The following is a 57,671-nucleotide window of genomic DNA, read 5'->3' as shown; positions in this document are numbered from 1 at the left end:
CGCCTGGGTGCTGGGGCAGGTCCTCGTGGCCGGGGCCAGCCTGGCCCTGAACCACTCCCACCTGCCCCTAGGCGCGCAGGTCCTGGCCGTCGTGGCCATGCCCCTGTGGTACACCTTCCACCGCTTCTCCGGCTTCGCCCGCCTGGAGCACCTGGCAGAAGGCGGACCACAGGACGTGCCCGACCAGGTGGTGCAACGGTTCGTGCGCCTGAACCTGCCCGTGCACAGTGGCTACGCCCTCGTCTACCTGCTCACGGCGGCCTGGCTGGTGGCCGGGCTGGCCTGAGACCCGGCCCTCAGTCCACCCTGACCGCGTAATTATCTAGGTACGCTCCTTCGGGCACCCGGGGGGGCGCGTGCTGAGTGGGAGAAGGCCGCTCGCCCACCCACGCTCCTTCGGGCACCCGGGGTGCGTGGGTAGCAGCAAGGGTGCCGTGATGGGCAGCACGCGTAGGGCGGTGCTGTTCCAGGTGCCAGGGCAGGCATGGGCCGCGCTGGGCTGGGTGGCTAACCGGCTCCGGTACCGCGAGCCCCTGACCAGCAGATAAGCACCTTCCCCTGAAGGTCGGCGTGGTTGGGGAGCCTGTCACTGGCGGAGGGCTATAAGCCCCAACGCCGACTGCTGAATCCTCAACTACCGCGTTATCAAGCCAAAAACCTCCAGGCCCCAGCACCGGGGGACTGCTGTAGTCCTCCGCCAGTGACAAAACCGGTCGGCCAGGCGCCCAAGCACCCCCAGGAAGCAGGCCCCTTCACCCGCCACCAGTCCCACCCGGCCCGCCGGGGCCGATGGTCCGATAGGTCGTGTCAGCGCTCCCCGCTAGGATTGGGGGTGACAAGCCTCCCCAACACCGAAAGGCTCACGATGACGATCCGTCGCGTCGCCCTGCTCACTGCGGGCGGTTTCGCCCCCTGCCTGTCCGCCGCCGTCGGCGACCTGATCGAGCGCTACACCGAGGTCGCCCCCGAGGTCGAGATCATCGCCTACCAGTACGGCTACCACGGCCTGCTCACCGGCAACTACATCGTCATCGACGAGGAGGCCCGCAAGAACGCCGGCCTGCTGCGCGAGTTCGGCGGCTCCCCGATCGGCAACTCCCGCGTCAAGCTCACCAACGCCAAGAACCTGGTGGAGCGCGGCCTGGTCAAGGAGGGCGTCAACCCCCTGGAGTTCGCCGCCGAGCAGCTGCGCAAGGACGGCGTCGACGTCCTGCACACCATCGGTGGTGACGACACCAACACCACCGCCGCCGACCTGGCCGCCTACCTGCACGAGAACGACTACGAGCTCACCGTCGTCGGCCTGCCCAAGACCATTGACAACGACGTCGTGCCGATCCGCCAGTCCCTGGGCGCCTGGACCGCCGCCGAGCAGGGCGCAGGCTTCGCCTTCAACGTGATCGGCGAGCACCGCTCCAACCCCCGCATGCTGATCGTCCACGAGTGCATGGGCCGCAACTGCGGCTACCTCACCGCCGAGACCGCCCGCCGCTACCACGAGCTGCTCAGCACCAAGCAGTGGGCCCCCTCCCTGGGCCTGACCAAGGAGCGCTGGGACGTGCACGCCGTCTTCCTGCCCGAGATGAAGCTGGACCTGGCCGCCGAGGCCAAGCGCCTCAAGGCCATCATGGACGAGCAGGGCAACGTCAACATCTTCCTGTCCGAGGGCGCGGGCGTGCCCGAGATCATCGCCGAGATGGAGGCCGCCGGCCAGGAGGTCCAGCGCGACCCCTTCGGCCACGTCAAGCTCGACACCATCAATCCCGGCCAGTGGTTCGCCAAGCAGTTCGCTGAGCTGATCGGCGCCGAGAAGGTCATGGTGCAGAAGTCCGGCTACTACTCGCGCGCCGCCGCCGCCAACCAGGAGGACCTGGACCTCATCAAGCAGATGTGCGACCTGGCCGTCGACTGCGCCCTGCGCGGCGAGCCCGGCGTGATCGGCCACGACGAGGAGAACGGTGACGCCCTCACCGCCATCCCCTTCCCGCGCATCGCCGGAGGCAAGCCTTTCGACATCACCCAGGACTGGTTCACCAGCCTCATGGCCGAGCTCGGCCAGGACGTCGCCCCCGCGGAGGCCACCCCCGAGCACTGAGCCACCCCGCTGGCCCGTGCCGCTGGCCCACTGCCCTGGGCGTCATGCGCTGAGCACCACGCTCTGAGCCCTGCGCCCTGAGCCTCTCCTAGGCAGGCGCCGCCAGCCAGGCAGCCGGAGCCCCCACCGTCCGCACAGCGTGAGACGGTGGGGCTCCGCCGTCGGCCCACCTATGCTGCTGCCGTGATGAACGAGCTCTCCACGCCCCAGACCACCCCCAGCTGGCGGGCGTGCAAGGCCGCCCAGCAGCCCAGCTACCCCGACGCCGCCGCGCTGGCCGCCGTCACCGCTGACCTGCGCACCCGCCCGCCGCTCGTCTTCGCCGGAGAGGTGGACGCCCTGCGCCGCGCCATGGCCAAGGTGGAGCGGGGCGAGGCCTTCGTGCTCATGGGCGGGGACTGCGCCGAGTCCTTCGCGGACAACACCGCCAACAACATTCGCGCCAAGCTGCAGACCGTCCTGCAGATGGCCGCCGTACTCACCTACGGGGCCTCCACTCCCATCGTCAAGATCGGGCGCATGGCCGGGCAGTACGCCAAGCCGCGCAGCAGCGACACCGAGACCCGCGACGGCCTCACCCTGCCCGCCTACCGGGGCGACGCCGTCAACGACCACGCCTTCACCCCCCAGGCCCGCACCCCCGACCCCACCCGCATGCTGGACGCCTACCTGCGCAGCGGCACCACCCTGAACCTCATCCGCTCCTTCACCATGGGCGGCTACGCCGACCTGCGCGAGGTCCACTCCTGGAACCGGGGCTTCACCGCCAACCCCGCCTACAAGCGCTTTGAGGCCTTCGCCGACGAGATCGACCGCGCCATGCGCTTCATGGCCGCCGCCGGGGTGGACTTTGACGCCCTGCGCCAGGTGGACTTCTACGCCGCCCACGAGGCCCTGCTCCTGGAGTACGAGGACGCCATGATCCGGGAGGACTCCCGCTCCGGGCGGCTCTACAGCACCTCCGCCCACCTGCTGTGGGCCGGGGAACGCACCCGCGAGCCGCAGGACGCCCACATCGCCCTGCTCGCCGGGGTGCACAACCCGGTAGGGGTCAAGATCGGGCCCCGCACCACCCCCCAGGAGGTGCTGGCGCTCGTGGACCGCCTCAACCCCCAGGGCGACCCCGGCCGCCTCACCCTGATCACCCGCATGGGCGCCGACCGGATCCGCCAGGCCCTGCCCCCGCTGATCGAGGCCGTCCAGGCTGACGGGCGGCCCGTCTCCTGGGTCACCGACCCCATGCACGGCAACACCATCACCACCGCCAACGGCTACAAGACCCGCCGCTTCGACACCATCATGGACGAGGTGCGCGGCTTCTTTGAGGTGCACCGGGCGGCAGGCACCCACCCGGGAGGCATCCACGTGGAGCTCACCGGCGACGACGTCACCGAGTGCCTGGGCGGCGGCGAGCACATTGACGAGGCCACCCTGGCCCGGCGCTACGAGACCCTGGTGGACCCGCGCCTGAACCACCAGCAGTCGCTGGAGATGGCCTTCGAGGTCGCCGAGATGCTCAGCCGGTAGCTCCCAAGCCGCCAGGGCCGACGGCGTAGGCCGCCCTCACCCGCCCCGTGCCGTCCAGGCTGGCAGGCAGCCGGTCCCGGACCTTGAGCGTCACGGCCTAGCCGTAGACCTCAGTCACGGCCTAGCTGTAGACCTTGAGCGTCACGGTCGAGCCCTGCTTGACGCTGGAGCCCGCCGCCGGGTCCGTGCCCTCCACGTCCCGGAAGACGAAGAAGGGGCGGTGCACCTTGCGGACCTGCACCACCAGGCCCGCCTGCTCCAAGGTCTCCTTGGCCGTCTTCTGGTCCAGATAGGTGACGTCCGGCACCGTCACCAGCTGCTGGCCCTTGGAGACACTCAGGTCCACCGGGTCGCCCTCGAGCACCTCCGTGGCCGCCGCCGGGGTGGAGGACACCACCGTGCCGGACTCCACGGTGTCAGAGCTGACCTCCACCACCTGGCCCAGCACCAGGCCCGCCTCCTTGAGGGCAGCCTCCGCCTCCGCCCTGGTCTTGCCGACCACGTCCGGCACGGTAGCGGGCCTCGGCCCCTTGGACACGACCACGGCCACAGCCGAGGAGTGGTTCACCGAGGAGCCAGACCTAGGCGTGCAGGAGACGATCCTCCCGGCCTCGACCTGGGCGGAGTACTCCTCGGTAACCGCCCCCAGCCGCAGCCTGGCGTCGTCCAGGAGCTTGGCGGCCTCGTCCTTGGAGTGCCCCGGAAGCTCAGGGACCACCACCTGCTCGATCCCCCGGGAGACCACCACCGTAAGCTCGCTCCCCGGGGATACGCGCTGGCCGGGGGAGGGGGTGGTGGAGACCACCACCCCGGCTGCCACGGTGTCTGAGAAGACGTCCTCAGCGCGCGCCCACCTCAGCTCAGAGTCCTTGACACGGGCCTCCGCCTCCGCCACCGCCAGACCGGTCACGTCAGGCACGGACACCCGCCGCCCCGGCCCGAGAGTCAGGTACCAGGTGGCTCCGGCCCCGGTGCCGCCCACCACCCCCAGCACCGCCGCCACCAGCACGGTGCGTCGGCTGGGGCTGCCCGCCCGGTGCGGTGCCGCGCCAGCAGCCGCTTGCGTCGCCGTCGCGGTGGCTGTGACGGCCCCGGTGCCAGCAGCCGGGTCCTTGGTGCGCAGCACAGTGGTGTTGTGCCGGGCCAGGCTGGTATCCAGGCGGGTGGTGCCCGCCGGGCCGATAGAACCGACCGGCAGCGACACGGTGCGCTGCCCCACCGGGGAGACATCCTCCGCTATCGGTGCCACTGGCTCAGAGCCACGCTCAGGAGGTGTTGAGGCTGCCTGAGCGGAGGGGGCAGGGCTGTTCAGCTCCAGGGCCGCCCGGGCCCGCCCCACCAGGTCCGCCCCGTAGCCTTCGGGGGGAACTTGGCCGCCCGTGCGGCGCACTGCGAGCTGAGCGGGCTCCAGGGACTCCTGCGCCCTGCGCAGCAGGGCGGCCGCGCTGTCAGCGTCCTGTGGACGCTCCGGCTGCTCACGGGAGGTCAGGGCCGCCACCAGTGCATCCACCTGCGGGCACAGTCCCGGCACCAGGGCGGAGGGCGCAGGCACGTCCTCGTGTACGTTGCGGAAGGCGATGTGGATCGGGGTCTCCCCACGGAAAGGCTGCTCTCCGGTGAGCATCTCGTAGAGCATCACCCCTACGGAGAACACGTCCGCCCGGGGGCTGGAGTCACCGGCGGTAATCAGCTCCGGGGCCAGGTAGGCGACGGTCCCCAGCACGTTGCCGGTGGTCGTCTGGGTGGTCTCCGTGACGGCACGGGCCAGGCCGAAGTCAGCGACCTTGGCCACCGTGCCGTCCGCAGGCAGCAGCACGTTCTCCGGCTTGATGTCCCGGTGCACCAGCCCGGCCCGGTGGGCGGCCCCCAGCGGGCGCAGCACCTGCACGGTCAGGCTCAGCGCCTCCTGCACCGACAAGGGTCCCGCCTCCACCAGGTTGCGCAGGGTGGGCCCCTCCACGTACTCCATGACCAGGTAGGCGACGCCGTCCAGGCTGCCCTGGTCGTACACCGCCACCACCCCAGGGTTGGACAGGCGGGCCGCCGCCCGGGCCTCCCGGCGGAAACGGGACACGAAGTCACTGGACTCAGCCAGGTGGGGGTGCATGACCTTCAGCGCCACCACCCGGTCCAGACGGCGGTCATTGGCGCGGTAGACCGTGGCCATGCCGCCGCGCGCCACCCGGTCGACAACCTCGTAGCGGGAGTCGACTACACGTCCGATCAGGGGGTCTTGGGTCACGGGCGCAATCTTAGTAGGACTCAGGTCCGGTCCTGGTCAGGCGGGGACTCCTGCCCCTGCACGCGCGGTCCGTCAGCAGGTGGGGCTGCCGTGACTGACCGGGCTACCGCCGCCCCTAAACGCGCCGGTCCGTCAGGAGCCGGGCGAGGGTGCGCAGGTCCTCCGCCGCCGCCGGGTGCAGGGCCGCGCGCATGTTCTCCAAGGTGGTCAGGGCTGCGGCCACCATGTCCGCGATGCGCTCCTCGTGCTCCGCCCGGGCCCCACAGTCCTCAATCAGCCGGGTGGCTGCCGTCACCTGCTCCGGGGTGGCCTGCGGGTTGCCGACCACCTGGCCCAGCAGCGCGCGCCCCGCCGCGTCGGTGCGGCGCCAGGCCTGGGCCAGCAGGACGGTGCGCTTGCCTTCCAGCAGGTCACCACCTACCGGCTTGCCGGTGACCGCCGGGTCCCCGAAGACCCCTAGCTCGTCATCGCGCAGCTGGAAGGCCACCCCCAGCTCCTCCCCGAAGCGTGACAGGGCACCCAGGGCGGGCGATGAAGAGATCGCCCCGGCCAGCAGCGCGCCGATCACCAGCGGGTGCATCACCGAGTAGCGGGCGGACTTGTGGATCACGACCGTCAGGGCCCGGCGCTCCATGCGCAATCCGGTGCTGGCGGGGTCCTGCTCGTCGTCAGGCAGGGGCTGCACCTCAGCGCGCAGGTCCAGGTACTGGCCTACGGCGACCTCTGCGGTCATCTGGTGGAAGGCGGTGCGGGCCTCATGGGCGCAGCTGGGGGTGGTGTCGGCGACGGCCTGTGCGGCCTCGTCCATCACCTCGTTGGCGGCCGACAGCAGCAGGTCGCCCAGCAGGACCGCCCCCGAGCGTCCGAAGGTGCGGGCACAGCCCAGCCAGCCCTGCTCCTGGTGCCTGTCGGACAGGCGGACGTGCGCCGCCGGCTGGCCCCTACGGGTGGGGGAGTCGTCGATCACGTCGTCGTGCACGAGGGCGCTGGCCTGGTAGAGCTCCAGCGCCGCCCCCAGGCTGACCACTGGCGGGGAGGTCAGGAAGCTGGCACGACGGCACTCGCTGGCGGAGCGGTGGGTCAGGGCCGTGTAGCCGACCGCGGCCAGGACCGCCCGCAGGCGCTTGCCCCCGGCAGTGAGGTCGGCGGCCGTCTCCATGAGCTCCTGGGCCGCCGGGGCCAGGTGCCTCCACCGCCGGCTGCGGTACTCGACTGCTTCGCGGACGCGGGCGTCTACCAGGGGAACTATCGACGCGAGGCGGGGAGGGAGCTCAGCCATGTGCCCACACTAGTAGGAAGCTGGCACAGGCTGCGGCGGCCTGAGGTAAAAGAAGCCCGGGAATAAACTGTATGATTCGACGGTTTCCCACACGGTGTCGCTATAGGCGGCCCCCGACCGCATTCCCCCGAAAGGAACTCCGTGGCTTCTTCGACCGCTCAGCGCAAGCGTAGCAAGACCGCCCCCGTGGATGACATCCCCGTGGAGGACCGGGCGGACGAAGACGACATCGACCTGGACGAGGACCTCGACGACGACCTCGACGAGGACGACCTGGATGACGACCTCGACGACCTGGAGGACTCTGAGGAGGACGAGGACCTCGACGACGCCGATGAGCACGACGAGGACGAGGACGACGAGGAGGAGGAGCAGGCTGAGCCGGAGGCTCCGCTGGAGAAGCGCGACTACTACCTGGACGTCACCCTGCCCGAGCCGGGGGACGGCAGCAAACGCAGCCCCTTCAACAACCCGGCCTCGCTCAAGGGCGTCAAGCTGGCGCCCGGCTCCACGCTCTTCGTGCGTTCCCGCACGGTGGTGGAGAACCTGGAGCTGAACGGCAACGGCACCCTGGAGGAGCCGATCGTGCTGGCCCCCTACGGGCACGGCCCGGTGCCACGCTTCGTGCTGGGGGACTCCGCACCCATGGTCGCCCGCGACTTCCTGACCCAGAACGGCTTCGTGTTCCGCGGCTGGGTCATCAAGGGCATCAAGATGGCTCCCTCCATCGCCGCCCTAACCGGTGACCTGGAGCGGATCCGGCGGGAGGAGGCGGAGAAGGCCGCCGCCCGCAAGGGCGGCAAGCGCCGTAAGGACTCAGACAAGGACAAGGAGGGCGGCTTCACCGTCTCCGACTCCGACGAGGCCGACGAGCCCGCACAGAAGGTCGTCACCGCCGGGGCCACCGCCGACCCGGTCAAGGACTACCTCAAGCAGATCGGCAAGGTCGCCCTGCTCAACGCCGCCGAGGAGGTGGAGCTGGCCAAGCGCATCGAGGCAGGCATGTACGCCGAGCACCTGCTCGGCACCGAGGGAAACGAGATGGAGGCCCGCTACCGCCGCGAGCTGCACTGGGTGGCCCAGGACGGCCAGCGCGCCAAGAACCACCTGCTGGAGGCCAACCTGCGCCTGGTCGTCTCCCTGGCCAAGCGCTACACGGGCCGCGGCATGCTGTTCCTCGACCTGATCCAGGAAGGCAACCTGGGCCTGATCCGCGCGGTGGAGAAGTTCGACTACACCAAGGGCTTCAAGTTCTCCACCTACGCCACCTGGTGGATCCGCCAGGCCATCACCCGGGCCATGGCCGACCAGGCCCGCACCATCCGTATCCCCGTGCACATGGTCGAGGTCATCAACAAGCTGGCGCGCGTGCAGCGCCAGATGCTCCAGGACCTGGGCCGCGAACCCACCCCGGAGGAGCTGGCCGTGGAGCTGGACATGACCCCGGAGAAGGTCATCGAGGTCCAGAAGTACGGGCGTGAGCCGATCTCCCTGCACACCCCCCTGGGGGAGGACGGCGACAGCGAGTTCGGTGACCTCATTGAGGACTCCGAGGCCGTGGTGCCCGCCGACGCCGTCAGCTTCACCCTGCTGCAGGAGCAGCTGCACGCGGTGCTGGACACCCTCTCCGAGCGGGAGGCGGGCGTGGTCTCCATGCGCTTCGGGCTGACCGACGGCCAGCCCAAGACCCTGGACGAGATCGGCAAGGTCTACGGTGTCACCCGTGAGCGCATCCGCCAGATCGAGTCCAAGACCATGAGCAAGCTCCGCCACCCCTCCCGCAGCCAGGTGCTGCGCGACTACCTGGACTGAGCCGCAGCCAGACGACGCCGGTGCCCCGCGCCCGCCCAGCAGCAGGCAGGCCGGGGCGCCGACGTCGTTACCGGGGCTGCGTGCCCACGGAAGGCTGTTGGCTGCTTGTAACCGGCGAGCCCCCGCGGCGGGGACTACGTGGGCACCCGGCTCACGGTGCCGTCGTCGGTGGGGGCAGGCCCCTGCGGCGCGGATGCAGGCGGCAGGCGGCGGCCTCAGAGGGCCTGGCGCAGGGACAGGCGCACGTTCTCAAAGGCGTCGAAGGAGGAGGACAAGGACACCTCCACCTGCCGCAGCAGCTGGGCGTCACTCACCCCCGGGCCGCAGTTCAGGGCCACCGCCGCCCCCACGTGGGCGGCGCCGTCGGGCGCGGGCACGAAGAAGCAGGTAGGCCACGGGTGCTCCCGGTGCCAGTCCTCCAGCACCTCCCGCAGCCTCGGCAGCTGGGGCGCGGCGACCGGCTCCTCCATCAGCCCCAGCACGTTCAGGATCGCGCCGTTGGAGCCTGTGACCGTGAAGCGGAACACCTCCGCGCCCCAGCGCGCCAGCAGCGCCCCGTCCGGGCCTGTCACAAAGTGCCAGCCCTGCGCCGTCAGCAGCGCAGCCAGACGCGCCGCCGTCAGGGGCGTCAGCGCCTGCGACGCTGCGGCCGCCGTCTCCTCGCTCACGGCTCCTCCTCCACCCCCAGCTCAGTGGCCAGCGCCCCGAAGAACGAGGCGGCGGCACTGACTGAGTCCAGCACGTGCTGACGCAGCTGGGAGTCCGTGACCCCCACCGTGGCGTCCAGGGCCTGGACGGTGACCACCCGCAGGGCGCCGTCGTCGTCCAACTCGTAGTGGGCCTGAGGCCAGGGGCGCAGCCGGTGCTGGGCCTCGATGAAGCCGCGCAGGGTCTCCAGGTGCCCCAGGCCCAGCCCCAGGTGCCAGGTGCCGCGCACCAGCAGCACCTCCTGGGCGGGCCCGCGCAGGTAGAAGGCGAACTCGTCCAGGTTCCAGGTGGTGCGCAGCTCACCCTCCGGGCCGATACGGTGCCGCCAGCCCTCCTCGGTGCAGGCCGCCAGCAGCCGTTCCCGGCTCAGGGGCAGGACCGGCTCGGCGGCGGCTCCCGGTGCGGCGATGGCCCCAGGCTCGGCGGCGGCTAGCGGTGCGGCGGTTTCTGGTGCGGAGGCAGCTCCGGGCTCGGTGGCGGCTAGTGGCGTGGTGCCAGCGAGCGGCGTACCGCCCTCCAGCGGCTCAGGCTGTGCGTCCACCGGGGCGGCTCACTCGCCCTCGCGCAGGCGGGCCGACTCGTCCTGGACGAACAGGGCCACCTGCTCCAAGGCGGCGGCGTTCTTACGGCCGTGGTGGGCGCAGAACAGCAGCTCGCCCGAGCTCAGCACCACGCGCACGTAGGCCTGCGCGCCGCAGGCGTCACAGCGGTCGGCAGTGGTCAGGGGGCGGTCAGTGTGGGAGGCGGGAGCGGGGGAGTCCGACACGGACGCGGGGGTCACCGACTCGGTGACGGCGGGGCTGGTCGCGTTCATGCCTGGATAACACCACGGCGGCTGCGCCAATTCCGCCAGGTTTACCGGCATTCCGCCCCTGGCGCAGCGTATGCGCCAGAGGCGAACGAGGCGGTCCGACACAGGACCGCCCGCCGCCACCCGCGGTGACGGCGGGGAAAGTCGCCCGGTGACGGCGCGGGAAGACAGCCTGTGCGAGCCGATCCGCTAGGTTTCGCGTGTGTCCGTATCCAGCTCCAGCGCCCCACCGGTGGCCAGCCCCAGCGACTACTCCGCCCGGCACCTGTCCGTGCTCGAGGGCCTGGAGGCCGTGCGCAAGCGCCCCGGTATGTACATCGGCTCCACCGACCAGCGCGGCCTCATGCACTGCGTGTGGGAGATCGTGGACAACGCGGTGGACGAGGCCCTGGAGGGCCACGCCACCCGCATCGACGTCACCGTCCACGCCGACGGCTCCATCGAGGTGCGTGACGACGGGCGCGGCGTGCCCGTGGACGTGGAGCCCTCCAGCGGCCTGACCGGCGTCGAGCTGGTGTACACCAAGCTGCACGCGGGCGGGAAGTTCGGCGGCGGTTCCTACGGCGCGGCAGGCGGTCTGCACGGGGTGGGGGCCTCCGTGGTCAACGCCCTGGCCGCCCGCATGGACGTGGAGGTGGACCGCGGCGGCCGCACCCACGCCATGAGCTTCCGGCGCGGCGTGCCCGGCGTGTTCACCGACCCCTCCACCGGGCCCACCCTGGCCGCCCCCTTCGAGGAGTTCACCCAGGCCACCGAGCTGCGTGTCACCGGCAAGGTGCGCCGTGGCGTGACCGGCACCCGCGTGCGCTACTGGGCCGACCCCCAGATCTTCCCCCAGCCCGACCGCTACGACGCCGACGCCCTGCGCGCCCGCCTGCGCCAGACCTCCTTCCTGGTGCCCGGCCTGACCCTCACCCTGCGTGACGAGCGCAGCCCCGAGGCGGTGGCCGCCGCCGGCTCCGGCGTCGGGAGCAGCGGGACGGCAGAGACCACCGGGCTGGCTGCCGCCAGGAACGCCACCGAGGCCCCCGGGGACCTGTTCGACACCGGGGCCGAGGACGGCGTCGAGGTGTTCCAGGCCAAGGGCGGCACCGCCGACTTCGTGGACTTCCTGGCCACCGACGCCTCCGTGACCGACACCTTCCGCCTCACCGGCGAAGGCACCTTCACCGAGACCGTCCAGCAGCTCGACCGGCGCAGCGGGCACCTGCGGCCCGTGGAGGTGGAGCGCACCTGCGGCGTGGACATCGCCCTGCGCTGGGGGATCGGCTACGACACCACCGAACGCTCCTTCGTCAACATCATCGCCACCCCCATGGGCGGCACCCACCTGACCGGCTTCGAGCAGGCCCTGACCAAGGTGCTGCGCAAGCAGATCGACGCCAACGCCCGCGCCCTGAAGGTCACTGCCCGCGACAGCAGGATCGAGAAGGACGACATCCTGGCGGGACTGACCGCCGTCGTCACCGTGCGCGTGCCCGAGCCCCAGTTCGAGGGGCAGACCAAGGAGGTGCTGGGCACCGCCCCGGTACGCAACATCGTGGCCAAGGTCGTGGAGCGCGAGCTCACCGCCCTGCTCACCTCCTCCAAGCGCGACCTCAAGAGCCAGTCGCGGGCCCTGCAGGAGAAGATCGTCGGCGAGATGCGCGCCCGCGTCTCCGCGCGCATGCACAAGGAGATCACCCGCCGCAAGACCGCCCTGGAGACCTCCACCCTGCCCGCCAAGCTCGCCGACTGCCGCAGCGACGACGTCGCCGCCTCCGAGCTGTTCATCGTGGAGGGCGACTCCGCCCTGGGCACCGCCAAGAACGCCCGCAACTCTGAGTTCCAGGCGCTGCTGCCCATCCGCGGCAAGATCCTCAACGTGCAGAAGGCCTCCCAGGCCGATATGCTCCACAACGCCGAGTGCTCGGCCATCATCCAGGTGGTGGGGGCGGGCAGCGGGCGTACCTTCGACCTGTCCCAGGCCCGCTACGGCAAGGTCATCCTCATGACCGACGCCGACGTGGACGGCGCCCACATCCGCACCCTGCTGCTGACGCTCTTCTTCCGCTACATGCGGCCTATGATCGAGGCCGGGCGCGTCTACGCCGCCGTGCCCCCCCTGCACCGGGTGGAGGTCAGCGCCCAGGGGCGGCGCAAGAAGGAGATCATCTACACCTACTCCGACGCCGAGCTGGTGCGCACCCTGCGTCGCATGGAGAAGCAGGGCCGCAGCTTCAAGGAGCCGCAACGCTACAAGGGCCTGGGCGAGATGGACGCCCACCAGCTGGCCGAGACCACCATGGAGCCGGAGCACCGCACCCTGCGGCGGATCACCCTGGCCGACGAGGCCCGGCTCGCCGAGGCCGAGAACGTCTTCGAGCTGCTGATGGGCTCCGCCGTGGAGCCCCGCCGGGCCTTCATCGTGCAGGGTGCGGAGCAGGTGGACCGCGAACGGATCGACGCCTGATGGCCCCGGTCTACGGCACTGAGCACCACGCGGGGACCGGGCTGTGGTCCCTGCTGCGCTCCACCCCGCGCTCCACCATGCCCAGCATCCTGCGTTGGCAGCCCCTGTCCGCGCAGGACAACCCCGAGCTGGCGGCGCTGATCGCCCGGGCCGAGGCGGTGGACAACCCCCCGTACCGCACCAGCGAGGCGGAGACCGCCGAGTACTTCATGGACCCCAGCTACGCGGGCGTCGCCGGGTGGGACGCGCAGGGCGTCATGCGTGGCTTCGGTCTGGTACGGCTGCGCCCTGGGGAGGAGGTGTACGCCTCCATGACCGGTGTGGTGGACCCGTCCTGGCGGGACCGGGGGATCGGGCGGGCGCTGCTGCGCTGGCAGGCGGAGCGGGCCCGCCACCTGATCGGCCTGGAGCGGGCCGCCCGGGCCGGGGGAGCGGGGGAGCCCGGGCCGGGGCACGTCGTCACCACCGTGCTGGCCGACGACGAGCGCATGAAGAGCCACCTGGAGGCCATGGGGCTGCGCCCGCTGCGCTGGTACCAGGAGCTGCGGCGTCCCCTGTCCCTGGAGGTGCCGCAGGTGGAGCTGGGGGCATTCCTGTCTGTAGAGCCGTGGACGCCGGAGATCGACGACGCCGTGCTGCGCGCCCACAACGCGGCCACCCTGGAGTCCCTGGGGGAGGCTGGCCGGGCGCTGCGGCTCAGCCCCGAGGAGTGGGCGGCGGGGCGTACCCACGTGGAGCCCGCCTGGTGCTTCGTGGTGATGGACCGGTCCGGTGACCGGGCGCGCGTGGCCGGGTACCTGCGCTCGGCGCGTTTCGAGCAGGACTGGGAGGCGCTGGGCTGGCGGGAGGGTTACACCGACATGCTGGGGGTCCTGGCGGACTACCGGGGCCGGGACGTAGGCCGGGCGCTGCTGGCGGCGGCCATGCGCGCCTACGCGGCGGACGGCATGGACTACGCGGCCGCCGGGGTGGACTCTGACAACCCCACGGGCGCGGCTGACCTGTACGAGGCCCTCGGCTACCAGCCGATGCGCGGCACCATCCTCTACGGCATGGACGTCTAGCCCCTGTGAATTCCCGCGAGACCGGGACATCGGTACCGCGAGACCGGGACATATGGCTCACGAGACCGGTAAGGGTGGCCTTAGTTGTGGATAACTCAGGTAGGTTTCCGGTTGCGGACGGTCTCGACGGCGGGGCTGGGCGGAGCCTTGGCGCCCATTTTGGGTAGGCAGGGGCTGGCTTGCACACGTTACGAGGGGCGTGGCTAACAGTAAACCGGGGTTTTCCCGTGCAATCACGGGGAAAGTTCTGCGGCGAGCTTCTACCTGGCGGTTTCCCGTACCCCCACTAGGTGTGCAACGACGACGTTGCTGCACACCTCGCGCGGTGCTCCACGTTACACGTACACCAGAAACGTTGAGATCCCAACAACCTCCACTATCTAGTATGTGCAACCCCGGAGCCTGGGCGGAATATGCAGTCACCCCCGGCACCGGCGGCCTTCACTAACGGTCCCAGCGGACTTGACTCACACCACCAATGGCCTTCCGTGTGCGGACATCGAGGCGTCGGCCCCCGGTGTCAGCACCAGGCTGACCTATACGCAAGCAGCTCAACGGCGTTGCAGCGGCAGCACAATCCCCACCAGCCTCTAACTAAGGTTACCCTTACCGGTCTCGTGAGCCATATGTCCCGGTCTCGCGGTGAGGGAGGGGGTTGTTAGCCGAGGGCGGCGATGGGGGCGCTCAGGGGGGAGCCGGAGGCGTCCCGGCGCTCATCCACCTCGGGCAGCGTGACCGCCTGCCCCCCGGCACCGACGGCTCGCGCCGGGCCCACACCCGCCCAGGCCAGCACCAGCTCGTCCTCACCCCGCAGGAAACGCTGCGCCCGTACGCCGCCGGTGGCCCGTCCCTTGGCCGGGTAGCGGTCCAGGGGGCTGACCTTCACGGAGCCGGAGCCCATGCCCGGCAGCGCCCCCTGGGAGGCGGCCACCGTCACGACCACCGCCTCAGCCAGCAGCTCGGCGGGCACGCTGGCCGCCGCGATCACCCGGGCGCCCGGGCGCAGCGAGATGCCCGCCATGCCCCCGGCCCCACGCCTCTGCGGGCGCACCTTGGCGGCCTCGAAACGCAGCAGCTGGGCGTCGCTGGTGACCAGCACCAGCAGGTCGGTGTCCGCCGCAGCGCCCGCGAAGACCACCCGGTCACCCTCGGCCAGGGAGATCACCTCCCAGGAGTCGCCGCGGGCAGGCTCGTCGCCGGGCTTGACCCGCTTGACCACGCCCTGCGCCGTCGCCAAGGTGATGGGTGCCTCCGCTCCGGGACCCACAGGCGCCAGCCCCACGACCCGCTCGTCGGGGAGGAGGTCCACCAGCAGACCCGCCGGGGTGCCTCCGGCCAGGGACGGCGCCCCCTCCAGGCGCGGCACCTCCGGGACCTGCACCACGTCCAGGCGCACGAGCCGCCCGGCGTCGGTCACCACCCCGACCTGCCCCCGCGCCGTGCCGGGAACCTGGCTGGTCAGGGCGTCGTGGGCCTGGCGGGGGCCGGAGCGGGGCACCGGCTGGGAGCCGCTGGTGCGCACCAGCAGCCCGGTGGCGGACAGCAGTACCCGGCAGGGGTCGTCGGGGATGGTCAGGGGCACGTCCTTGGCCCCCACCAGCGCCGTCATGGCTGCCTGCTGCGCCGCCAGCGCGCCGCCTGCACCGGCCACACCAGCCGCACCAGCCACCCCGCCCCGCGCGGACGCCGCCCCTCCACCGGCAGCCACAGCCCCCACGCCGGGAGCCTCCAGCAGCACGGTGCGCCGCGGCGTGCCAAAGCGCTCCGCCACCTGCGCCAGCTCCTCGGAGACCACGCGGCGCAGGAGCGAGTCGTCGGCTAGGATCGCCTCCAGCTCGGCGATCTCCTGGGCCAGCTCCTCCCGCTCCTTCTCCAGCTCCAGCACGGAGAACTTGGTCAGGCGGCGCAGCTGGAGCTCCAGGATGTAGGTGGCCTGCGGGTCGGTGAGGTCGAAGACCTGCATGAGCCTGGCGCGGGCGGTGGCGGCGTCCTCCGAGGAGCGGATCAGCTCGATCACCTCGTCGATGTTGAGGATCGCCACGAGCAGCCCGTCCACCAGGTGCTGGCGCTCCTGGCGCCGGGCCAGGCGGAAGCGGGTGCGCCGCTCCACGACCACCAGGCGGTGGCGCACGAACACGTCCAGCAGCTCGCGCAGGCCCAGGGTGGAGGGCCGCCCGTCCACCAGGCACACGTTGTTGATGCCGAAGGAGTCCTCCAGGGGCGTGTGCTTGTAGAGCTGGGCGAGCACGGCCTCGGGGTTGTAGCCGTTCTTGACGCCGATCACCAGGCGGGTGCCGTTCTTGCGGTCGGTGAGGTCGGCGACGTCGGTGACGCCCTGGAGCTTCTTGGCGGAGACGGCCTCCTTGATCTTGGCGATGACCTTCTCGGGCCCCACCAGGTAGGGCAGCTCGGTGACCACGATGCCCTTCTTGCGGGCGGTGAGGTTCTCGATGCGGGCGGTGGCGCGGGTGCGGAAGACGCCGCGGCCGGTGCGGTAGGCCTCGCGCACGCCGTCGAGCCCCACGATCATGCCGCCGGTGGGCAGGTCGGGGCCGGGCACGAAGGCCATCAGGTCCTCCAGGGTGGCCTGGGGGTGGGAGACCAGGTGCCGGGCGGCGGCCACTACCTCCCCCAGGTTGTGGGGCGGCATGTTGGAGGCCATGCCGACGGCGATGCCGTAGGTGCCGTTGACCAGCAGGTTGGGGAAGGCGGCGGGCAGGACGTCGGGCTCGGTGAGGGTGTAGTCATAGTTGGGGGAGAAGTCGACGGTGTCCTCGTCGATGTCGGCGGTCAGGGCCAGGGCGGGGGCGGCCAGGCGGGCCTCGGTGTAGCGGGAGGCGGCGGGACCGTCGTCCAGGGAGCCGAAGTTGCCGTGCCCGTCGACCAGCGGCAGACGCAGGGTGAAGGGCTGGGCCAGGCGCACCAGGGCCTCGTAGATGGCGACGTCGCTGTGGGGGTGCAGGCGGCCCATGACGTCACCGACGACGCGGGAGGACTTCACGTGGGGCTTGTCCGGCCGCAGCCCCATGCGGTCCATCTGGAACAGGATGCGCCGCTGGACGGGCTTGAGGCCGTCGCGGGCGTCGGGCAGGGCGCGGGCGTAGATGACCGAGTAGGCGTACTCCAGGTAGGAGCTGCGCATCTCGGTGGACAGGTCCTGCTCGACGATCTCACCGTCTACGGGTGGCGGGGCGGCGGTCGTGGACTTTGGCGACATGGGGGCATTGTCGCTGTTGACGGCGGCTTCCGGCGCAGCGACACCCTGGCTGGCTGGCGGGGCCTGGGCGTGGGGCGCGCGGTGGTCGGACGGCGCCGGTGGGCTGCGGGTGGACGGCGTTAGCTGCCGACGTAGGGGCGCGTCCTGGGCTGAGGCTAGGTGCTGTTGACTGCCGACGGCGGGATGCGCGGTTACTGGGCCGCGCAGGTAGCCGACGGCGGGGCCTGGGCGTGGGGCGCGCGGTGGTCGGACGGCGCCGGTGGGCTGCGGGTGGACGGCTTTAGCTGCCGACGGCGGGGCAGGGACGGTGGTGCCGTGCTGGTGGGTGCTGTCGGGTCGGGGGCTGCTTGGCGTGCGACGGCGGGGCATTGGTAGACGGCAGCGGTTTCTGTCAGAGGTGGGTGGCACAATGGCGGCATGGTCAAAGCAGCACGAGGATCCGGTGGTCAGCAGGGCAGGGCCGCACATGACGGCGGGGCCGTCCAGGCACAGGAGGCCCACAGCGCCGCACTGGCCTGGGAGGCGCTGGCCCAGGAGGTGCGTCACGCCGCCTTCTACCCGGAGCTGGTCCTGGAGACCCTGGAGCTGGTCCTGGCCGGGGAGCCCCTGCAGGCCAGCCTGGTGCAGTCGGAGACCACCGTGGCCGACGCCGTCCACCGGCACCTGACGGCCCTGGCGCTCACCAGCACCCGCCTGGTGGTGGTGCACGTAGACGACGTCCCCCGGGACGACGGCAGGCTGGGGGCGGTGGCCACCAGCGAGGCCGTGCCCGTCTCCCGCATAGGCTCCGTGTCGCTGAGCCGGGGCGTGGTCCAGCCGGACAAGGACGGCGGCCAGCTCACGGAGATGACCATCGCCGCGGCCTGGGGGGCCGTACGGCGCCTTGACCTGGAGCCCACCGGCTGCGCCGACCCCCAGTGCCAGGCGGACCACGGCCTGTCGGGCGTGTCCGTGCCGGACGACATAGTCATCCGGGTGGCCGCCGGGGTCGAGGGCGTGGACGCCCTGACCAAGGCAGAGGCCTTCGCCCGCAGCCTCGCCCGCGCTACCGCCCAGGCCGCCGGGGCCCGCCTGTGAGCCCGGCACAGGCCGTCAGCCCAGAGGAGGGCATGAGCACAACAGAGAGCACGAGCGCAGCCGAAGCCATGAGCCCAGCACAGGACGCCTGCCCAGCCGAACCCATGAACCCGGCAGGGCCTGCGTACCGGGCGCAGCCGGTGCCGCACCTGCGTGAGCTGCTTGGGGCCAGCGCCGTCGCCGCGGGCCTGCACCTGGCCGACCCCAGCCCGGACCCGCTCACCGGCGCCACCCCCCTGCGCCAGGAGGAGGCCACCAGCCTGGCCCAGGCCCTCGGCCTGCTGCCCGAGGACGGCACCACCCCCGGGGCCGTCACCGTGCTCGTGGACGGCCTGGGGCTCGCCCAGCTGCGCGAGAGGCGCGGGCACGCCCCCACCCTGCGCCGTTTGCTCGCCGAGGCCGAGGCCGCCCCCCGCCACGGCCAGCCCGGGCCCACCGCCCACGCCTGCCACCCCACCACCACCGCCGCCGCCCTGACCACCCTGGGCACCGGGGCGCTACCCGGCACCACCGGCATGGCCGGGTACAGCGTCCTCCACCCCGGGCTGCGCGCCTCCCTCAAAGCCAGCACCACCCCGCACCGGGAGCAGGTGCTCAACCTCATCTCCTGGGAGCACACCTCCCTGGACGCGCGCTCCTGGCAGGACGTGCCCACTATCTTCGAGCGCCTGCAGCGCGACCCCGTCCGCACCACCGCAAGGAGCCGTCAGGACCAGGCCACCGCGCCCCTGGCTGTAGCCGTCAGCCCCGCCCGCTTCGCCGGCTCCGGCCTGACCGAGGCCGCCCTGCGCGGGGCCCGCCACCGCGGCACCGACCGCCTGGAGGACCGGGCCGCCGCCGCCGCCCGCGCCCTGCGCGAAGGCACCCCCCTGGTCTACCTCTACGTCGGCGAGCTCGACCACACCGGGCACCGCTACGGCTGGACCAGCCAGGAGTGGCTCTCCCAGCTGGAGAGCCTGGACCGGATGCTCGCCGAGCTGCTGCGCCGTGTACCCCGCGGCACCCGGGTGCTACTCACCGCCGACCACGGCATGATCGACACCAGCCCCAACCACCGCCTCGACGTCGCCTACAACCCCGCACTCGCCCAGGACGTCACCGCCGTCGCGGGAGAGCCCCGCTGCCTGCACCTGTACGTGCCCGACGGCGACCAGGACGCCGCCGCAGCCGTGGCGGCACGCTGGCAGGCGGAGCTGGGGGAGCGCGCCCTGTGGGTCGGCACCCAGGCGCAGGCCGCCGCGCACCTAGGGCCGCTCGGCGCCCGCGCCCAGGACGTGGTGGGGGACGTGGTCGTGGCCCTGGCAGACAACTGGGTGGCGGTGGACAGCCGCGTCCACAGCCCAGAGGCGGCCGCCCTGCCCGGCGTGCACGGCTCCTTCACCACGGACGAGACCGAGATCCCGCTGCTACGCACCATCACCTAACAGGCTCCCCACCCAACAGGCATGAACGGTTAGGTCAGCTAGGCCAACCAGACCCACCAGCGGACCGGCAGACCGGCTAGTGGCCTGAGCGGGCCCCTGCTTGGGCCTGTCCGGGCTCTAACCCTGGGCCTACTCGGCCTCTAACTCAGGCCTACTCCGGCTTGGCCCCGAAGACGATCTCGTCCCAGGAGGGCACCGACCGGCGGTTACGCCGCTTGGACCGGCCCACCGCCGGGACGCTGCCGGTGGTCGGGGAAGATGCTGCCTTCACGGCCTTCGGCGGCGTCGCCACCGGCATGTCCGGCAGCTCCTCCTGCGTCAGCACCTGCTCAGTCTCCTTGGTGGGGGACTCGTGGCGGGCCGCCGCCGCCAGCGGAGAAGCCACCGTGGCGTCGTCGTCATCAACCTGCGGCAGGCGCGAGCCCGCCGGGTGCCTGCCACTGGTCGGCACGCTGTGCGAGCGGCGCCGCTCCGCGATCGACACCACCTGGGCGGCCTGGTCCGGCTCCTGCGGGGTCGCCTCCGTCACCTTCTCCTCGCCCACTACCGGCAGGGACCCAGACTCCTCCAGCGGACGCGGCTCCACCCTCTGGCCCCGGCTCGCCGCCAGGTCAGCCAGCAGCGCGTCCGTGGAGTCCGGGTGCAGCGGAGGACGACGTGAGCCCACCTGCTCCGTCCGTCGCACAGACGGCGCCGGGCCGGCAGCCGCGTCCGCCGTCACCGCCGAAGGAGGAGAGGCCGGGGAAGGTGAGTGCGCCGTCGACGCGGACCGGCTGGTGGCACCAGCGGTCCCCAGGCCCCCGCTCTGGGCGGAGGCGCCGCGCGCACGCGAGTCCTGGTCGAAGACCAGCGGGCGGCGCGAGCTGGAAGCCGCCTCCGTGAGCCAGCGCGCCTCGTCGTCCAGGGCGGTCACCGCGTGGGAGGACAGGTCCAGCACCCAGCGGGCCTGCTTCTCCTCCGCCCCCTGGACGAAGGTCAGCAGCACCTCCCAGGGGGCGCGCCCGTCACGCACCGCGTCCCACTCCAGCAGCGCCGGGTCCACGCCACGGGTGGCCAGACGGTCCACCACCAGCTCACCCAGCACCGGTGAGTCCTTCTCCCAGCCGATACGGCAGGCGCGCGCCTGCTCCACGGCCCAGTTGCGCTCAGCCAGCACCGGCCCCTCGAAACGGTGCACGTGGTCCAGCGGCAGCCCGGTGGTGGAGGCGACCTCCTCGGCAGTGGCCCCGGCGCGCAGCAGCGACTGGATCTCCCGCGGGGTCAGGGTCCTGCCGGCCTCCAAGGTGGTGGGGGAGTCGAGGGCGGCGGGACGGTCACGGCGTACAGCCGCGCGCAGGGCGTCGTCAATGACGAGCTTGTACCGCTGTCCGTCAGGGTCAGTCATGACGATGGCGTCGCCGTTAACCCCCAGCAGCTCCAGATCGATCATGTGATTGCCTCCTTCAAGCGCAAGACTGCCACCTACCGGCGGAGATTTGGGGGAGGTCTGCCGGTGTGCCCCGGCCTGGCCCACTCCCGGCAGCTCCGACGGCGGGGGCCCGCAGCAGGGTTCGCGGGTAGGGGTGCCGGGTCTCGCGGCGCTTCGGCGCTCCCCGGCCAGGCGGCGGGTCCATGCACGTTCAGCCGCCAGCCGCAAGGTGTGGAGCGGCACAGAGGTTCCTCTTCTCGCGGGATGCGCTAAGTGCTATTATCCGGCTGCCCTTAGCGGACGGGTGTGGCTGTGCCCTGGTTCACTGCGCCGCCCGAGAGCTATCCACCACAAGAGAGTGACGAGGCAATGGCGACCGACTACGACGCCCCGCGCAAGAACGACGACGAGCCCGAGGCCGATTCACTTGAGGAGCTCACTGCCCGGCAGAAGGACCAGTCCTCCGCGGCCATCGAGGAGGACGAGAACGAGGTCGCCGAAGGCTTCGAGCTGCCAGGTGCGGACCTGTCCCGTGAGGAGCTGAGCGTCCACGTGGTGCCCCAGCTGGAGGACGAGTTCACCTGCTCCGAGTGCTTCCTGGTGCACCACCGCAGCCAGCTGTCCTACGTCGACGACGCCACCGGCCTGGCGGTGTGCACCGACTGCGCCGGCTGAGCCCCGTAGCAGCCGTACTGAGCTGGCGGAACTGCGCCAGGGCGGCGCAGGGCGCTAGGCTCCAGCGCGCAAGGAACCAGTCCAACCTGAAACGAGGCCCCGATGGCACTTTTCTCCCGACGCCGAGGCAAGGACGGCCCCGCTCCTGAGCCGCTCCAGGAGGAGGGGACCGTAAGCCAGGAGGAGCGGGAGCCGGAGGGCGCGTCGGCAGACGACGCCACCGGTCCCTGGGACTCCCGCCAGGCCCCGCAGGACGAGGTCAACCGCATCGACTTGGGCTCCCTGCGGATCCCGGTGGTGGACGGTATGCAGCTGCGCCTGGAGGCGCCCCAGCCTGGTGCTGACATCGCCTCGGTCTCGCTGGTGCTGGCAGGTTCCCAGATGAGCCTGCGGGTCTTCGCGGCCCCCCGCTCAGAGTCCCTGTGGGACGAGGTGCGTCAGGAGATCACCACCACGATCACCGACAACGGCGGCGAGGTCACCGTTGAGGAAGGGCCCTTCGGCCGCGAGCTGTCCACCGTGGTGCCGGTGCTGGACCCCTCCGGCAAGACCGTGCGCTCCGGCCTGCGACTGGTGGGGGTGGACGGCCCCCGCTGGATGCTCCGGGCCGACTTCCTGGGGGCGGCCGCCACCTCCCCGGAGGCCGCTACCGCGCTGGAGGAGATCCTCGGCGGGATCATCGTGCACCGTGACTCCCTGCCCCGGCCCCCGCGCGAGCCCCTGCCGCTGCACGCCCCCGGCCAGGCACCTGGCCCGGAGGTAGAGGACCTGCCCGGCCTGGACCCGCTCATGCCCGGCCCGACCATCGCTGAGGTGCGATGAGCCTGCGGGAGCTGCTGGGGTCTGTGCGCGCACGCCTGCACCCCAGCCGGGAGGACCTGACCGCCCGCGACGAGCAGGAGCGGGCCCGACGGCGGGGCACCGTGCCCCTGGCGGCGGTGGAGCCGCGTCACCGCGCCCGCGTCTCCGGGGTGCTGCAGGCCGTCACCCACCGGCCCGCCTCCGCCAAGCCGGTGCTGGTGGCCCGCCTCTACGACGGCACCGGCGCCCTGGACCTGGTGTGGCTGGGGCGGCGGGACATCGCCGGGGTCGTGCCCGGCGCCCACCTGGTGGCTGAGGGCATGGTCACCGCAGGCCAGTCCCGGCACCTGATCTACAACCCGGTCTACGAGCTGGTGGGGCCAGGAGCATGAGTCACGAGCAGACCACAGGCCACCTGGCCCCGGACGCCGTCCCCGCCTCCCCAGCGTCCTCTCCAGCGCGCCCGGCCCCCAGCCACGGTGGCCTGGGGGCCATCAACGCTGAGCGCTTCGACGTGGCCGCCGCCGTGGGGGGCTGGCGGGGGGCCCTGGAGTCCGTGCTGCCCACCCTGGTGTTCATCCTGGTGCTGGCGCTGCGGCCCACCGCCCTGGTACCGGCGCTGCTGGCCTCCCTGGCGCTCAGCGCCGTCGGCCTGGTAGCCCGCCTGGCCCAGCGCCAGAGCCTGAACCAGGTGCTCAGCGGCGCCGTCCTGGCCGCCGTCTCCGCCCTGTGGGCCTGGCGCAGCGGCGAGGCCGCGAACTTCTACGCCACCGGGCTGCTCATCAACGCCGGCTGGCTGGGTGCCTGCCTGCTGTCCCTGCTGGCGGGCTTCCCCCTGGTCGGCGTGCTCATGGAGCTGTGGAACCAGGCCGCCACCGAGGGGGCGGACAAGCCCCTCCCGCAGGAGCCAGGCACCCCGGAGCCGCAGGTTCAGGCCCCTAGCGCCCAGGAGGCAGAGGCCCAGGAACCAGGTCCGCAGACGGCGGGCCCTTCCCCGCAGCCGCCGCAGGAGGAGCCGTCCCGGAGCTGGTTCCGGTGGCGTCAGGAGCCGCAGCTGCGCGGCCAGCGGCGCCGCTACTACCTGGGCACCATGATCCTGGCGGCCATGTTCGCGCTGCGGCTGGTGGTGGAGGTGCCCCTGTACCTGGCTGGGGAGCCGGCCCTGGGGGCCTTGGGCGTGGCCCGCCTGGCCCTGGGGGTGCCGCTGTTCGTGGTGACCCTGTGGCTCGTGTGGACGGTGGTCAGGCCGGAGCCTGAGCGGCACTGACCTGCGTGGTCTGCGGGGCCACGGGCAGGTCCTCGGCACTGAACAGGGCCGGGATCTCCGCCAGGAGGTCCACCCCCTCACGGGCCGTGAGGAACAGGATCTCGTCGCCTTTCTCAAAGCGCTCGTCCTCGTCCGGGTTGATGGGCCGGTAGTCGCGCAGGATCGCGGCGATCACCGTGTGCGGCGGCAGCACCACCGAGGACACCAGCTCGCCGATCACCGGGGAGTCCGCAGGCAGCGTCAGCTCGTGCATGGAGGCCCCGGACTGGTGGAAGGTGAACACGGACACCAGGGAGCCGACGCTGACGGCCTCCTCCACCAGGGCCGTCATGATGCGCGGCGTGGAGACCGCCACGTCCACCCCCCAGGTGTCGTCAAACAGCCACTCGTTCTTCGGGTTGTTGACGCGCGCCACGGTGCGGGGCACCCCGTACTCGGTCTTGGCGAGCAGGGAGATCACCAGGTTGGCCTTGTCGTCACCGGTGGAGGCCACTACCACGTCGCAGTCAGCCGCCCCGGCGGCCTCCAAGGCGTCCACGTCGCAGGCGTCAGCCAGGTGCCACTCAGCGTCCGGCACCGAGGCGATCCGCATGGCCTCGGCGGAGCGGTCCAGCAGGTCCACCTTGTGCCCGTGGCTGATGAGCTCACTGGCGATGGAGCGGCCTACCGAGCCGGCTCCGGCGATGATGATCCGCATCTCATACCTCCTTGGCGGGTGGGCGCGACAGCGTGCGCTGCACCGCGGCAACCTTCTCGGAGGCCACGGCCAGGTGCAGCCGGTCATGCTCCTGGACGAGGGTCGCCCCGGTGGGCACGAAGGCCGACGAGCCCCGGGAGACCCAGGCCACCCGCGCCCCGGTGCGCTCCTGTACGAGGTCCACGCTCGCCCCCACCCAGGCCGTTGACATCCCGGGCTGCACCAGCGTCACCGCGCCGGAGACGTCGTCGAGCTCCCGGGTGGTGCCTCCGGGCAGCATCCGCCGCATCATCTGCTCCGCCGTCTGGCGCACCGTGGCCACGGTGGGGATGCCGAGGCGCTCGTAGACGTCGGCACGGCGCGCGTCGTAGATACGGGCCACCACCCGCTCCACCCCGAAGGTCTCCCGGGCCACCCGGGCCGAGACGATGTTGGAGTTGTCGCCGTTGGAGACGGCGGCGAAGGCGTAGGCCTCCTCGATGCCCGCCTGCTGCAGGGCGTCGCGGTCGAAGCCGACCCCCTTGACCTTACGGCCAGAGAAAGCTTGAGGCAGACGGCGGAACGAGTCCGAGTTCATGTCGATGACGGCCACCGAGTGGCCCATGCGGTCCAGCTGTGTGGCCATCGAGGCACCCACGCGGCCGCAGCCCATGATGACGAAGTGCACGGGCGCAACCGTACCCCTGTCCTATGCGAGGCTGGTAGAGCGACGTAGCATCTCCTGTCGTGCGTGACTTCGCCGATAGCCTCAAACGGCTGCTCGTAGGACGCCCGGTGCCCTCCACGGCACTCGGTGAGACGCTCCTGCCTAAACGTATAGCCCTGCCGGTCTTCGCCTCCGACGCCCTGTCCTCGGTCGGCTACGCCCCGGACGAGGTGCTGGTGACCCTGGCCGTGGCCGGAGTGGCCGCCACCACCCTGTCTCCCTGGATCGCCCTGGCCGTGGTGGGCGTGCTGGTGGTGGTCGTGGCCTCCTACCGGCAGACCGTCCACGCCTACCCCTCGGGGGGCGGCGACTACGAGGTGGTCACCACCAACCTGGGGGAGCGGGCGGGCCTGGCCGTAGCCTCCTCCCTGCTGGTCGACTACGTGCTGACCGTGGCCGTGTCCATCTCCTCGGGCTCCTCCTACCTGGTGGCCGCCGTGCCCGGGCTGGCCCCCTACAAGGTGTGTGGATCGCCGTCGGCGTCGTCACCCTGCTGGCCCTGCTGAACCTGCGCGGCGCCCGTGAGTCAGGTGGGGCCTTCGCCGTCCCCACCTACCTGTACATGCTGGCGATCGGTGCGATGGCCGTGACCGGCCTGGTGCAGGAGGCCAGGGGCTCCCTGGGGCAGGCGGCCTCCTCCGCCTACGAGATCGTGCCCTCTGCGGGCTGGGAGGCCGGGCTGACTGGCCTGGCGGGCGGCTTCCTGGTGCTGCGGGCCTTCTCCTCCGGCTGCGCAGCCCTGACCGGTGTGGAGGCCATCTCCAACGGGGTGCCCAGCTTCCAGCGCCCCAAGTCCCGCAACGCCGCCACCACGCTGCTGCTGCTGGGGCTGATCGCCGCCGCCATGCTCATGAGCGTGGTGCACCTGGCGGGGGCCACCGGCGTGCGCATGGTCGAGGACCCTGAGCGCAACCTGCTGAGCAACGGCGTGCCGCTGGGCGAGGCCTACCACCAGGACCCCGTGATCGGCCAGATCGCCCGCACCGTCTTCGCGGACTTCCTGCCCATGTTCTACCTGGTCACCGTGGTCACCGGGCTGATCCTGGTGCTGGCCGCCAACACGGCCTTCAACGGCTTCCCCGTGCTGGCCAGCGTGCTGGGCCGGGACGAGCTGCTGCCCCGCCAGCTCACCCAGCGGGGCGACCGCCTGGCCTACTCCAACGGCATCATCGTGCTGTGGCTGGGCTCGATCGCCTTCATAATCGGCTTCCAGGCGGAGACCAACCGGCTGATCCAGCTGTACATCATCGGCGTGTTCATCTCCTTCACCCTGTCCCAGGTGGGCATGGTGCGGCACTGGACCCGGGAGCTGGCCCTGGCCACCGACCCGCGCAGCCGTAGCCGCATGCGCCGTTCGCGCCTGATCAACTCCATCGGGGTGGCGGGCACGGGCCTGGTGCTGCTGATCGTCCTGGTGACCAAGGTGACCCGGGGGGCCTGGATCACCTTGCTGCTGATGGCGGTGCTCTACCTGGTCATGAGCTCTATCCGCAGCCACTACCGGCGGGTCAGTGAGCAGCTGGCGGTCGCTGACCTGCACGAGGCCCGGCTGCTGCCCGCGCACGTGCACGCGATCGTGCTGGCCTCCCGGCTGCACCAGCCCACCCTGCGGGCCCTGAGCTACGCCCAGTCCACCCACCCCACCTCCATCGAGGCCGTGACCGTGGACATCGGCGACGGCGGCACCGAGCGGGTGCTGCGGGACTGGGAGGAGGCTGACCTGGCGGTGCCCCTGACCGTGCTGGACTCCCCGTTCCGGGACGTGATCCGCCCCGTGGTCTCCTACGTCCGCTCCGTGCGGCGCGAGTCCCCCCGCGACCTGGTGGTGGTGTTCCTGCCCGAGTACCTGGTGGCGCACTGGTGGGAGCAGGCCCTGCACAACCAGATGGCCCTGCGACTCAAGACCGCCCTGCTGTTCACCCCCGGGGTGGTGGTGGCCTCCGTGCCCTGGCTGCTGGGAGCGCCCGACCACACCTACCGGCGCGCCGGCATGCGCATCAACCCCGCCCGGGAGGCCAAGGGCATCGCCCACGCCGACGACGCCATGCGGCAGGCATCCACCTCGCGGCAGCACCGGGAGGGGCCCGCCCACCCGCTGGCCCCCGCTGTCGCGGGCGCCAGCCAGCCCGGTGGCAGTCAGGGCGGTGGCACTAAGGCCAGCGCCAGCAGGACCGGCAGCGGACAGGAAGGAGACCCCCGTGGCTGACACGGCAGCGCACCGCCCGGAGGAGGTGCCCGCGGAGGTGGTCCTGAAGGTGGGGGCGCCCGCGCACGGCGGGCACTGCGTCTCCCGGTTGGAGCAGGACCCCACCGGGCCGGTGGTGTTCGTGCGGCACGCCCTGCCCGGGGAGACCGTACGTGCCCGCGTCACCTCCCGGGGAGCCCGCTCCTGGCGGGCTGAGACCACCGAGGTGCTCACCGCCTCACCAGACCGGGTGGCGCCCGCCTGGGACCAGGCCGGGGCCGGGGGAGTAGGCGGGGGCGAGCTCAGCCACGTGGCCCTGCCCGCCCAGCGTACCTGGAAGCGCTGGGTCCTGGCGGACTGCCTGCGCCGCATCGGCGGCCCGGAGGTGGTGGAGGCGGTAGCCGACCTGCCTCAGGCCCAGGGTGGCAGCGTCCTGGTGAAGGCGCTGCCCAGCGAGGCCCAGGCAGAGACCGCGCCGAGCCCCCAGGAGCGGGCGCGGGCGGGTACCGGCACACGCACCCGGATCAGTCTGGCGGTGGCCCCCGACGGCCGGCTCGGCATGCACGGCTTCCGCTCCCAGGAGGTCCTGGCCCTGCACGACCTGCCGCTGGCGGTCCCGGAGATCCAGGCGCTGGGGCTCACCGAGCGAGCCTGCTGGCGGCGGGGCCTGCGGCCGGGCGACACCGTGCGCGCCGTAGCCCCCAGCGCCGGGGAGCCGCTGGTGCTGGCGGGCCGCCAGGTGCTCAACGCCCAGGGGCGCCCTACCCCCCGACGGCGCGTGGACGAGGTGGTGGACGCCTCCGGCCTGGGCCTGGGGCGGCTGCGCTACAACCTGCACGCCGACGGCTTCTGGCAGGTGCACCGGCAGGCCCCCCAGGTGCTGGTGGACCGGGTGGTGCGGGCAGCCCTGGCCGAGCGGCCCACCGCCGTCGGCAGCCGGGAGGGGGCCGGGAGCCTGCCAGCCAGCCCTGGTACCAAGGTCCTGGAGCTGTACGCGGGGGCGGGCCTGTTCACGCTGCCGCTGAGCCTGCTGGCCGGGCAGGTCCGCTCCCTGGAGGGGGCGCAGACCGCCGTCCACGACGCCCGCCGGAACCTGCACGAGCAGGCGTCCGCCCGCCTGTTCGCGGGCCGGGTCACCGCCCGCTCCGTGGCCGGCGTGGGCGGGGCCTTCGGCGACGGCCAGGAGGCTGCCGACGTCGTCGTGCTAGACCCGCCCCGCGCCGGTGCCGGGCGGGAGGTGGTGGAGGCCGTGTGCGCCCTGGGGCCGCGCCGGGTGGTGCTGGTGGCCTGCGACCCGGCCGCCCTGGCCCGCGACCTGGGCACCTTCCTGCGCCGCGGCTACCGCCTGCGGGACCTGAGCGCCCTGGACCTGTTCCCCCACACCCACCACTTCGAGACCGTCGCCGTGCTGGAGCGGGAGGCCTCCTGAACGGGGCCGCCGGGAGGCGGGCGCAAGATCATCCGCCCGTGCGCGCACACCATGACACGTTGTCGGATAACGTGGCCTCATGACCCGTGCCGCCGCGGTACCAAGGTCCTAATCGCAGCCTAAGTGGACAGGAGCGACACCTTGACCAGTCTTGATACCTTCGCCTCCCGCGACACCCTCACCGTGGACGGCCGCGACTACGAGATCTACCGCCTGCAGGCCGTCCCCGGGCTGGAGCGCCTGCCCTACAGCCTCAAGGTGCTGGCGGAGAACCTGCTGCGCACCGAGGACGGCGCCAACGTCACCGCCGCCCATATCCAGGCCCTGGCCGACTGGGACCCCCAGGCCGAGCCGGACACGGAGATCCAGTTCACCCCCGCCCGCGTGGTCATGCAGGACTTCACCGGGGTGCCCTGCATCGTGGACCTGGCCACCATGCGGGAGGCGGTCGCCGAGCTGGGCGGGGATCCCCAGGCCATCAACCCGCTGGCCCCCGCCGAGATGGTGATCGACCACTCCGTGCAGATCGACTCCTTTGGCCTGTCCAGCTCGCTGGAGACCAACAAGGAGCGCGAGTACGAGCGCAACGCGGAGCGCTACCAGTTCCTGCGCTGGGGGCAGGGAGCCCTGAACGGCTTCCGGGTGGTGCCCCCGGGCACCGGCATCGTCCACCAGGTCAACATCGAGTACCTGGCCCGCACCGTCTTCACCCGTGAGGTGCAACGGACGACGGCGCAGGGGGAGCAGCTGGTCACCCAGGCCTACCCGGACACCTGCGTGGGCACAGACTCCCACACCACCATGGTCAACGGCCTGGGCGTGCTCGGCTGGGGCGTGGGCGGGATCGAGGCGGAGGCCGCCATGCTCGGCCAGCCCGTCTCCATGCTCATCCCCCGGGTGGTGGGCTTCAGGCTCACCGGGGAGATCCCCGCGGGGGCCACCGCCACCGACGTCGTCCTCACCATCACCCAGATGCTGCGCCAGCACGGCGTGGTGGGCAAGTTCGTGGAGTTCTACGGGCAGGGCGTGTCCGCCGTGCCGCTGGCCAACCGGGCCACGATCGGCAACATGAGCCCCGAGTTCGGCTCCACCGCGGCGATCTTCCCCATCGACGAGGTCACCCTGGACTACCTGCGCCTGACCGGGCGCAGCGAGGAGAGCGTCCGCCTGGTAGAGGAGTACACCAAGGCCCAGGGACTGTGGCACGACCCGGACAAGGAGCCGGTCTTCTCCGAGTACCTGGAGCTGGACCTGTCCACCGTGGTGCCCTCCATCGCCGGACCCAAGCGCCCCCAGGACCGTATCGAGCTGTCCCGCTCCCAGGAGGCCTTCGCCCAGGCGCTGCCCGGATACGCCGCCGAGACCAGCAGGTCCACCCCCGTGACCCTGGCCGACGGCACCCGCACCGAGCTGGACCACGGGCACGTGGTAATCGCCTCCATCACCTCCTGCACCAACACCTCCAACCCCTCCGTGATGGTGGCCGCAGGCCTGCTGGCACGCAACGCCGTCGCCAAGGGGCTCAAGAGCAAGCCCTGGGTGAAGACCTCCACCGCGCCGGGCAGCCAGGTGGTTACCGACTACTACGAGAAGGCCGGGCTGTGGCCCGCCCTGAACGAGCTCGGCTTCAACCTGGTGGGCTACGGCTGCGCCACCTGCATCGGCAACTCCGGGCCGCTGCCCGCCGAGGTCTCCGCCGCCGTCAACGAGGCCGACCTCGCGGTGGTCTCCGTGCTCTCCGGCAACCGCAACTTCGAGGGGCGCATCAACCCCGACGTCAAGATGAACTACCTGGCTTCCCCGCCGCTGGTGATCGCCTACGCGCTGGCCGGGACCATGGACTTCGACTTCGCCCGCCAGCCGCTGGGACAGGACCAGGAGGGGCGGGACGTGTTCCTGGCCGACATCTGGCCCGACCCCGCGCAGGTGCAGGCCGTCATCGACGCCACCATCGACCGCGAGATGTACACGCGCGACTACGCTGACGTGTTCGCGGGCGACGAGCGCTGGCGCGGCCTGGACACCCCCCAGGGGGACGTGTTCGCCTGGGACGAGGACTCCACCTACGTGCGTAAGGCCCCCTTCTTCGAGGGGCTGACCATGGAGCTCACCCCGGTCAGCGACATCACCGGCGCCCGCGTGCTGGCCCTGCTGGGCGACTCCGTGACCACCGACCACATCTCCCCGGCCGGGGCCATCAAGCCTGACTCCCCGGCCGGGCGCTACCTGGCCGAGCACGGCGTGGAGCGCAAGGACTTCAACTCCTACGGCTCAAGGCGCGGCAACCACGAGGTCATGATCCGGGGGACCTTCGCGAACATCCGCCTGCGAAACAGGCTGCTGGACGGCGTGGAGGGCGGCTACACCCGCAACCTCCTCACGGGGCAGCAAGAGACGATCTTTGACGCCTCACGCGCCTACGCCGCCGCCGGGGTGCCCCTGCTGGTCCTGGGCGGCAAGGAGTACGGCTCCGGCTCCTCGCGGGACTGGGCGGCCAAGGGCACGGCCCTGCTGGGGGTCAAGGCGGTGGTGGCGGAGTCCTTTGAGCGTATTCACCGCTCCAACCTTATCGGCATGGGCGTGGTGCCCCTGCAGTTCCCCGCCGGGCACAGCGCCAGCAGCCTGGGACTGGACGGCACGGAGACCTACTCCGTGACCGGCCTGACGGCACTCAACGCCGGCACCACCCCGGCCACCGTCAAGGTCACGGCCACCAAGGCCGACGGCGGGGTGGTGGAGTTCGACGCCGTGGTGCGCATCGACACCCCCGGGGAGGCTGACTACTTCCGCAACGGCGGCATCCTGCAGTACGTGCTGCGCAACCTGGTGCGCGGCTCCAGGTAGGGGCCTCCAGGAGGGACGGACGGTTAGGCGGGGCCAGGTCCGCCTGGTCTGAGGCTGCGGAGGAACCTAACGCCTCCACGGCCTCTGCCTCTGTGATAGAGGCCCTCTACCGGCGGCCCGGCACCCCGGCTGGCTGCTGGTTGGCCTGCCAGACGGCCTGAATGGTCCCCGCGTCGATGAAGTCGAAGATCAGCACCCCCCGTCCTGGCTCCTGCGACACCAGCTTGCGGACCTGCGGGTTGAGCCGCTCGGCGTAGGCACCTGGCGTCCCCAGCGAGCCGTTGGTGGCGCTGACGTGGTTGAGCACCAGCCGGTCAGCGTCACCCGTGTGCTGGTAGAGACTGCGGACCTGCGCGAGCTTTGAGCCCACCGGCGGCCCGTCCCAGTCGTCCTGCAGGAGGATCCCCGGGTTCTGGTGCCAGGGGGCCGCCCAGGGCTGTCCGTCCAGGACCGCCAGGCCCAGCTGCGGCGGGGAGCACTCGAAGGCCACCACCTTGCCCCGGACCTGGCCGACCGTCGGCCACAGCGTCCTCCCGGAGGCGTGCTCCGGCACCCAGAAAAGGTCCAGGTTTGGGCGGATCAGCGCCTGGAGGGCCGGGCCGTAGGCGGGGAAGTCGTCCTTGGCCTCGTTGGCGTTCTGGAACCTGGCCAGGATGAAGTCCCGGGGGTGGTCCCGCAGGTGCTTGCGCAGGGTAGCGAGTATGGAGACGGCGGTGACGTCGCTGACCCACTCCCGGTGGGCGGCCACCATGGTCCGCCGCAGCCGCAGGTCCAGGAACCTGACCCCCGCCGCCAGCTGGTCCGCCAGGCTCAGGTCCTGGGTGCGGTAGTAGGGGTGGGTGCAGGTGCTGGTCATCGTGTCGTGGGTGCCGGGCACGGTGAGCGCGCACAAGGGGGTGTGGTCAGGCAGGTGGGCCACCAGGGAGGTGGCGGTCTCCGGTTTCACGAGGCTCTCCTCTCAGGACGGCGGGAGCCTGCGGGGAGGGCGCGCAGGCGGCGCCTGGCCCGAGGCACCAGTCAGGCGGACAGGCGGTCCTGGCGCTGCTTGAGCCAGATCAGCAGGCAGGACAGCAGGAAGGCCAGCGCGGTCAGGGCGGCCAGGCCCAGGAAGGCCGCCCCCAGGGTCCTGGTGGGGGTGAGCACCTCGGTGATGACCTGGCCGGAGTCGTCCTTGACGGAGGGGACGATCAGGCCGCCGAACACCACCGGCCCCAGCAGCGCAGGCACGTAGCCCAGGGTGATGGCGAAGGACATGGCCGCCGAGGACTGCTTGGCGGGTACGTTGAACTCGCCGATGGGGGCGTAGTAGACGCCGCGGATCATGAAGCAGCACCCGGATGCCAGCAGCATGAGGACGATCAGCGTGGTCATCACGCCCTGGGAGACGATGTCCTCCGGTACCTGACCGGCCGGGAAGCTGGAGACGCTAGCGGGGTTGGTCAGCAGCAGGACGGCAATACCCAGGAGCAGCAGCACCAGGATCGCGGACATGAAGCGCATGAAGTGTGAGGTGGACCTGAACACCTTCTCTACGAGCACGGAGGAGGCCAGCGGCAGCATGCGCAGCCCGATCACCACGGTGGAGAACACGGCGGCGACCAGGGCCGAGGAACTGTAGCCAGCCTGCAGGAAACGGGCGAAGTAGGTGCCTGCCGCCACGAAGGTTCCGTAGACGCAGAAGACGTTCAGCCCTGCTATCCACACCACCGGCAGCTTGGCGACCTGCCAGACCCCCTTTACGGCGTCGATCGTGGAGGCGTTCACGGTGCTGTCGTCACCCACCCGGGTGTCCTTAGGTGCCGCCCAGAAGACCAGGACGGCGGTGGTCAGGACGATGGCGGAGCCGGTGAGCATGATCCCCCGGGGCCCGACGCCGCTGGCGATCAGGACGGTCCACAGCAGGGAGACCAGGAAGGCGAGCAGCCCACGCCCGAACTCGAACATGCCGAAGGCCGCCCCCTGGTGCTCCTCGGAGGTCGAGGTGCGTACCGCCTTGAAGTTGGCTGGCTTGAACAGCACCTCACTGAGCAGGAGCATCAGGAAGAAGCAGGTGAGCAGCACCGGGAAGGAGAGGCTGGGGGAGAGCACGGAGATGAACAGCGATATAGAGCCCACCCCGAGAGTGGTGAGGACCATGATCGTGCGCACGCTGAAGCGGTCACCGATCCAGCCCAGCAGGATGGTGCCCAGGATGATGACCAGGCCTTGCATCGAGTAGAGGCGACCAGCCTGGGCGTCCGTCACCCCCATGGCCACGGGGAAGTCCTTGGGCAGGGTGTTGCGGATGTCCCAGAAGGCGTACAACAGCTGGGCGTTGACGGTGATGAACACCAGCTGGATGAATGTACGGGGTGCGAAACCGAAGGAACTCAGCACCTTCTTCATTGAAGCTCCTCCTTGGCAGGTGGTTGGTGGGCGCGGCCCCAGGGGCTGACGGCAGGAGGCACCCGCAGGCGCCGCCGTCGGCAGAACCAGCGCTGTCCAATGGTAACGACTGTGCAAACGTTTGACCGTAGATTGGGTGGGGCGGCGTGGCAGGATGGCCCCCGTGCTGCACGTCGTGTTCTTCGAGCCTCGCATCCCAGGCAACTCCGGGGCGGCCATCCGCCTGAGCGCCAACACCGGCTCCATGCTCCACCTGGTGGACCCGCTGTTCGACATGGACGACGCTAGGCTGCGCCGGGCCGGGCTGGACTACCACGACCTGGCTAACACCCGGGTGCACCCCAGCTGGCAGGAGTGCCTGGAGCACCTGCCCGGTCGGATCTTCGCCTTCACCGCCCACACGCCGCGCCTCTACACGCAGGTGGACTGGCAGGACGGCGACGCCCTCCTGTTCGGGCCGGAGCCCACCGGCCTGCCGGAGGAGGTCATGGGGCACCCCCGGGTGACCGACCGGGTGCGCGTCCCCATGGTCCCCGGCAACCGCTCCCTGAACCTGGCCAACTCCGCCGCCATCGGCCTGTACGAGGCCTGGCGGTCCCTGGGCTTCGCTGGCGGCTCCTGACCTCCCTGGCGGCGCTGCGGCCTCCCTGATGGCACCTGACCGCTGGCGGCGCCCCGGCCTCACTGACGGTGCCCTGGCGGCGGGCGGACAGAAGCCCAGGAGCCGGAGAACGGGAGGGGCAGGGGCGCGGGCCTAAGGGCCGGACTGCGCCGTCGGTCCTCAAACCAGCTCGCCAGGGCGGACCGTGAGCTCCTCCACGACCGCGTCCGGGGGCAGGTCCACCGCCAGCCGGACGGTGGCGGCCACGGAGTTCGGCGTCATGTGGTCCTGGGGGTGGTAGCCTTTGCCGCGCCCGCCGCGAACCGTCTTGGCTGCCGCCGGGCTCGCGGCCTGCGAGACCTGCTTGTGTATGCGCCGCTGCATAGGGGTGTCGATGCGGCCCGGGAACACCGTGGTGACCCGTAGCCGCCCCCGCTCCTCCTGGCGCAGGCTGTCGGCCACCGCCCGCAGGGCGTGCTTGGAGGCGCAGTAGGCCACCAGCCCAGGTGTCACCTTCTGCCCCGCACCGGAGCTCACCAGCACCACCAGTCCCTTGGCCGCGCGCAGCTGGGGCAGGAGCAGACGGGTCAGGAGGGCCGGGGCGACCACGTTGAGCCCCAGGACCGCCCGCCACTCGGCACCCTCCACCTCGGCTACGGTCCCGATCGACTCCACGCCCGCGCAGTGGACCAGCACGTCCAGACGCTCAAGCCGCAAGGACTCCACCGCGTTGGCGGTGGCGACGTCGTCGGTGAGGTCGGTGGCCAGCGCGGTCACCTGCGCGCCCGACTCCTCCTGCAGCACCCCGGCCAGCTCCTTGAGGTCCTCCCAGGTGCGGGAGACCAGCACCAGGTCGTGGTCGCGGGACAGGTCCTGGGCCACGGCCAGGCCCAGCCCGCTGGTGGCGCCGGTGACCAGCGCCAGGGGGCGGGACCCGCTGCTGTGGCTGGTCTTGGTCCGACGCCGGGCCTGGGCACTGGCGCCGACCTTGCTACTGGGGCGACGCACTCGCGAACCGGTCTCAGGGCTCACTGCAGGGGCTCCAGCGCCGTGACCGCGCTACCCGGCTCGCCGTCCACCGAGTAGGTGACGGTCAGCAGGGCGCGGGCCAGGGCGTGCACGGACACGTGGAAGGCGACGACGGTGGGGGAGGCCTCGTCGTCCAGGCCCAGCGTGTCCACGTCCAGGGCGTGCACCGCGAAGACGTAGCGGTGGTCACCGTCACCGGCGGGCGGGTAGGGACCGGACCAGGCGTGCGTGCCGGAGTCGTTGCGCACGTGGAAGGCAGCCCCTTCCAGCATCAGGTCGCTCTGCCCGGCACCCTGGGGCAGGCTGGTGGTGGAGGCGTCCAGGTCAACCACGGTCCAGTGCCACCAGCCTGAGGGGGTGGGGGCGTCAGGGTCGAAGCAGGAGACCACGAAGGAGCGGGTGGCCTCCGGGAAGCCCGACCAGCTCAGGGCAGGGGAGGTGTTCTCGTGCAGGGCGGTGAAGCGGTCGGCGACGCGCTGCCCCTCAGACAGGTCCGGCGAGCTCAGGGTGAATGTGGGCAGGGCGGGCATGAGGTCGTAGGGGAAGGGTGGGCGTGGCCGGGTGAGGGTGGGCACGGTTACCTCCGGGAGTCCTCGAAAGCGGATGACAGCAGCAACTGTAAACGTGCTGGTGCTCGACGGCCACGGGAGCGGCGGTGGGCCTCTGGGCCTGGGGTGTCGTGGTGCGGGGTGTGGCTGGGGCAGTGGTGGGGTGCTTGGGCGTGTCACAGGGGCGCGCTACGCTTGTCGAACAAGTGTTCGAGAAGGTTCTGTGGTGACGGAGGTGGTGTCGGTGTCCCGGGAGGCTATGCCCACGCCTGCGGCTGTGGCTGGGCCTGTGATCGGGCCTGGGTCTGTGGGTGGGCTCGTGGGTGGGACTGGGGGAGCGCTTGCGGCTGCGCCTGTGACAGGGGATGCGTCTGTGGCAGGGGCTGGACCTGCGCTCGCGGGCCAGCCGTCGTCCGCCGTCCCCGCGGGCCGCCTGGTGCGTGCCCGGGCCGCGCTGGCTAGCGCTGAGGAGCGCGCCGGGCTGCGCTCGGTGCAGGAGCGTGGTGTCGCGGCGGCCGCCGTCCGGGGGGCTGGTGCTGCTCCCTCCCGACTGCCCCAGCTGTCTGTGGGCGTCACGCAGGTAGTGGGCTCCACCGCCGTGGTGCTGGCCCTAGCGGCTCACGCCCAGGGCGCAGGCTGGTGCGCGGTGCTCGGCGGGGAGGACCTGGGGTGGGGCGCCGCCGCCGAGCTGGGGCTGGACCTGGGGCGGGTGGTCTGCGTGCCGGTGAGGGAGCACGGTCCCGCGCAGCTGCTGCCGGTGCTGGGGGCGCTGCTCGACGGCGTAGACCTCCTGCTGGTCACTGCCGCTGCCGCCTCACGGCTGCGGGCGCAGGGACGGCGTCGGTTGCTGGCGCGGGTGCGTGAACGGGAGGCCTGGCTGCTTACGGACGGTCCCTGGGAAGGGGCGCGGCTGCTGGTAGCCCAGCCCGGCAGGGCCCCGGAGCAGGCTGTGGTGGTGCCGCTGCCGGGGCTTCCGGGGGTGCCAGGCGGGGCGGTTCCCGCCCCTGCCCGGGAGCTGGAGGAGGGGCGGCTGGCAGGGATGTCCTGGGTGCTCGCCGAGCCCGCCCGCCGGGTGGGGGCCCGGCTGGAGGTGACGGAGGCTGGTCCTGTCTGGGAGCAGCTGGAAGGGGCTGCGCTGCCTGACCTAGGGGGTGCGTCGCGATGGCAGGAGCGGGGAGCCGTATGAGCCGGGGCGTGACCAGGCTCCTGGCCTTGTGGGTGCCGGACTGGCCCGTGGTCTCCCTGTCCCGCCAGGGGACGGCGTGCGGCGGGAGGCTGGTGGGCCCGGTGGATCCGGCGCTCCAGCCGGTGGCGGTCGTCGGGGGAGCGGGGGTGGTGGCAGCCTCGGCCCCGGCCCGTGCTGTCGGGGTGTGTCAGGGGATGCGCCTGCGCCTGGCCTGCAGCCTGTGTCCGGGGCTGGTGGTGCTCCCGCCCCGCCCGGAGCAGGAGATGCGCGCCTTTGAGCCGGTGGTAGAGGCGGTGGAGGAGCTGGTGGCGGAGCCCGTCGTCGTGCGCCCTGGGCTGGTCCTGGCCGGGGCGCGCGGTCCTGCCCGCTGTGCCGGTGGGGAGGAGCCCTTAGCCGCCCGCCTCGTTGAGGCGGTCACGGAAGGCGCCGGTGTGGAAGGTCAGGTCGGGGTGGCTGACTCCCTCCTGGGAGCGGTGCTGGCGGCCCGCAAAGGAGTGCTGGTCCCCGCGGGGGAGGCGCCGGACTTCCTGGCCCCCTGGCCCATGAGCAGCCTGCTGGCGGCCCTGACCACCCGGCAGGTGCGCCAGGAGGCTCAGGTACTCATAGAGACCTTCTCCCGGCTCGGCCTGCGCAGGCTCGGTGACCTGGCTGCCCTGCCGGGGCAGGACGTCTCCGCGCGCTTCGGTCCCACCGGGGCCCTGCTGCACGTGCTCGCCTCAGGCCAGGAGTCCCGGGCCCCGTCACAGCGCCGCCCCGAGGTGGACGCGCTGGTGGAGCGGGAGCTGGACCCGCCGGTGGAGCGCACCGACCAGGCCGCCTTCGCCGCCCGTGCCCTGGCGGAGTCCCTGTGCGAGCTGCTGCTGCGCCGAGGTCTGGCAGCAGGCCGCCTGCGCGTGCAGGCCCGCTGTGAGGACGGGACGGAGCGCAGCCGCAGCTGGGTCCTGGAGGCGGTGCCCGCACCGGCGGACGTGACTGACCGCGTCCGCTGGCAGCTGGAAGGCTGGCTCTGCGGCACGGCGGGCGCGCCCGCCTCCCCGCTGGTGCGCCTGGCCCTGGCCGCCCTGGAGCCGCGGGCCGCCGGTGCGGAGCAGCCGGGGCTGTGGTCGCAGCCGGGAACGCACGGGCGCCAGCGGGTCACCCGGGCTGTCACCCGGGTGGAGTCCCTGCTCGGCCCCGGGGCGGTCCTGCAGCCGGTGCTGGAGGAAGGCTGGGACCCGCGCAGCCGGGCACGCCTGCAACCCTGGGGGGAGGAGGTGTTGAAGGGGCAGCCTGCCCCCAGGCCTGTGGGGCTGCCGCCGCCCTGGCGCGGGGCCCTGCCTGCGCCGTCGCCCGCCCTGGTGCCTGCCAGGCCGGTCCCGGCGCACCTGCAGGGTGCTGGGGGACAGGACGTCGAGGTTGACGCCCAAGGGGGCCTGGGCTGCGAACCGCAGGTGCTGCGGGTGGAGCAGGGTCCCTGGGGAGGGGCTTGGGAGGTGGAGGCCTGGGGCGGCCCCTGGCCGGTAGCTGAGGGCTGGTGGCGCCCCGGAGGGGAGCGCCGTCGCGCCTACCTGCAGGTGGTCACCCGTGAGGGCGGGGTGCTGCTGCTGGTGCGGCAAGGCAGGTGGTGGCTCGATGCGGTCTATGACTGAGCGTCTGGTGTGCCGCTCCGGTGCTAGGCCTGGGTGGGGTGCGGCGCCTCCGGCGGCGGGGGCTGCGCCCCGGGGCGGCGTTTCTGCCAGCCGACCAGGGCCAGCAGGACGACGCAGGGCCAGGCGGCCCCCAGGGACCACCCGGCTAGCACGTCCGTGGGCCAGTGGTAGCCCAGGTAGACCCGCGAGGCCCCCACCGTCAGGGCGAGCACGGTGGCGGCCACGGCCACCGTGGCCCGGCGTCCGCCGGTGCTGCTGCTCAGCCAGGCCAGGCAGATCAAGGTGCAGGCAAAGGCTGCGGTGCCCATGGAGTGCCCAGAGGGGAAGGCGTGGGTGAGTGACGGCGAGCCCAGCAGGTCCTCCAAGGGCGGGCGCTGCCGGGCGAAGAGCAGCTTTAACGCTGCCGACAGCAGCCCGGCGGTGGACATGGCCAGGACCGTGAAGGCGGCCTGCCTGGTCATCTGTCTGCGGGCGAGCAGCGTGGCCAGCAAGATAGTCAGCAGCCCCAGGCCGGCCCAGGACCCCAGGTCCGTCCAGTAGCTGACGAGCGGGTTCAGCGTGGGGTGGCGCAGCTCCAGGAAGAAGCCGGTTACCGCCTGGTCAAGGGCGTCCGCCCGCTCCGGGGCCCTGGTGAGCAAGGCCGCCACCAGCACGAATAGGCCCAGGCCGCAGGCGGCCACGGCTGTCAGGGGGTGCTGGAGGTGCTGCCAGGGGTCCCCTGGCCAGGGCTGGGGGGTAGAGGGGGATCCTTGTCGGGGCGGGTGCTGGTCGGTGCGGCTGTGCATGGGGGGCAGACTATGGGCTGTGTGGCCTCCTGTGCCTGAGGTCCTGTGGCAGGGGCGAGGACACTTAGGAATATGGGGTGCAGCCTTGTAACGGGCGTAGTACAAGGTTTGAGCTTGTGGCACCCCATGCCTAAGGTTATGACCTTGTATCTATCTAAATACAAGTCATATACTTAAGTTATGTCCTGCTTGTATGCGGTGATAGCCGACATCATCTCCTCCCGCGAGCTCCCAGACCGGGTAGCTGCCCAGCAGGAGCTGGAGGCGGTTCTCAGCCGCTCCGCAAACGGCCTGGAGCTGGTCCAGGAGCCCTACGCCACGGTCGGGGACGAGTTCCAGGCCGTAGCCCGGACCCTGGAGGACGCCCTCAGCCTGACGCTGCGGGTGGGGCTGCTGCTGCCTGCCGGGCTGGCCCTGCGCTTCGGGGTGGGGGCCGGGCAGGTGCGCGCCGTCGGGCAGCGGCCAGCAGGGGTGATCCAGGACGGTTCAGCCTGGTGGGCCGCCCGTGAGGCGGTGGACGCCGCCCACGCCGCCCAGGACGCGGGCCTGGGCTTTGCGCGCACCCGGTACCGCCGGTCGCCCGAGGAGGGGCAGGTCGCGGACCCCGCCAGCGCCACGGCGACCGTGCTCCAGGCTGAGGAACGGTACGTGAACGCCTTGCTCGCCCTGCGGGACCAGGCCGTGGAGCGCATGGCCCCCAGGCCGCGCAGGCTGGTGGGCCACCTGCTCATGGGATCCACCCAGGCCCAGGCGGCGGCCCTGGAAGGGGTCACTCAGTCGGCGGTCTCCGACCTGGTCAGAGGCAGCGCCGCCGGTCTGCTGGAGTCCCACCGGCTGCTTTCCGGCAGCCAGCATCCCGGCCCCGCCTTCAGGAGCCCCCGCGAGTTGAGGAGGAAACCATGACCGCCCTGCTGGTGCTGCTCACCGGGCTCGTGTCCACCACCCCCAGGATGCTGTGCGCGCTGTGCGGATGGCGGACGCCCTGGGCCCGGAAACGGGTCGGGCTGGCCACCGCCGTGCTGGTGGGGCTGCTAGGGGCCTGGGTGGGGCTGGGGCCGTTGCGGCTGCACCCCGGCCTGCCGCTGCTGCTGGTGCTGCTCACCCCCCTGGGCTGGATCCTGTGGGGGCTGCGGGTGGTGAACGCGGAGGCAGGGTTCCGGGCCCGGGCGGTTCTGTGGCGCGCTGCCACCCTGCTCCTACTGGTGGCCTTCCTGGTGCTCACCCAGCCTGCAGCCCCTTCTGTCGCGCAGGGCGCCTGCGCGGCCACCGGCGTGGTCCTGCTGCTCACCGACCCCGCCAACGACGTCGTCGCCGCGCTGCTGCACACGGTGCGTCCAGCAGCCCTGCAGCACAGCCTCGGACAGCCGGTGGAACAGGGCGGGGGACTGCTGGGTGGCGGACGGTGGATCGGCACCCTGGAGCGCCTGCTGGTGCTGGTGCTGGCCTTCAGCACCGCAGCCGCGGCTATCGCGGCGGTGGTGGCGGCCAAGGGGGTTATCCGCTTCCCGGAGATCAGCGCTGACGTGCCCCGGCCCCAGCAGGACCAGCCGTCAGCGGGTGGACGGGGGCCGGCAGGGGCCAAGGCGGAGGAGTTCCTCATCGGCTCCTTCGCCTCCTGGGGGCTGGCGCTGCTGGGCTACCTGCTGCTGTCCGCGCTAGGGCTCAGCGTCGCCGGGGGAGGCGGGGGCCTGTGAGGTCCTGGGAGGGTGCCGACAGTGCTCAGACGTGCCGGTCGTGTCCCGGTCCCAGGTAGACGTCGTCCAAGGTGGCGGTAAGCAGGCTGCGCTCCCGCAGGATCTCAACTATCTGGCCGTAGAGGTGGGTGACGGTGGGGAAGTTCGCGTGGCCGATGACAATGTGCTGGGCCAGCAGCCACTTGCGGGCCTCACCGAGCAGGACCTCCTCGGTGAGGAGCCCGGAGTCCCCAAAGGAGCCGTACCACATGGTGGGGGAGGTGTAGCCGAGGCTGGCGCACACTGAGTCCGTCCACTGGTTGCGGTAGCCGTAGGGCGGGCGGACAAAGGGCTTGCCGGTCACCCCGTAGACGCGGTTCAGGAAGGACTCGCAGCCGGAGACCTCCGCAATGATCCCGGCCTCGTCCAGGCTGGTAAGGCCGGCGTGGGTGACCGTGTGGTTGCCCAGCTGCACCTGCCCGGACTCCACCAGCGGCCGCATCTTGTCCTTGCTGGCCTCCCACCCCGGGTAGGAGGAGGTCACGAAGAAGGTCAGCCGTACCCCGGAGTCCTTGGCGAAGTCCAGGTAGGCGTCGATGACGCTGGCGTCCGCGCCGTCGTCAATGGTCAGGGCCACGGTGCTGCCCACGGAGTCCGGCAGCCCGGTGAGCACCCCCTCGGGGGCCTGCGGTGCAGGCAGCGGCGGGGGACCGTCCTGCACCCACAGGGGACTGCGCGACGGCGTCGGGGAGGGGGTGGGAGAGGGGGCAGGCGACGGCGGCGCAGCCGGGGTCGTCGGCGCTGCGGCGGGGGCGGTGCTGGTGGGTGCGGCACCGCTGGCGGTGTCGCTGCCAGCGCACGCGGACAGGGCCCCGGCTGTGCCTGCTGCCAGAAGAAGCATGAAGTCCCGACGCTGCACGATCTGTCTCCTCTATGGTCTACCAGGCAAATCATGGCCCCGGACGCCGGGGCACGCATCTTTTCCACGCGGGCGTGCAGGTCACGACACGGTAGACACTGGGGCAGGAGGCTGGCGGACGCCGTCCTCCGGCCGAGGACCCCAGGTGCCCTGGTGGCCTCCGGGACACGTCAGAAGCCGGTACGCCGCCCACCCGTAGGCGGACGGCGTCCCGGCGGCCAGGCCTGAGGCTCAGGCGGCAGGCTCGTCGTGGTGGTCCAGGCTGACCTCGGTCGGGTCGACGGCCTGGGAGCCGGTCAGCAGCTTGTGCCCGCCCCACAGGGCCAGGAAGAACGGGATGCCGATGAAGGGCAGCAGCAGGTCCGCCAGCGAGGCCCCCTCCTTGAGCGGGCCGTAGGCCTGGCCGACGACGATCGCCACGCAGGCCAGCAGGGCGATGATCGCCCCGGCCGGGAAGAACCGGGCCTGGTAGGGCAGGGTGTCCAGGCTGCGTCCCTGCGCCGCCAGGGCCTTGCGGAACTTGTAGTGCGACCAGGAGATACCCATCCAGGTGATGAAGCCAGCCAGCGCGGAGACGGTGAGCAGGAACTCGTAGGCCTTGCCGTCGCCGACCAGGGAGGTGATGAAGCCTGCCAGGCCCACCAGGGTGGTGGCCATCAGGGCGTTCATGGGGACCTGGTGGCGGGAGAGCCTGGTCAGGAAGCCGGGGGCGTGCCCGTTCTCCGCCAGGGCGAAGAGCATCCGGGTGGAGGCGTACAGCCCGGAGGTGCCTGCCGAGAGCACGGAGGTGAGGATCACGGCGTTCATCACGGAGGCGGCGCCCAGGACCCCGGCCTTGGCGAAGACCAGGGTGAAGGGGCTGACGGAGATGTTGTCCTCGGCGGAGTTGAGCAGGCTGGGGTCGGTGTAGGGGATCAGGAAGCCGATCACGAGGATCGCGCCGATGTAGAACAGCAGGATCCGCCAGAAGATGGTGCGGATGGCACGGGGGATGTTCCTGCCAGGGTCCTCGGCCTCACCGGCGGCCACCCCGATCAGCTCGGTGCCCTGGAAGGAGTAGCCCGCCACCAGGATGACCAGGAAGATGCCCTCCGGGCCGCCCACGAAGGGAGCCTCGCCGGTGGTCCAGCTGGAGGTTCCGGGGGACTCCCCCAGGATGCCCGCGATCATGGACACGCCCAGGACCAGGAAGACGATGACGGCCACGACCTTGATGGTGGCGAACCAGAACTCGCTCTCGCCGTAGGCGCGGGTGGACAGGGCGTTGATGATGAACAGGATCGCCAGGAACAGGGCGGACCACCAGATGGAGGCCACCTCGGGGAACCAGTACTTCATGACCAGGGCGGCGGCCACCAGCTCCGCGGCCACGGTGATGGCCCAGTTGAACCAGTAGTTCCATCCCATGGCGAAGCCGAAGGAGGGGGAGACGAAGCGCCGCCCGTACTCGCCGAAGGAGCCTGAAACCGGTAGGAAGGCTGCCATCTCGCCCAGGGACTGCATGATCAGCCACACCATGAGCCCGGTCACGGCGTAGGCGACGACGGCGCCGCCGGGTCCCGCGGTGGCGATGGTGGCGCCGGAGGCCACGAACAGCCCGGTGCCGATAGCGCCACCGATCGCGATCATGTTCAGGTGGCGGGTGCGCAGGGACCGGCTGAGCCGGTCCTGACTAGGTGCTTCACTCATTGGGTTCCTGCCAGGTGCTAGGGAAAGGCGCTTGCGCGCCCGTGGCACTCTAGCCGCTAGGGGCTGGTGCGCGCGCTTTGGTGTCGGCGCGTGGACATATTCTGTACACGTGTTCGATTCGTGTTGCTGCGTGCTGGGCGCCGTGGGGGCAGCCTGGGGCGGTGCTCCGGTCCGTGCCGAGGGGGCGGGGCTGGTGCACCAGGCAGGTCTCCTACGGCGGGGGCGGCCATGAGCCGTTACCGCTACGCGGAGCTGCACGCCCACTCCGCCTACTCCTTCCTGGACGGTGCCAACGAGCCTGCGGAGCTGGTGGAGGCCGCCTGCCGGCTGGGGCTGGAGGCCCTGGCCCTAACCGACCATGACGGCATGCCGGGGAGCGTCAAGCACGCTCAGGCGGGCCGGGAGCTGGGCCTGCCCACCGTCCATGGCACCGAGCTGACCATGGCTGACGGCGCGCACCTGCCGGTGCTGGCCCGGGACCCGCAGGCCTACCGGCGGCTCGTGCGCACGCTCTCCCGGCACAACCTGGAGGCGGGGCGGCGGCAGGAGCCCGCCCACCAGCTGGAGGTGCTGGCAGCCGCCCTGACTCAGGGCCAAGGTGGGCAGGGGGCGGGCGGGGCCGGGCGCTGCCTGGTGCTCACCGGCACGGCCCGCGGCCCCCTGCGCCGGGCCCTGGGCGACCCCCGCCGTCCCTCCGAGTGGGACCTGCAGGCCGCCGACCGCTGCCTGGGGAGGATGGTGGACCTGCTGGGCGCCGGGGACCTGGCGGTGGAGGTCTGCCTGGACGGCGGCCCGCTGGACGCGGCGCTCACGGAGGCGCTGACGGGCCTGGCCCGCGCCCACCACCTGCCCCTGCTGGCCACCGGGGCGGTACGCTGCGCCCGCCCGGCTGACGCCCGGGTGGCGGACGTGCTCACCGCCAACCGGCTCGGCCTGGACCTGGAGGGGGCCCGCGCCTACCTGGGGGCGGTGGGGCGCTGGCTGCGCGGGCCGGAGGAGATGCTACGGCTGCACCGGCGGGCGCCCCACGCCGTCGCGACGGCCGCTGAGCTGGGCCGCGAGCTGGCCTTCGACCTGGCCCTGATCGCCCCGGATCTGCCCGACCCGCAGGTGCCTGCAGGCCACAGCTCGGCCACCTGGCTGCGGGAGCTGGTGCGGCGCGGGGCCCTGGAGCGCTACGGCCCGCGGGAGCAGGAGCCCCTGGCCTGGCAGGTGCTCGACCACGAGCTGGAGGTGATTGAGGCGCTGGGCTTCCCCGGCTACTTCCTGATAGTGCGCTCGATCGTGGACTTCTGCGAGTCCGCGGGGATCCTCTGCCAGGGGCGGGGCAGCGCGGCCAACTCCGCCGTCTGCTACGCGCTGGGCATAACCGCGGTGGACGCCGTGCGCCACCAGATGCTCTTTGAGCGCTTCCTGTCCCCGGGGCGCAAAGGCTACCCGGACATCGACCTGGACATTGAGGCCTGCCGCCGCGAGGAGGTCATTCAGCACGTCTACGCCCGCTACGGGCGTGAGCAGGCCGCGCAGGTCGCCAACGTGGTCTCCTACCGGCCCCGCTCGGCCCTGCGCGACGCCGCCCGCGCCCTGGGCTACCCGCCCGGCCTGCAGGACCGCTGGGCCAAGGGGCTGGAGAACCGCTGGGGCAGCAGCGTCAGTGGCGGGGCAGGCGCGCCGGGGGCGGCGTCGGGGCCACCGCCTGAGCCGGGGCCGCTGCCTGCGCCGGTTGGCGGTGCCACCCTGGCGGGCGCGGGGCAGGCAGGTGCTGGGGGAGCGGGCCTGGAGCAGCCGGTGCCGGAGCTGGTGCTCCAGGTCGCTGACCGGCTGCTGCGCCTGCCCCGCCACCTGGGCATCCACCCCGGGGGCATGGTGCTGGCGGACCGCCCGGTCACCGAGATCTGCCCGGTGCGCTGGGCCGCCCTGGAGGGGCGCAGCGTGCTGCAGTGGGACAAGGACGACTGCGCCGAGGCGGGGCTGGTCAAGTTCGACCTGCTGGGGCTGGGCACGCTCACCGCCCTGCGCCTGGCCTTCACCAGCCTGGGGCAGCGGGGTGAGACGGTGCCGGAGCTGGCTGCCGGGGGCGTGCTGCGCCCCTCCCAGCAGGGGCGCCCTTGGGGGCTGCACACCCTGCCGGAGGAGGATCCCGCCGTCTATCGCCTGCTGTGCTCCGCAGACACGGTGGGCGTGTTCCAGGTGGAGTCACGTGCCCAGATGGCCACCCTGCCGCGCCTGCGGCCCGCCTGCTTCTACGACATCGTGGTGGAGGTGGCGCTGATCCGGCCCGGGCCGATCCAGGGCGGCGCGGTCAGTCCCTATATCCGGCGCCGCCTGGGGCGTGAGCCGGTCACCTACCTGCATGACAGCCTGCGCCCCGCCCTGGCCAGGACCCTGGGGGTGCCGCTCTTCCAGGAGCAGCTCATGAAGATCGCGGTGGACGCCGCCGGGTTCAGCCCGCAGGAGGCGGACGGGCTCCGGCAGGCCATGGGGGCCAAGCGCTCCGCCGAGCGGATGGAGCGGCTGCACGAGCGCCTGGTGACGGGCATGGTGGAGCGCGGCATGGACCCGGCCACCGCCGAGACGGTCTTCAGCCAGCTGCAGGCCTTCGCGGACTTCGGCTTCCCGGAGTCGCACGCCTTCTCCTTCGCCTACCTGGTCTACGCCGCCGCCTGGCTCAAGGTGCGCAAGCCTGAGGACTTCTACGCCGGGGTGCTGGCCGCCCAGCCCATGGGCTTCTGGTCCCCCCAGAGCCTGGTGGCCGACGCCCAGAGACACGGGGTGCGCGTGCTGCCGGTGTGCGTCAACTCCTCCCAGGTGCAGGCCAGTGTGGAGCGGGTGCCAGTGCCCCTGAGTACCGGTGCGCGTCCCAGCCCGGGGCCGCTGGCGCCGCCGGAGGCTGGGGAGCAGGCGGTGGCCAGGGACCGGCCAGGCGCTAGCGAGTACGGCGGGGAGGGGGAGGCAGGTCCGCAGCCTCTCAGCCCCCTGGACACCCACCCTGACCTGGCGGTCCGTCTGGGGCTGGCGCCGGTCAAGGGGCTGGGAGCACGGGTGGCGGAGCGGATCGTAGCGGAGCGGCAGGCCCACGGTCCCTTCCGTGACCTGGCGGACCTGGCGCGGCGGGTGGCGCTGGGACGCACCCGCCTGGAGGCCCTGGCCGCCTGTGGCGCCCTGGAGTCCCTGGGGCTGGAACGACGCGAGGCCCTGTGGGCGGCAGGCCCCCTGGCCCTGGAGCACGGCGGGCCGCCTGTAGACGTGCGCCCGGGCCCGCCGGGTCGTACTGGTACGCCCGTGGCTCTGCCTGGCCCTGCTGTCACAGACCCTGCGATACCCGGTCCGGCTGCGGCGTTCCCGGCGGCGCCTGGTACTGCTGCTGCACCTCCGGGTCCCTCTGACTCTGCTGCTAGGCCCCCGGCCTGGCCTGGTGGAGGCACCCGGGGCGCCCTATCCCCTACGGGGAGCAGGCGGAGCGGCCCCGGCGCCTGGCACCAGCCGCCGCTGCCGGGCACGGTCGTCGGCGCGCAGGCTCCCACCCTGCCACCTATGCCGCCTGCGGAGCGCACGGCGGCGGACCTGGTGCTCACCGGCACCACCACCGGCCCCCACCCGCTGCGCTACCTGCGGGCGGCCCTGCGGGCGCAGGGCGTCCTGCAGACCGCCGAGGTCCTGCGCACCCCCGCAGGCACCCGGGTGACGACGGCGGGGGTGGTCACGCACCGGCAGCGCCCCCACACCGCCGTCGGCATCGTGTTCCTGAACCTGGAGGATGAGACCGGGCTGCTCAACATCGTCTGCGCCCCAGGGATGTGGCGGCGCTTCCGGACGGTGGGCCGCCGATCTGGCGCCCTGGTGGTGCGCGGCGTGGTGGAGGCCGCCGACGGCGTGGCCGCCGTCCGGGCTGAGCACCTGGAGGCCTTGCCAGGGGTGCCCACCACCCGCAGTCGGGACTGGTGCTGAGCCTGCAGCAGGTGCGCTGTGAAGCTGCCGCAGCCCGTACCCCAGGAGTGCAGGTCTGTCAGGGAGCAGAACCGGCAACCGCTGCCAGGACCGGGCTCGCACGGCAAAAGCGCTGTTCAGCCCGCTCCGGGGGCCGTGGTGCCGTGCTCCCCTGGGCCGGGGCCGCGCGCTTTACCTTGCTCAGAACGGTCAGGGGGTCGTGGCGTTCCTGCTGGCCCGGTAGGAGGGCAGGTCGCCGGTCACAGGCAGGTCCTTGACCCGCAGCTCGGCGTACACCGACCACAGCACGCTGATAAGCGGCACCGCCACGATCGCCCCCAGCAGCCCGGCCGAGTAGGTGCCCACCGCCACCGCGACAATTACCGCCACCGGGTGCAAGGAGACCTGCCTGCCCATGATCAGCGGCTGCAGGATGTGCCCCTCGATCTGCCCGATCAAGGCCACCCCCAGCCCCACCACGATCGCCTTTACCAGGCCGCCGGAGGCCAGGGCCACCAGCATCGCGATCAGCATGGCGATAGGCGCCCCGATAATCGGGATAAAGGCGCCGATAAACACCAGCACCGCCAGCGGGGCGGCCAGGGGCACCCCCACCAGCTGCAGGAACACCCCCGCCATGAGCGCGTCGGTCAAGGCCACCAGCACCGTGCCCCGGGCGTAGCCGGAGAAGGTGTACCAGCCTGCCCCGGCCGCCCGGTGGACCCGCTCGCGCACCCGCACCGGCAGCTCCTCCAGGAACCAGCGCCACATCCGTGAACCGGAGGCCAGGAAGAAGATTGAGGTGAACAGCGCCAGGGCCAGCACCGCGAACACGTCCACCACCGTGCTCGCGTTGGACAGCACCTCCCCGGCCAGGCTGGGGGCGTTTGACTGCAGGTACTCCTGCCCCTGCTCCAGCCACAGGGTCAGCTGCTGGGTGAGCTGCTGCTGGGTCACGTGGAAGGGCAGCGGCCCGTGCTCCAGGAAGGCGATGACCGTGTCCAGGCCGTGGGAGAGCTCGACGGCCAGGCCGTTCCACTGGCTGACCACCGAGTTCACCACGTAGAAGACCAGTCCCGATACCCCGCCGAAGGCCAGCAGCAGGGCCAGGATGGCGGCTGGGTAGCGGGGCAGGAAGCGGGCCAGTAAGGTGGACAGCGGGTTGAGGATCGAGGTGACCACCAAGGCGATGAACAAGCCGATGAACACGGGGATGACCTGGGAGGTGGCGTAGAAGACCATCCACACGGCGATAACCACCCCGATGCCCAGCCAGGCCCCCAGGCCGGAGCGAACCAGCCAGGACGGCAGGGTGTCCAGCACCTGCGGGGCGCGGGGCGCAGGTGCGGTGTCCACCATCTCCACCGGCTCTGCTCCGTTAAGGAGCGGCGGCACCGTGAGCGGCGGCCTGGCCGTCGGGTAGGGCCGGGCCTCGGCCCTCTGCCGGTTCTCCTGCCGCAGCTCCTCCACCCGGGCCAGGCCGGTGCGCAGGCTGCTGGCCCAGCCGCTCAGGCTCCGGCCCGTCAGCGCCAGCGAGCCAGGACGGGGGGCTGCCGCCTTGGAGGGCTGATCGTCACCGGCCACACCCAGCAGGCTGGCCAGCTCGGCGGTGTCCCGCGCCAGGGCCACCGCGCCTGCCAGGGACGGGGCGTCGCCGTAGCCCCACAGGACCCCTACGCAGTCCACGCCCTGCTGCCGGGCCCCTTCCACGTCATGGGAGAGGTCCCCCACGTGCACGGGGTGGCTGGTGTCCGCCCCGGCGGCGGCCAGGCGGTCCAGGGCGGCGCGTACCACCGCGGACTTGCTGCCGCTGGCCGCGCCGTCTCCCGCGCCGGAGATCACCGTGAAGTAGGGGGCCAGGCCGTAGGACTCAATGATGTGGCGGGCCAGGCCCTCGTTCTTGGAGGTGGCCAGGGCCACCGGCACCCCGGCCTCACGCAGCGCCTCCAGCAGCGCGCGCACCCCTGGGTACAGGACGGCCTCGTGCATGACCTGCCGGTAGTGGTGCCGGTAGACCGCTACCGCCTGGTCGTTCTCCGCGCCTTCCAGGCCCGCGTTCAGGCGAAAGCCCTCAGAGAGCGGCGGACCCACGTAGCGCATGAGCTCCTCGTCGCTGGCGGGCGGCAGGTCAAGCTCCTCCAGGGTGGCACGCAGGGAGCGCAGTATCACCGGGGCCGAGTCCGTCAGGGTACCGTCCAGGTCCAGCAGCACGACCGTGGGGGCCACCTCCAGGGGAGCGGGGCGCGGCGGCCTGCCGGGGGCGGAGGCCTGCCGCGGCTGGTGGCGGTCTACCCTGACCCGGGGCAGCTTCATGGGGCCTCCTAGCTCACAGCCGACTCAGGCCTAAGCCTACTAGCGTGTACTCCATGACGACCTTCAACGGAGCCAGCGCGTCCCTCGGTACGGCCTTGAGCGGACTGCCCCGCTGTGCCGTCCTGAGCCGCGGCCGCGGGGGTGAGCCCCGGCTGCTCGTGGACGCCCCGGCGGGCAGCGCCGAGATCTACCTCTTTGGTGCCCACCTGACTGCCTGGACGCCCCGGGGCGGCAAGCCGGTCCTGTTCCTGTCCCGCCAGGCGGTCTTCGACGGCGCCACCGGCATCCGGGGCGGCGTGCCCCTGTGCCTGCCCTGGTTCGGGGCAGGACCGCAGGGCACCTCCCGCCCTAGGCACGGCTGGGCCCGCACCATGACCTGGCGGCTGCGCTCGGTGCAGACCACGGCGGAGGGCGGGGCAGTCGCCCTGCTCACCCTGGAGCACGACTCCCTGGCCGTTATGTACGAGGTGGAGGTGGGGCAGACCCTGAGGCTGAGCCTGTCGCTGCGCAACACCGGCAGCAGCCCCCGCCTGGTGGAGGCGGCTCTGCACTCCTACCTGGCGGTCCACGACGTAACCGCCTGCCAGGTCACGGGCCTGGAGGGGGCGGAGTACACCGAGGGCAGCGTCAGCGGGCAGGTGCAGGTGGGGCCGTTGCAGGTGCGTGGCCCGGTGGACCGGGTCTACCGCTCCTCAGGCACCGTGCGGGTCACCGACCCGGGCGGCTCGCGCACGATCGTGGTCGAGGGCCTGGGCTCACCGACCACGGTGGTGTGGAACCCCTGGTCGGGTTCCGCCAAGGGCATGGCAGACCTGGCTGACGACGAGTTCCCCCGCTTCCTGTGCGTGGAGACGGCGGCGGCCCGGCAGGACGCCCCGGTGCTGGAGCCGGGGCAGACCTGGTCCCTGGGGGCCCGGCTGTACACCGAGTCCCTGTAGAAGCCCCGCAGGACCTTGCAAGGCCTTGTGAGCAGGGGCACGCAGGCCGGGATTGTGCGCCCGGCGCGGGCCCGTGCTAAGTTCTCCCTCGTCGCCCGGCAGGCTCGCGCCACCGGACGGCGGAACAAGTCCGAGTGGCGGAATAGGTAGACGCGCTAGCTTGAGGTGCTAGTGCCTTATTAAACGGGCGTGGGGGTTCAAGTCCCCCCTCGGACACCGCAACACCCCTGGCTGGCCAGTAGGCCCCGGGGGTTTCTTCCTTCTGGACGGCGGGCACAGGCGGCCGGGCCGCAGGGCTGCCCTGACTAAGCCCGGGCCGGCCCCCGGACCTGGGCCAGCGCCCGCACCAGGGATGGCGCCACCGCCAGCACCGCCACCCGCAACCCGCTGGCGGCCCTGCCACCGTGACCGGCCGCCCACTAGGCTGAGTCCTATGCACGTCTTCGAGATCACCGTCCCGGCCACGCAGCGTGACGGCCGTGAGCTGCCAGCGCTGCTGCTGTCCGCCCCCACCGAGCAGGACGTGGACCAGATCGCCGCGATCTGCCAGGACCCGGACATCCAGGAGTGGACCACCGTGCCGCGGGGCTACACCCGGGAGCACGCCGTCGCCTTCGTGCGGGAGACGGTGGTGCCGGGCTGGGAGAGTGGGCAGGACCTGAGCTGGGCGGTGCGTGAGCTGGACGCGGACGGCCGGGCCCAGCTGGTCGGCATGATGGGGCTGACCAGCGTGGGGCACGGGGTCTGGGAGATCGGCTTCTGGCAGGCCCCGCAGGCCCGTGGGCGCGGCACCGTCACCCGTTCGGCGCAGGCGCTCATCACTATGGCCTTCGACCCGCAGGGGCCCCTGGCCGCCCAGGCCCTGCGGTGGCGCTGCGACATCCACGACGGCGTGCCCAACTGGCCCTCCTGGCGGGTGGCCTGGTCCCTAGGCTTCCGTCGGGAGGGGCGGGTGCGCTCCTACCTGCCCAACGACGGGACCCTGCAGGACGGCTGGGTGGCCACCCTGCTGCCGGGGGAGCCGCTGCGGCCCGCCGCCCCCTGGGACGGCCCCTTGACCGTCGGTGGCCAGGTGGCGGGCTCCTCACACGACAGGGGCAGGCGCACCCCCCTGGTGCCCCACGACGGCGTCGGGGAGCGGGAGGGGGACGACCCCGAGGCCCTGGTGCGTCGTTTCCACAAGGTCTACGGTCTGCCGGTGCAGACCGACGGCCCTAGCCTGGAACGCAAGAGCCTGCACATGCGCATGGGGCTGATCGCCGAGGAGTTCGCCGAGCTCACGGGCGCCGTCTACGGGGCGGCTGCTCGCCGGGAGGTGGAGGAGGCCTACGGCCGGGCGGTGCGGGCCGACGACGGCAGGCGCGACACCGTGGAGGCGGCCGATGCCCTGGCCGACCTGGTCTACGTGATCTACGGCATGGCGCTGGAGACCGGCATCGACCTGGCGGCGGTGCTCGCAGAGGTGCAGCGCTCCAACATGTCCAAGCTGGGGGAGGACGGGCAGCCCATCTACCGGGCGGACGGCAAGGTGCTCAAGGGGCCCGGGTTCTTCCCCCCGGACGTCGCTGGCGTGCTGGGCCTGAGCCGATGAGGGCCTGGCCGGGCGCAGGCGACGGCGTCGGTGGGGCGGGCCTCCAGTCTCCTGCCCGCCTGCGGTGCCGCCTGCCGCAGGCGCCCAGGCCAGGCAAGGACGTGCAGAAAGACGGAGCGCCTGCCCCCAGGCATGGCACGATGTGCCCATGACCGATCCCTCTACCAGCCTCAGCCCCGCAGTGCCGGAGCTTGACCCTGGCAACTGCCTGGCCGCCCCCTGGACCCTGGACCTGGGGCTGCCGGACTTCGCCGCGGTACGCCACCAGGACATCGAGCCAGCGGTCCGTGCGGGCATGGCGCAGCAGCGGGCCCAGTGGGAGGCGGTGGCCACCGACCCGGCTGAGCCGAGCGTCGCCAACACCCTGGTGCCCCTGGAGCGCTCCGGTGACCTGCTGGACCGGGCCCTGACGGTGCTCTACAGCCTCACGGCCGCCACCGAGTGCCCGGAGCTGGACGAGCTGGAGGAGCGGCTGGCCCCGGAGCTGGCGGCCCACAAGGACGCCTTCGACCTGGACGTCCGCCTGTACCGGCGCTACAAGGCCCTGCACGACCGGGTGCTGGCGGCCCAGGCGCAGGGCGCCGCGCCCACCGACGCCGCGGGCGCCCCCGTCGACGCCGCCACCGCGCGGCTGCTGCGCCTGGCGGTCGAGGACTTTGAGCGCAACGGCGTGGCGCTGCAGGGGGCGGAGGCCGCCCGCCTGCGGGAGCTGAACGCCCGCCTGACCACCCTGACGACCTCTATCGGCACCCGCATGGCCAAGGCCATGCACGACGCTGGTGTGGTCAACTTCACGCTCACGCCTGCGCTGGCTGCCACCGAGCCCCACAGCGCCCGGGTGGAGCTGCTGGAGCGGTCAATGGGCCGGGGGCTGTCCGGAGAGCACGACGTGCGCGCGGACGTGCTGGAGGTGGCGGCCCTGCGGGCCGAGCGCGCCCAGCTCCTGGGCTACGCCCACCACGCCGAGACCGTGGCCGCCGCCTCGGCCGCCAGGAGCACGGAGGCGGTCAGCTCCATGCTGACGCGCCTGGTGGGCCCCGCGATGGCCAACGCCCGCCAGGAGGCGGCCCGCTACGCCGAGCGCATGGCTGCCGACCCGGCGACCGAGCCGGGCGAGGACTTCGGCCCCGCTGACTGGCGTCGCTACGAGGAGGCGGAGCGCAAGGAGCGCTTCGGGGTGGACGACGCCACCCTCGCCCCCTACCTGGAGCTGTGGAACGTCGTCGAGAAGGGCGTGTTCTACGCGGCCACTGCCCTGTACGGCATCACCTTCCACGAGCGGCCGGACCTGGCCGCCCACATGTACGACCCCAGCGTGCGGGTCTGGGAGGTGCGCGACCAGCAGGCGTCGTCGGCAGGAGCGCCAGCGGAGGCTGGGCGGGCGCCGTCAGCGGGCCAGGAGGCCACGGCTGAGCCGCAGGCCCCGGTGCTGGCCCTGTTCGTGGCGGACATGTTCGCCCGCCCCGGCAAGGGCGGGGGCGCCTGGATGAACGAGCTGGTCACCCAGTCCCACCTGACCGGCAGGCGGCCGGTGGTCATCAACTGCGCGAACTTCGAGCAGCCGGAGAGCGGACCCACCCTGCTCAGCTGGGACCAGGTGGTCACCTGCTTCCACGAGTTCGGGCACGCCCTGCACGGCATGTTCTCCGACACCTACTGGCCGAGCGCCGCCGGCACGAGCGTGCCCCAGGACGTGGTGGAGTTCCCCTCCCAGGTCAACGAGTCCTGGGCCCTGCACCCCCGGGTGCTGGCCTCCTACGCGGTGCACGTGGACACGGGGGAGCCGCTGCCCGCCGGGCTGGTGCAGCAGCTGCGCGCGCAGGGGGCCTTCGGACAGGGGTACGCCACCACCGAGTACCTGGGGGCGGCCCTCCTGGACCAGGCCTGGCACACCCTGCTGCCCGCCCAGGTCCCTGGCAGTGCGGAGCAGGTGGAGGACTTCGAGCACCGGGCCCTGCAGGCGGTCGGGATCGACGACGCCCTGGTGCCGCCGCGCTACCGCACCACCTACTTCCAGCACGTGTTCGCGGGCTACTACGGCGCGGCCTACTACTCCTACATCTGGAGCGAGGTCATGGACGCCGACGCCACCGACTGGTTCCGCACCGACGGGCAGGGTGCCCAGGACGGGGACCTGGGACTGAACCGCCAGGCGGGTGAGCGCTTCCGCCGCGAGTTCCTCAGCCGCGGAGACTCCCGCGACCCCCTGGAGTCCTTCGAGTCCCTGACGGGCCGCCAGCCGCGCATAGAGCCGCTGCTGCGCCGTCGGACCCTCGACTGACCTCCTGCGGGCTGACAGATAACCGACCCACCGAAGCACCTCTAGTAAGGACAAGCACTATGGCACGAGTAACTATTGTCGGCGGCGGATACGGCGGGATCGCCCTGGCCAAGGCCCTGGACCCCGTGGCTGAGGTCACGCTGATCGAGCAGAAGGACACCTTTGTCAACCACGCGGCCGCCCTGCGTGCCGCGGTGGACCGGGAGTGGGCGGAGAAGATCTTCCTGCCCTACGACAACCTGCTGCAGCGGGGCCGCGTCATCCAGGGCACCGTGATGGCGGTCAAGGGCACCACCGTGTCCGTCTCCGGCGACGGGGAGATCGAGGCCGACCACCTGGTGCTGGCTACCGGCACCGCCTACCCCTTCCCGGCCAAGCACATGGAGTCCATGGCAGTGGTGGCCAAGGCCCGTATCGAGCGGGCCCACGTCAACCTGGAGCAGTCACAGCGCGTGCTGGTGGTCGGTGGCGGGGACGTCGGCATCGAGCTGGCCGGGGAGATCACCTCCGCCTTCCCCAGCGTCAAGGTCACTCTGCTGGAGATGGCGGAGCAGATCCTGCCCAACGGGGGCTACAAGCCCGAGCTGCGCGAGTCCATCCTGGAGCAGCTCGCGCAGCGGGGCGTGGAGGTGGTCACCGGCGACAAGCTCGCGGCCCTGCCGCCGGTGGACCCCGGGGTGCTCTCACCCTTCCGTGTCACCACCAAGAAGGGGCTCCAGCTGGAGGCCGACATGTGGTTCCGTGCCTACGGGGCCAGCCCCGCCACCGGCTACCTGGGGCCGGACTACGACGACATCCGTCACTACGACGGCACCATCCGGGTGGATGACCACCTGCGGGTGGTGGACCACCCGGGCGTGTGGGCCATCGGCGACATCACGGACGTGCGGGAGACTAAGCGGGCGGACGCGGCCCGCGCCCACGCCGCGGTGGTGGCGCAGAACATCACCGACCTGATCGAGGGCCGGCCCGCCAGCGCCGTCTACACGCCCCAGCCTGAGCTGGTGGTGCTGCCGCTGGGGCCCGACGGCGGGGCCTCCCAGGTCATGCGTGACGGCCTGCGGGTGGTCGTGGGGCCGGAGGAGACCGCCCGCATCAAGGGTGAGGACCTGTTCTCCTCCTTCGTCTCCCAGACCCTGGGGCTGGCTGACTGAGTGCCTGGTAGCCGGGTGCGGCGGCCTGGGCGGGCACTGCCTGGGGCCGCCGCGCCCGTTGCCTGCCCACTTGGGTGACCTACGGGGGCTGTGAGCCGCTAGGCTGGGCACATGACGAACGACCCGCGGTCCGCGCTCAACCGACTCATCGCAGCCTTCGAGGCGCACCTGGACGCCGCAGCGACGGGGGACGAGCTCTCCCCGGCGGTCGTCGCCACGGAGAACGCCCTCCAGGACGCCTTCTTCACCTACGACGACGCCCTGTTCACCACCTACGGCATCGAGCTGCCTTTCGACACCGTTGAGGACGACGGTGACGTGGAGGACGATGACGACGACTTCGACGAGGACTTCGACGACGACGGTGAGTACGAGGACTTCGACGAAGACGACGACGAGGACTGAGCCTCCCGGTGCGTCCTGAAGGCCCAGGCAGGCGCCCCACCCTCAAGGACCTCGCGGAGGCCACCGGCACCTCTGTCTCGACCGTCTCCCGGGCCCTGAGCGGTAGCCCCCGGGTGGGGGAGGCCACCCGCAGACGCATCCAGGAGGAGGCTGCCCGGACCGGCTACCGGATTGACCTGGCGGCGTCCTTGCTGCGTGCCGCCACCAACCGCAACGTGGGCCTGGTGTGCCGCCTGGAGCAGGAGCTGCACGCCGCCCTGCACGAGCAGATCCTGGCTCGCGCCCAGGAGCAGCGGCTGAGCCTGGTGGTGCACTCCGTCAGCGAGAACCACCCGGTTGACATGGCCTTGCAGGCACTGGAGCAGCTGCGCTGCCAGGCCGTCATCGTGCTGGACCCCAGCCAGCTGGTGGGGCTGGACCTGGCGGCGGTGCGCATGCCGATGATCGGGGTGGGGCAGGAGGCTCCGGGACCGGTGGTGGACCTGGTGACCTCGGACAACACGGTGGGGATGCGCCAGGCCTGCGAGCACCTGGCGGGACTGGGGCACCGGCAGGTGTGCTATCTGGACGGCCCGGCCGGAGGCTCGGCGGACGCCCGGCGCGGGGCCTTCCTGCGGGCGGCTGATACTACGGGGCTGGCGTACCGGGTGGTGACTGCCGGGGCGAGCCTGGACGCGGGTTTCCAGGCCACTGAGCATCTGCTGGGTGCGGGTGGCTTGGGACTGGGGGAGGATACCGCGCTCGTCTGCTACAACGACCAGTGCGCTCAGGGGGCGGTGGTGGCGCTGCTGCGCGCGGGCCTGCAGCCTGGCAGGCAGGTGTCGGTGACGGGCTGCGACAACTCCCGTATCGCCGCGAGCCAGGCCTTTGACCTGACCAGTATCGACCGGTGTCCGGCG

The 57,671-nt window shown here is 71.9% G+C and carries 43 protein-coding genes, 1 tRNA gene and 1 pseudogene (2 of these 45 running past the window's edge); 28 read left to right on the top strand and 17 right to left on the bottom strand.

Going from position 1 to position 57,671, the window contains the following annotated elements; translation table 11 throughout:
* From JG540_RS05925 to JG540_RS05915, 3 genes are all read left to right on the top strand, one after another.
* Positions 1-286 carry the 3' portion of a hypothetical protein gene (locus JG540_RS05925; protein WP_234042701.1) on the top strand. 104 nt of this gene lie to the left of the window's left edge, so only the last 286 of its 390 coding nucleotides appear in the window; the start codon falls outside the window, past its left edge; it ends in the stop codon at positions 284-286.
* Between the two features lie 579 nt (positions 287-865).
* Positions 866-2,095, top strand: a complete 1,230-nt coding sequence (locus tag JG540_RS05920; protein WP_200274733.1) for a pyrophosphate--fructose-6-phosphate 1-phosphotransferase — start codon at positions 866-868, stop codon at positions 2,093-2,095.
* 186 nt (positions 2,096-2,281) lie between these two features.
* The gene (locus JG540_RS05915) at positions 2,282-3,622 is read left to right on the top strand and encodes a class II 3-deoxy-7-phosphoheptulonate synthase (RefSeq protein ID WP_200278161.1); all 1,341 of its coding nucleotides are present in this window, start codon (positions 2,282-2,284) and stop codon (positions 3,620-3,622) included.
* Positions 3,623-3,743: 121 nt separating this feature from the next.
* On the opposite strand, the gene JG540_RS05910 is transcribed toward JG540_RS05915, so the two are convergent.
* Positions 3,744-5,864, bottom strand: coding sequence for a Stk1 family PASTA domain-containing Ser/Thr kinase (locus JG540_RS05910; protein ID WP_200274732.1), 2,121 nt, complete (start codon positions 5,862-5,864; stop codon positions 3,744-3,746).
* A gap of 115 nt (positions 5,865-5,979) precedes the next feature.
* A complete protein-coding gene (locus tag JG540_RS05905) occupies positions 5,980-7,143 on the bottom strand; it encodes a polyprenyl synthetase family protein (RefSeq protein WP_200274731.1) in 1,164 nt (387 codons plus the stop codon).
* Between the two features lie 141 nt (positions 7,144-7,284).
* Between JG540_RS05905 and JG540_RS10345 the strand changes: the two genes are divergently transcribed.
* The gene (locus tag JG540_RS10345) at positions 7,285-8,955 is read left to right on the top strand and encodes an RNA polymerase sigma factor (protein ID WP_234042700.1); all 1,671 of its coding nucleotides are present in this window, start codon (positions 7,285-7,287) and stop codon (positions 8,953-8,955) included.
* 215 nt (positions 8,956-9,170) lie between these two features.
* Here the strand turns inward: JG540_RS10345 and JG540_RS05895 are convergent, their stop codons facing one another.
* The 3 genes from JG540_RS05895 to JG540_RS05885 are packed head-to-tail and all read right to left on the bottom strand — an operon-like array spanning position 9,171 to position 10,477.
* Positions 9,171-9,623 (bottom strand): YbjN domain-containing protein, encoded by a 453-nt coding sequence (locus JG540_RS05895; protein ID WP_200274730.1) that lies wholly within the window; start codon positions 9,621-9,623, stop codon positions 9,171-9,173.
* A complete protein-coding gene (locus JG540_RS05890) occupies positions 9,620-10,204 on the bottom strand; it encodes a YbjN domain-containing protein (protein WP_200274729.1) in 585 nt (194 codons plus the stop codon). The genes JG540_RS05895 and JG540_RS05890 overlap by 4 nt, the downstream gene beginning before the upstream one ends.
* Positions 10,205-10,213: 9 nt before the next feature.
* Entirely contained in the window at positions 10,214-10,477 is a 264-nt protein-coding gene (locus JG540_RS05885; protein WP_200274728.1) for a DUF7455 domain-containing protein, read from the bottom strand.
* A 199-nt stretch (positions 10,478-10,676) separates the two neighbouring features.
* Here JG540_RS05885 and JG540_RS05880 point away from each other — a divergent pair, with 199 nt between their 5' ends.
* Both JG540_RS05880 and JG540_RS05875 read left to right on the top strand, forming a co-directional pair.
* Positions 10,677-12,926, top strand: a complete 2,250-nt coding sequence (locus JG540_RS05880) for a DNA gyrase/topoisomerase IV subunit B (RefSeq protein WP_234042699.1) — start codon at positions 10,677-10,679, stop codon at positions 12,924-12,926.
* Positions 12,926-13,990, top strand: a complete 1,065-nt coding sequence (locus JG540_RS05875) for a GNAT family N-acetyltransferase (protein ID WP_200274727.1) — start codon at positions 12,926-12,928, stop codon at positions 13,988-13,990. The genes JG540_RS05880 and JG540_RS05875 overlap by 1 nt, the downstream gene beginning before the upstream one ends.
* Before the next feature lie 658 nt (positions 13,991-14,648).
* On the opposite strand, the gene JG540_RS05870 is transcribed toward JG540_RS05875, so the two are convergent.
* Positions 14,649-17,207: a DNA gyrase/topoisomerase IV subunit A gene (locus JG540_RS05870; protein WP_200274726.1), complete on the bottom strand. Its 2,559-nt coding sequence runs from the start codon at positions 17,205-17,207 to the stop codon at positions 14,649-14,651.
* 417 nt (positions 17,208-17,624) lie between these two features.
* Here JG540_RS05870 and JG540_RS05865 point away from each other — a divergent pair, with 417 nt between their 5' ends.
* Positions 17,625-18,284, top strand: coding sequence for a DUF5998 family protein (locus tag JG540_RS05865; protein WP_234042698.1), 660 nt, complete (start codon positions 17,625-17,627; stop codon positions 18,282-18,284).
* 68 nt (positions 18,285-18,352) lie between these two features.
* On the top strand, positions 18,353-19,708 hold the full coding sequence (locus tag JG540_RS05860; RefSeq protein WP_407648294.1) for an alkaline phosphatase family protein: 1,356 nt from the start codon (positions 18,353-18,355) through the stop codon (positions 19,706-19,708).
* Positions 19,709-19,859: 151 nt separating this feature from the next.
* On the opposite strand, the gene sepH is transcribed toward JG540_RS05860, so the two are convergent.
* Positions 19,860-21,137, bottom strand: a complete 1,278-nt coding sequence (sepH, locus tag JG540_RS05855; RefSeq protein ID WP_200274725.1) for a septation protein SepH — start codon at positions 21,135-21,137, stop codon at positions 19,860-19,862.
* Positions 21,138-21,485: 348 nt separating this feature from the next.
* Here sepH and JG540_RS05850 point away from each other — a divergent pair, with 348 nt between their 5' ends.
* The 4 genes from JG540_RS05850 to JG540_RS05835 all read left to right on the top strand — a co-directional run bounded on the left by JG540_RS05850 (position 21,486) and on the right by JG540_RS05835 (position 23,859).
* Complete coding sequence (locus JG540_RS05850; protein WP_200274724.1) at positions 21,486-21,791, top strand: DUF4193 domain-containing protein; 306 nt, start codon at positions 21,486-21,488, stop codon at positions 21,789-21,791.
* A 102-nt stretch (positions 21,792-21,893) separates the two neighbouring features.
* A complete protein-coding gene (locus JG540_RS05845; protein WP_200274723.1) occupies positions 21,894-22,613 on the top strand; it encodes a DUF3710 domain-containing protein in 720 nt (239 codons plus the stop codon).
* Complete coding sequence (locus tag JG540_RS05840; RefSeq protein WP_200274722.1) at positions 22,610-22,984, top strand: OB-fold nucleic acid binding domain-containing protein; 375 nt, start codon at positions 22,610-22,612, stop codon at positions 22,982-22,984. The genes JG540_RS05845 and JG540_RS05840 overlap by 4 nt, the downstream gene beginning before the upstream one ends.
* Positions 22,981-23,859 (top strand): DUF3159 domain-containing protein, encoded by an 879-nt coding sequence (locus tag JG540_RS05835; RefSeq protein WP_200274721.1) that lies wholly within the window; start codon positions 22,981-22,983, stop codon positions 23,857-23,859. The genes JG540_RS05840 and JG540_RS05835 overlap by 4 nt, the downstream gene beginning before the upstream one ends.
* On the opposite strand, the gene JG540_RS05830 is transcribed toward JG540_RS05835, so the two are convergent.
* Both JG540_RS05830 and JG540_RS05825 read right to left on the bottom strand, forming a co-directional pair.
* Entirely contained in the window at positions 23,834-24,556 is a 723-nt protein-coding gene (locus tag JG540_RS05830) for a potassium channel family protein (protein WP_200274720.1), read from the bottom strand. The two genes, JG540_RS05835 and JG540_RS05830, sit on opposite strands and share 26 nt — an antisense overlap.
* 1 nt (position 24,557) lies before the next feature.
* Positions 24,558-25,223, bottom strand: a complete 666-nt coding sequence (locus JG540_RS05825; protein ID WP_200274719.1) for a potassium channel family protein — start codon at positions 25,221-25,223, stop codon at positions 24,558-24,560.
* Positions 25,224-25,282: 59 nt separating this feature from the next.
* Here JG540_RS05825 and JG540_RS05820 point away from each other — a divergent pair.
* The 3 genes and pseudogenes from JG540_RS05820 to acnA all read left to right on the top strand — a co-directional run.
* A pseudogene (locus JG540_RS05820) lies at positions 25,283-27,315 on the top strand (APC family permease); the annotation flags it as partial.
* Between the two features lie 145 nt (positions 27,316-27,460).
* Positions 27,461-28,876, top strand: a complete 1,416-nt coding sequence (locus tag JG540_RS05815; RefSeq protein ID WP_234042697.1) for a class I SAM-dependent RNA methyltransferase — start codon at positions 27,461-27,463, stop codon at positions 28,874-28,876.
* A 141-nt stretch (positions 28,877-29,017) separates the two neighbouring features.
* Positions 29,018-31,720, top strand: coding sequence for an aconitate hydratase AcnA (gene acnA / locus JG540_RS05810; protein WP_200274718.1), 2,703 nt, complete (start codon positions 29,018-29,020; stop codon positions 31,718-31,720).
* Between the two features lie 106 nt (positions 31,721-31,826).
* On the opposite strand, the gene JG540_RS05805 is transcribed toward acnA, so the two are convergent.
* A complete protein-coding gene (locus JG540_RS05805; RefSeq protein WP_200274717.1) occupies positions 31,827-32,666 on the bottom strand; it encodes a PI-PLC domain-containing protein in 840 nt (279 codons plus the stop codon).
* Positions 32,667-32,737: 71 nt separating this feature from the next.
* Positions 32,738-34,105, bottom strand: coding sequence for an MFS transporter (locus JG540_RS05800; RefSeq protein ID WP_200274716.1), 1,368 nt, complete (start codon positions 34,103-34,105; stop codon positions 32,738-32,740).
* A 163-nt stretch (positions 34,106-34,268) separates the two neighbouring features.
* On the opposite strand from JG540_RS05800, the gene JG540_RS05795 reads away from it, so the two are divergent.
* Positions 34,269-34,727 carry a tRNA (cytidine(34)-2'-O)-methyltransferase gene (locus JG540_RS05795; protein ID WP_200274715.1) on the top strand — a complete coding sequence of 153 codons (459 nt, stop codon included), beginning with the start codon at positions 34,269-34,271 and terminating at the stop codon, positions 34,725-34,727.
* A gap of 159 nt (positions 34,728-34,886) precedes the next feature.
* Here the strand turns inward: JG540_RS05795 and JG540_RS05790 are convergent, their stop codons facing one another.
* Both JG540_RS05790 and JG540_RS05785 read right to left on the bottom strand, forming a co-directional pair.
* A complete protein-coding gene (locus JG540_RS05790) occupies positions 34,887-35,738 on the bottom strand; it encodes an SDR family oxidoreductase (RefSeq protein ID WP_234042696.1) in 852 nt (283 codons plus the stop codon).
* Positions 35,735-36,265 (bottom strand): YbhB/YbcL family Raf kinase inhibitor-like protein, encoded by a 531-nt coding sequence (locus tag JG540_RS05785; protein ID WP_200278154.1) that lies wholly within the window; start codon positions 36,263-36,265, stop codon positions 35,735-35,737. Before JG540_RS05785 ends, JG540_RS05790 begins: the two co-directional genes overlap by 4 nt.
* Positions 36,266-36,656: 391 nt before the next feature.
* Here JG540_RS05785 and JG540_RS05780 point away from each other — a divergent pair, with 391 nt between their 5' ends.
* Together JG540_RS05780 and JG540_RS05775 are read left to right on the top strand one after the other, a co-directional pair.
* A complete protein-coding gene (locus tag JG540_RS05780) occupies positions 36,657-37,469 on the top strand; it encodes a hypothetical protein (protein ID WP_200274714.1) in 813 nt (270 codons plus the stop codon).
* Positions 37,466-39,097: a DNA polymerase Y family protein gene (locus tag JG540_RS05775; RefSeq protein ID WP_200274713.1), complete on the top strand. Its 1,632-nt coding sequence runs from the start codon at positions 37,466-37,468 to the stop codon at positions 39,095-39,097. The genes JG540_RS05780 and JG540_RS05775 overlap by 4 nt, the downstream gene beginning before the upstream one ends.
* 23 nt (positions 39,098-39,120) lie before the next feature.
* Here the strand turns inward: JG540_RS05775 and JG540_RS05770 are convergent, their stop codons facing one another.
* Positions 39,121-39,882, bottom strand: a complete 762-nt coding sequence (locus tag JG540_RS05770) for a phosphatase PAP2 family protein (protein WP_200274712.1) — start codon at positions 39,880-39,882, stop codon at positions 39,121-39,123.
* Positions 39,883-40,062: 180 nt separating this feature from the next.
* On the opposite strand from JG540_RS05770, the gene JG540_RS05765 reads away from it, so the two are divergent.
* Both JG540_RS05765 and JG540_RS10340 read left to right on the top strand, forming a co-directional pair.
* The gene (locus tag JG540_RS05765) at positions 40,063-40,785 is read left to right on the top strand and encodes a SatD family protein (RefSeq protein WP_200274711.1); all 723 of its coding nucleotides are present in this window, start codon (positions 40,063-40,065) and stop codon (positions 40,783-40,785) included.
* Positions 40,782-41,576, top strand: coding sequence for a hypothetical protein (locus JG540_RS10340; protein ID WP_234042695.1), 795 nt, complete (start codon positions 40,782-40,784; stop codon positions 41,574-41,576). Before JG540_RS05765 ends, JG540_RS10340 begins: the two co-directional genes overlap by 4 nt.
* Before the next feature lie 25 nt (positions 41,577-41,601).
* Here the strand turns inward: JG540_RS10340 and JG540_RS05755 are convergent, their stop codons facing one another.
* A complete protein-coding gene (locus JG540_RS05755) occupies positions 41,602-42,474 on the bottom strand; it encodes a polysaccharide deacetylase family protein (protein ID WP_200274710.1) in 873 nt (290 codons plus the stop codon).
* Between the two features lie 231 nt (positions 42,475-42,705).
* Positions 42,706-44,163, bottom strand: coding sequence for an amino acid permease (locus tag JG540_RS05750; RefSeq protein WP_200274709.1), 1,458 nt, complete (start codon positions 44,161-44,163; stop codon positions 42,706-42,708).
* Positions 44,164-44,391: 228 nt separating this feature from the next.
* Between JG540_RS05750 and dnaE the strand changes: the two genes are divergently transcribed.
* A complete protein-coding gene (dnaE, locus tag JG540_RS05745) occupies positions 44,392-48,111 on the top strand; it encodes a DNA polymerase III subunit alpha (RefSeq protein WP_234042694.1) in 3,720 nt (1,239 codons plus the stop codon).
* A 189-nt stretch (positions 48,112-48,300) separates the two neighbouring features.
* Here the strand turns inward: dnaE and JG540_RS10710 are convergent, their stop codons facing one another.
* The gene (locus JG540_RS10710; RefSeq protein WP_407648292.1) at positions 48,301-50,403 is read right to left on the bottom strand and encodes an AI-2E family transporter; all 2,103 of its coding nucleotides are present in this window, start codon (positions 50,401-50,403) and stop codon (positions 48,301-48,303) included.
* A gap of 53 nt (positions 50,404-50,456) precedes the next feature.
* Between JG540_RS10710 and JG540_RS05730 the strand changes: the two genes are divergently transcribed.
* The 7 genes from JG540_RS05730 to JG540_RS05700 all read left to right on the top strand — a co-directional run.
* Positions 50,457-51,341: a D-hexose-6-phosphate mutarotase gene (locus JG540_RS05730; protein WP_200274708.1), complete on the top strand. Its 885-nt coding sequence runs from the start codon at positions 50,457-50,459 to the stop codon at positions 51,339-51,341.
* A 128-nt stretch (positions 51,342-51,469) separates the two neighbouring features.
* Positions 51,470-51,557: transfer RNA gene (locus JG540_RS05725), tRNA-Leu, on the top strand.
* Between the two features lie 217 nt (positions 51,558-51,774).
* On the top strand, positions 51,775-52,932 hold the full coding sequence (locus JG540_RS05720) for a bifunctional GNAT family N-acetyltransferase/nucleoside triphosphate pyrophosphohydrolase family protein (RefSeq protein WP_200274707.1): 1,158 nt from the start codon (positions 51,775-51,777) through the stop codon (positions 52,930-52,932).
* Positions 52,933-53,080: 148 nt separating this feature from the next.
* Positions 53,081-55,213, top strand: a complete 2,133-nt coding sequence (locus tag JG540_RS05715; protein ID WP_200274706.1) for a M3 family metallopeptidase — start codon at positions 53,081-53,083, stop codon at positions 55,211-55,213.
* Between the two features lie 59 nt (positions 55,214-55,272).
* Entirely contained in the window at positions 55,273-56,367 is a 1,095-nt protein-coding gene (locus JG540_RS05710) for an NAD(P)/FAD-dependent oxidoreductase (protein ID WP_200274705.1), read from the top strand.
* 111 nt (positions 56,368-56,478) lie between these two features.
* On the top strand, positions 56,479-56,772 hold the full coding sequence (locus tag JG540_RS05705; RefSeq protein ID WP_200274704.1) for a DNA primase: 294 nt from the start codon (positions 56,479-56,481) through the stop codon (positions 56,770-56,772).
* Between the two features lie 8 nt (positions 56,773-56,780).
* A protein-coding gene (locus tag JG540_RS05700; RefSeq protein ID WP_200274703.1) for a LacI family DNA-binding transcriptional regulator crosses the window boundary here: on the top strand, positions 56,781-57,671 show its 5' portion. Its footprint extends 129 nt past the window's final position; only the first 891 of its 1,020 coding nucleotides appear in the window; it begins with the start codon at positions 56,781-56,783; the stop codon falls past the right edge of the window.

It is taken from the genome of Actinomyces weissii, assembly GCF_016598775.1.
Taxonomy (GTDB): Bacteria; Actinomycetota; Actinomycetes; order Actinomycetales; family Actinomycetaceae; genus Actinomyces; species Actinomyces weissii.
Note: the sequence above shows the minus strand (reverse complement) of the source record. Positions and strands in the feature narration are given on the sequence as shown.

Bases quoted from the DNA above. Each gene is read 5' to 3' on its own strand.
- JG540_RS05920 (WP_200274733.1), top strand. From the start codon at position 866: ATGACGATCCGTCGCGTCGCCCTGCTCACTGCGGGCGGTTTCGCCCCC.
- JG540_RS05915 (WP_200278161.1), top strand. From the start codon at position 2,282: ATGAACGAGCTCTCCACGCCCCAGACCACCCCCAGCTGGCGGGCGTGC.
- JG540_RS05905 (WP_200274731.1), bottom strand. From the start codon at position 7,143: ATGGCTGAGCTCCCTCCCCGCCTCGCGTCGATAGTTCCCCTGGTAGAC.
- JG540_RS05885 (WP_200274728.1), bottom strand. From the start codon at position 10,477: ATGAACGCGACCAGCCCCGCCGTCACCGAGTCGGTGACCCCCGCGTCC.
- JG540_RS05875 (WP_200274727.1), top strand. From the start codon at position 12,926: ATGGCCCCGGTCTACGGCACTGAGCACCACGCGGGGACCGGGCTGTGG.
- JG540_RS05870 (WP_200274726.1), bottom strand. From the start codon at position 17,207: ATGTCGCCAAAGTCCACGACCGCCGCCCCGCCACCCGTAGACGGTGAG.
- JG540_RS05865 (WP_234042698.1), top strand. From the start codon at position 17,625: ATGGTCAAAGCAGCACGAGGATCCGGTGGTCAGCAGGGCAGGGCCGCA.
- JG540_RS05860 (WP_407648294.1), top strand. From the start codon at position 18,353: ATGAGCCCAGCACAGGACGCCTGCCCAGCCGAACCCATGAACCCGGCA.
- sepH (WP_200274725.1), bottom strand. From the start codon at position 21,137: ATGATCGATCTGGAGCTGCTGGGGGTTAACGGCGACGCCATCGTCATG.
- JG540_RS05850 (WP_200274724.1), top strand. From the start codon at position 21,486: ATGGCGACCGACTACGACGCCCCGCGCAAGAACGACGACGAGCCCGAG.
- JG540_RS05845 (WP_200274723.1), top strand. From the start codon at position 21,894: ATGGCACTTTTCTCCCGACGCCGAGGCAAGGACGGCCCCGCTCCTGAG.
- JG540_RS05840 (WP_200274722.1), top strand. From the start codon at position 22,610: ATGAGCCTGCGGGAGCTGCTGGGGTCTGTGCGCGCACGCCTGCACCCC.
- JG540_RS05835 (WP_200274721.1), top strand. From the start codon at position 22,981: ATGAGTCACGAGCAGACCACAGGCCACCTGGCCCCGGACGCCGTCCCC.
- JG540_RS05830 (WP_200274720.1), bottom strand. From the start codon at position 24,556: ATGCGGATCATCATCGCCGGAGCCGGCTCGGTAGGCCGCTCCATCGCC.
- JG540_RS05800 (WP_200274716.1), bottom strand. From the start codon at position 34,105: ATGAAGAAGGTGCTGAGTTCCTTCGGTTTCGCACCCCGTACATTCATC.
- JG540_RS05785 (WP_200278154.1), bottom strand. From the start codon at position 36,265: ATGCCCGCCCTGCCCACATTCACCCTGAGCTCGCCGGACCTGTCTGAG.
- JG540_RS05775 (WP_200274713.1), top strand. From the start codon at position 37,466: ATGAGCCGGGGCGTGACCAGGCTCCTGGCCTTGTGGGTGCCGGACTGG.
- JG540_RS05770 (WP_200274712.1), bottom strand. From the start codon at position 39,882: ATGCACAGCCGCACCGACCAGCACCCGCCCCGACAAGGATCCCCCTCT.
- JG540_RS05765 (WP_200274711.1), top strand. From the start codon at position 40,063: ATGTCCTGCTTGTATGCGGTGATAGCCGACATCATCTCCTCCCGCGAG.
- JG540_RS10340 (WP_234042695.1), top strand. From the start codon at position 40,782: ATGACCGCCCTGCTGGTGCTGCTCACCGGGCTCGTGTCCACCACCCCC.
- JG540_RS05750 (WP_200274709.1), bottom strand. From the start codon at position 44,163: ATGAGTGAAGCACCTAGTCAGGACCGGCTCAGCCGGTCCCTGCGCACC.
- dnaE (WP_234042694.1), top strand. From the start codon at position 44,392: ATGAGCCGTTACCGCTACGCGGAGCTGCACGCCCACTCCGCCTACTCC.
- JG540_RS10710 (WP_407648292.1), bottom strand. From the start codon at position 50,403: ATGAAGCTGCCCCGGGTCAGGGTAGACCGCCACCAGCCGCGGCAGGCC.
- JG540_RS05730 (WP_200274708.1), top strand. From the start codon at position 50,457: ATGACGACCTTCAACGGAGCCAGCGCGTCCCTCGGTACGGCCTTGAGC.
- JG540_RS05720 (WP_200274707.1), top strand. From the start codon at position 51,775: ATGCACGTCTTCGAGATCACCGTCCCGGCCACGCAGCGTGACGGCCGT.
- JG540_RS05715 (WP_200274706.1), top strand. From the start codon at position 53,081: ATGACCGATCCCTCTACCAGCCTCAGCCCCGCAGTGCCGGAGCTTGAC.
- JG540_RS05710 (WP_200274705.1), top strand. From the start codon at position 55,273: ATGGCACGAGTAACTATTGTCGGCGGCGGATACGGCGGGATCGCCCTG.
- JG540_RS05705 (WP_200274704.1), top strand. From the start codon at position 56,479: ATGACGAACGACCCGCGGTCCGCGCTCAACCGACTCATCGCAGCCTTC.